This is a genomic window from Pseudomonas koreensis (genome assembly GCF_025447595.1).
Classification (GTDB): domain Bacteria; phylum Pseudomonadota; class Gammaproteobacteria; order Pseudomonadales; family Pseudomonadaceae; genus Aquipseudomonas; species Aquipseudomonas koreensis_H.
Window position 1 is genome coordinate 55,685 of record NZ_JAOEJU010000010.1, and the last position, 57,242, is coordinate 112,926.

The window sequence follows — 57,242 nt, forward strand, 5'->3', positions numbered from 1 at the left end:
TGAAGATGACCAGCAAGGCAATGATGAACGACGGCGAAATACCGAAGGCGATCGGGTTCGACAGCCAGGCGAAGGAGTCACCGATGTAGGCCGTGCGCGAACCAGTCATCTGATAGGCCAGACCACGGGCCATCTCCAGAACACCCAGAGACACGATGAACGAAGGAATTCGCCACGCCACGGTAATCGAACCGGTAACCGTGCCGGCCAACGCCGCAACGGCCATACCCAGCAAGGCAGCCGGCAATACGCTCCAGCCCCAGCCAAGAATCGCTACGCTGACGGTAGATGCCGCGAGTGCCAGTACCGAGCCTACCGACAGGTCAATCCCGCCGATGATCAGGACAAACGTCATGCCCACCGCCAGAACCATCAGGTCGGGAATCTGGTTGGCCAGGGTGCTGAAGGTGTTGTACGACAGGAAATGGCTGCTCATGACCGAGAACAGCGCAATCATTGCCAGCAACGCGCCAGCCAGGCCCAGGTAAGTGCCAAGGCCGTAGAAATTGCCACTGGATTTGCCGGCGGAAGATGCAGTTTTCATGGGAGATCCCTAGGCGCCGCTTCGTTGAGCAACGCATCACGTTTCTGGTAGCCGGCGAACGCGGCGGCAAGCAAGTCATCCTGGGTCCAGCTGTCGCGCTCGAACGTGTCGATCAGGCGCCCCGCCGACAACACGCCGATGCGGTCGCAAATCAGCATCAACTCGCGCAGGTCGCTGGACACCACGACCAGCGCCTTGCCCTGCCGGGTCAGTTCGCCGAGCAAGGCATAAATATCGAATTTGGCGCCGACATCGATACCGCGAGTCGGCTCGTCGAACAGCAGCACCGAACAGTCGCGCTCGAGCCAGCGTCCGATCACCACCTTTTGCTGATTACCGCCTGACAACTCCGACACCAATTGCGTCGGGCTGGAACTGCGGATGCGCATCGCGTCGATCTGCCGCTGCGCGAGCTTCGTTTCATCGCCGTTGTTGACGAACCCGCCGTTGGAAATCTCCGGCATGTTGCCCAAGGCAATGTTGGCGCTGATCGACTGGCTCAATAGCAGGCCTTCGCCCTTGCGATCCTCGGTTATCAGGGCGATACCGTTGCGCACGGCGTCGACTGGCGAGCGAATGCTCACCGCTCTTGCCGGAGAACCGAGCGCGACCGTGCCGCTGTCCGCAACATCGGCGCCAAAGATCAGCCGCAAAAGTTCGGTGCGCCCTGCCCCGATCAGACCGGAGATGCCAAAAATTTCACCGGCGCGTACTTCAAAGGACACGTCGCGCACCTTGTCGGAGCGGGTCAGGCCTTTGATCGTCAGGGCCGGCGCACCGATGTTGCGAGCCCCCAGATCGATATGCTCGCCCAGCTCGCGACCGACCATCAGGGTGACCAGTTGCTCGCTGTTGTAATTGGCCATCGGCTCGACGCAAACCAGGTTGCCGTCGCGCAACACGGCAATGCGCTGTGCGACCCGGGCCAGTTCTTCAAGTCGGTGGGAGATGTAGATGATCGAGACGCCACGCGCCTGCAACCGGGTGATCTGCTCGAACAGCATCTCGACTTCACGGGCCGTCAGCATCGCGGTCGGCTCGTCGAGGATCAGCACATGACAATCGCCGATCAGGTTACGGGCGATCTCGACCATTTGCTGGTGACCGATGCCCAGCTCGCCGACCAGCGTGTCCGGGTCGATGGCATCGAGGCCGACTTGAGCCATGGCTTCGATAGCGGCCTTGCGCAGCTGCTTGCGGCTGATCCAGCCACCGTTGCTCGGCAGGTTGTCGAGGAACAGATTCTCCGCCACCGAAAGCGTCGGCAACAGATTGAGCTCTTGCATGACCATGCGCACACCCAGCTCTTCAGCCTGCGTGCGGCTGCCGGGACGATATTCCTTGCCCTGGAACTGCATCTGGCCGGTGGTAGGCGTGACCAGCCCGCCGATGATTTTCGACAGGGTACTTTTGCCGGCACCGTTCTCACCGGTCAGCGCCAGCACTTCACCGCGCATCAACGTCAGGTCGATGCCGGTCAGAACCGGTTGCGCATAGGTCATGCCGATACCGCTGACCGAGAGGACAGCGTTCGGAGCGGAAACTGACATAAAAATCTCCATGCGCTCGCCCGGACGGACGAGCGCCATTGTGTCGCCAGAGGACTTACTGGGTGACCAGCTCGACCGGAGTTTCGATCACGCCGTTCGCACCACTGTCGACCTTCTCGCCCTTGATGATTTTCAGCGCGGTCTCGATGCCAAACACCGCTTGCTTCGCGGCATACTGATCGGCAGTCGCCAGAACGCGGCCGTCCTTCAGCATCGGCTTGATGGCATTGATGTTGTCGTAACCGACAACCTTCACCTGACCGGCCTTGCCGGCAGCACGCACGGCAGAAACGGCGCCCACGGCCATGCTGTCGTTGCCGGCCAGCAGCGCCTTGACGTCCGGGTATTCGCTGAGAATCGAAGCGGCCACCTTGTTGCCCTTATCGATTTCCCAATCGCCGGACTGCAGGGAAACAACCTTGATCTGCGCAGCCTCCATCGCATCCTTGAAGCCAGCGGTACGCTGCTGGGCGTTGGTCGTCGTGGAGACGCCTTCAATGATGCCGACTTCGTCACCGGCCTTCAGTTGTTTGGCCAGGTACTCGCCCACCAGACGCGCGCCTTTGCGGTTGTCCGGACCTACGAACGGAACGCTGATGTTCTTGCTTTTGATCACAGCCGGATCGAGCTGGTTGTCGATGTTGATCACGGTGATACCGGCATCGACGGCTTTCTTGATCACCGGCACCATAGCCTTGGAATCAGACGGTGCGATGACCAGTGCGTTGACCTTAGCCAGAATCATCTGCTCGACGATGCGCGTCTGCCCCGCCGTGTCGGTTTCGTCCTTGATGCCGTTGGAGATCAGGTCGAAATCGGCGGAATGTTCTTTCTGGTAGGCCTTGGCGCCGTCTTCCATGGTCAGGAAGAATTCGTTGGCCAGGGATTTCATGACCAGGGCGACTTTGGGTTTTTCAGGGGATTCGGCGAAAGCCGAAGAGACAGGCAGTGCGGCGGATGCGGCAGCCAGCATGGCGACAGCAAGAAGACGTCCAGCGAATGGCAGCTTCATGGGTTCACTCCGATCTTATGATTATTGTGAGCAACGCTTGCGCTGGCGTAAGCTCGCTGCACCCCCACGATAATTCAACCCATCGCGAAGGACGCGCAAACGTTTGCGTAGATCGAACTATGCGAATCACGCCGACATTTGTCAACAATCGAAAATCGGAAACCGGTATTGCATCGCAGGGCGAATCCAACGATCCGCCCCTTGAGTGCTCAAACCGTGGTATTGACCACATTACCGGCAGAAGAACCCTTCGACATTTCCTTGACCAGTGCAGCCGAGACTTCCAGCAGCGCACCGCTGGTTTGAGCGATCTGCCCCTGGATTGACATCACCGCTTGCGACTTGGCTTCGGGCGTTGGATAACTCGCAGCCTGCGCGGCAGCCAGTTGCTGTTGCTGCTCCTGAAGCTGCTTCTGCAATTCCTGCATGCGTTTCAACAACGTCTTGATAGTGACGCTCAGATTGTCACCGCCTTCAGCCTCGCTTGCGCTTGCTTCCTGGGCAGGACCACCGGTTCTGACCTGATTGGTTTCAACCTTCTCGGTACCCAGTGCCTCGGCAGACGCGTCGGCTTCAGCTTCACTCATTGCGTTGATCGTCGCTGCAGTTTTGCCGCCGATCGTGACCGAACCGGGATTTGAAAAACCGATAGTCAGTGACATTTGAACTCCTGAAAAATTGGATCCCTATCAAGGCGCATCGGCCAGCGCGCCGTTTTCTTTAGCAGAGATCTGGAAAGCAGCCAGTTCAGTTTGTGGACGAGGCTCGTAGTCCTTTTCGGTGAGCCGAACGAGAATACATCCCGTGTTCGGAAACCCGGATGAGCGAGGAAAGCTCACAACCACTCTTCGAATAAATCTTGATTTAAATCATAAGGTTAAACATTTCTCTGAAGCAAAGTACGACTGGTACAGATCCTGCTCCCTCCCTGCACCCCTGGCATTCAGATCAGCCCGGGGCGCATCTAGATGAACCTGCATCAGCACCGTCTCACTACTAGAGAGAAAAATAATGACATCTGCTTTGAAGAGTTTCGTTCCGGGCGCTTTGGCCCTCCTCCTGCTCCTGCCAACCGCCCTCCAGGCAAAAGAAGCTGAAACCCAGGCCAAACTGGCCAACGTAGTGGTACTGGCCACCGGTGGCACCATCGCCGGCGCGGGCGCAAGCGCAGCCAACAGTGCGACCTATCAGGCCGCGAAAGTGGGCATCGAGCAATTGATCGCCGGCATTCCCGAACTGAGCACCCTGGCCAATGTGCGTGGCGAACAGGTCATGCAAATCGCCTCGGAAAGCATCACCAACGAAAACCTCCTGCAACTGGGTCGTCGCGTTTCCGAACTGGCCGACAGCAAAGACGTCGATGGCATCGTCATCACCCACGGCACCGACACCCTGGAAGAGACCGCGTACTTCCTGAACCTGGTGGAAAAAACCGACAAGCCGATCATCGTCGTCGGCTCCATGCGCCCGGGTACCGCCATGTCGGCGGACGGCATGCTGAACCTGTACAACGCCGTGGCCGTCGCCAGCAGCAAAGAAGCTCGCGGCAAGGGCGTACTGGTGACTCTCAATGATGAAATCCAGTCGGGTCGCGATGTCAGCAAGATGATCAACATCAAGACCGAAGCCTTCAAAAGCGCCTGGGGCCCGCTCGGCATGGTGGTAGAAGGCAAATCCTACTGGTTCCGCCTGCCAGCCAAGCGCCACACCATGGATTCGGAATTCGATATCAAAAACATCAAGAGTCTTCCTGATGTAGAAATCGCCTATTCCTACGGCAATGTCAGCGACACAGCTTACAAGGCCCTCGCCCAGTCAGGCGCCAAGGCGATCATCCATGCAGGCACAGGCAACGGCTCGGTTTCCTCCCGTGTGGTTCCGACCCTGCAAGCGCTGCGCAAGGACGGCGTGCAGATCATTCGCTCGTCTCACGTCAACGCCGGAGGTTTCGTTCTGCGCAACGCCGAACAGCCTGACGACAAATACGACTGGGTGGTTGCTCACGACCTGAACCCACAGAAAGCCCGCATCCTGGCCATGGTCGCGCTGACCAAGACCAACGACAGCAAAGAGCTGCAACGGATGTTCTGGGAATACTGATTTGCCTTCGCCCGATCCTTTCCTGATCGGGCACTGACTTCACCCTTCGTCAATCTGACGGAGGGTGAAGCTCCCGCATCCCCCAAAGAAAAATTTCATCTACGTGACATCAAAACCGGAAAACCGCTGTCAGAGGTTTTTCTTGAATTTTAAGCAGTTGCGAAAATGCCTACAGTTAAATACTGTATGCACGTACAGCTTAATAAGGATAACCTCGTGGCCACTTCCCCTGACGCTCCTGACGCTCCTGACGCTCCTGACGCTTACGAACGCATGGGCATGCGCGTTCAAAAAATCATCAACTCCCCCACCGCACAAAAAGCCAAGGCCGCACTGATCTTCCGCCTCCCGGATGAACCGACGGATGAGTGGGAACGCCTGCTGGAAGAGATCGACGAGAACGACAACGTCACCCTCGCCTACCGCGACGATGGCGGCGTACAGATTTTCTGGGTTGTACCGAAGGAAGATTGATTCAATGATTCTGCGCTTTGCTGCTGTGCTGTTGCTGTTCGTTTCCCTTGGTGCGCAAGCTGGCGCGCCGCGTACGTTCACCGAGGCTAAGAAGGTCGCCTGGAAGCTGTACGCTCCACAATCCACCGAGTTTTATTGCGGGTGCAAATACACCGGCAACAAGGTCGATCTGGCCGCCTGCGGCTATGTCCCACGCAAGAACGCCAAGCGTGCGTCCCGCATCGAATGGGAGCACATCGTTCCGGCCTGGCAGTTCGGCCATCAGCGTCAATGCTGGCAGGAAGGCGGTCGCAAGAACTGCACACGCTACGACTCAAGCTATCAAAAAGCCGAAGCCGACCTGCACAACCTGGTTCCGAGCATCGGCGAGGTGAATGGCGACCGGAGCAATTTCAGCTACGGCTGGCTACCGGTCGAAAAAGGTCAGTACGGCTCATGCCTGACACAGGTCGACTTCAAGGCGAAGAAGGTCATGCCTCGCCCCTCGATTCGCGGCATGATCGCCCGCACCTACTTTTACATGAGCAAACAATACGGCTTGCGCTTGTCGAAGCAGGATCGGCAATTGTACGAAGCCTGGGACAAGACTTATCCAGTGCAAGACTGGGAGCGCCAGCGTAACCAGAGCGTCGCGTGCGTGATGGGACGCGGCAACGAATTTGTCGGCCCGGTGAACCTGAAAGCCTGCGGTTGATTGTCTACTCAAAAGAAAAGGCCTTGAGCGATAAACTCAAGGCCTTTTTTGTGCTCAACCGCCGGACTTGTTGTAGCGCCAATAGCCCATCAGATTGAGCGACTCGCGGGGAATGCCACGCTCCTTGATCAGGTATTTGCGCAGGCTCATGACCGCAGCGGACTCTCCGGCGATCCAGCCATAGAATCCGTCGGCAGCCGTATCGGCGATCTCCCAAAGAATCTCTTCCTCGATGTCGACATCTGCCAGTTCAACCACCTGCCCAACCGGCGATGCATCGACAGGCAGCGTCGCCTGCCGCACGGCTTCCACCATCAACGTGCCGGCGGCTGCGTGATCGCGGATCAGCCACTGTACCGAAAGTCCGGGCCAGTCAGGAACCGCCAACATGTCGTCACGACTGTCGACTTCAAAGAACGCCTGAGCCTGCGGCGGTTCAGCCAGTGTCGCCAGCTCTTCCAGAATCCCCATGGCGGCCGGCAAGGCAGTCGAATCGGCGACCAGCAGAAGTTGCTTGAGCGCTTGCGGGGGCTTCCATTCAAATCCTCCCGCTTCCTGGGCCGAGAATCGGTTGTCGGGAGCGAGAATCTGCATCGACTCGCCAGGCTGCGCTCGCATCGCCCAACGGGACGCCGGACCAGTCTCACCGTGCAGGACGAAATCGATATCGACTTCGCCCGACTCGGCGCGCAAGTGGCGAATGGTGTAGGTGCGCATCGCCGGGCGACGATCAACCAGCATCGAGCGGAAACGGGCGTACCACCCTTCGCCCTGAGAAAGCCTGGCGGGTGAACCGTCGGCTGCCGGGAAAAACAGCTTTACTCGCTGATCCGGCGCCCAGGTTGCCATTTCGGTGACAGCGGGGCTTGCGAGCGTGACTCGCATGAGATGCGGGCTCAACTGCTGCTTGTGACGCAAAACAACGTCGAACAATTTGTAAGGATTGGCGGAGGCCATGCGGAGCTCCTTCTGGACATCTTCAGTGATTGCTTTAAAAACGAATCACGGGGGACACCCTTTAGTCAGCTCCGCCGAATGGATCGCTTATTGCGCGGCCGTGCGCTCGATCACCAGCGTCTCGATGTTCTGTTTCTTCGCCTTGATCAACGCTGCGTTCACATCCGCCTGGCGTGCCTCGGCGTCAGCTTTCGAATTGAAAGGACCGAGGAGGATCCGGGTCTTGCCGCCGGCATCCTTGATGACGCTGGCCACGAAGGCATGCTCGATCAGCCAGCCGCTGAGGTCGCTGACGGCTTGAGGTGTTTCACCCCGCACTTCCAGATCCCACTGCGGGCCCACCACAGCAGGCGCCGTTACCACCGCCGATTTCGGCTTCTGCGCATCCACACTCTTGCCTTCGCCACATCCTGCCAATGCCAGTGCCGCAACTACCCAGACCAATTTGCGCACAACGCTTCCCTCAAAATTCTCAAAGCGGCGATCTTAACATTCGAGAATAGTTTCGGAGTCCCACAAAATGTGGCACAAAACTACGAGATTGATGCTGGCGGCCCCTGTATAGTTACGCGCTGGGAATTAATGCCGCATCTGCGCGTCAGAAAGAGGCACCCAAACTGCGCGACTTCGCACTAATCTATACGTACCACCGACCTCTGCACTGTCTGAATCAGGTGCCCTACAAAGCAATCAAGGAGAAGACCATGCTGATACTCACCCGCAAAGTCGGTGAAAGCATAAACATTGGTGATGACATTACGATCACCATTCTCGGCGTCAGCGGCCAGCAAGTTCGAATCGGCATCAATGCTCCGAAGAACGTTGCAGTGCATCGTGAAGAAATCTACCAGCGTATCCAGGCTGGCCTGACCGCACCGGACAAGCCACAAACGCCCTGAGCCCTATCGCAGTCAGTAGCCAGTTCGTTTGCCTGCACGCAATGACTGGCTAAAGATGCAAGCGCCGTATTGCCATTCCCCCACCTCTTTGGTGACGGCGCGCGCCACGCCCCTTCCTGCCTCAATCCTTCTCGCAACCGATACTAACCGCCATTCAATGGACTGGCTGTCGGACATTTCCGAATAGCGGCCAGGAATCTCGCCCGCCTAGCCGAATGTGACGCCACGCGCCATCCCGGTGGCCGCTACAACCATCATTATCAACAGCAGCGCTTCGGCATGACTGATCCGTGCGAATACCTTCGCACGTCCTGTATCAGGGGCAGAGCCGCGCGCCTTGGCCACGCGCCACTTGATCAAGGTGATCATCGGAACGAGCTCCAGAAGCAGAATCAGCACAAACAGCGTCATCTTCAGATGGAACAGCGGCTGGTGCAGATAGTAGTCGGCTCCCTTCTCATAACCTCCGAAGGCGCGCATGCCGCCGGTGATGAGCAAGACCAGCGCCGAAAGCCCCCATAGATTGTCGGCAAGCAATACGCGCCCGACCTCACCGGAGCCGGACGCCAGGCGACTGAAAGCCGTCCCACGCGTCAACACTGCCCAGAAGCCCACGGCAAACGCCAGTAAATGAATCGCTGCAAGAAACCAATGAACCAGCATCGATGAACTCCTGTCCGGCAGAGTTGAAAACAGCCAAACAGTAGTAGTCGAAAAAGTGTGGGGTTGCCTGTCACTCTTCCCTTAAAACAGAAGCGGGCGAGACGAGAGAATGGGCAGAGGCGCGGGAAAAGCAAATCGCGGGCAAAAAAAATCCCAAGCAGCTGATGGAAGCTTGGGATTTAAAAATGCATAAACCGTGGTGGTGAACGCGGGGCGGATATTACTGATTTTTCCAGTATGTAACAACGTATTTTTGATAACCGGATGGTTAATAAAATCCGTAACCCATTAAATATCCACACTATTAAAAAGGGCGATCGCAACGATCAGCGACGAACGGATCGAAATCCATCGAGACCAATACGTGCCTGGCTCAAGAATTTTACAAAAATGAGCTCGGGATCACCCGGATCGAGGTTCTCCATCGTTCCACTGTGCAGATATCCAAGACTGGTCAGCAACTGTCGCATCGGCAAGTTGGACGTATTGGTCGACGTGAAGATCTTGTCAGCACTGGCTTGATGCTCCAGACCGGCCACAATTTGCCGCCCCACGCCCGAACGCCTGTTTGCACTGGAGACGACCACCAGAGGTATGAACCACTCGCCAAAAAAGCTTCGATCCCGACATCCGTAGCCTAGAAGAGCGCCAGGATCGTCCGTCTCGCAGACAACCCAGCACTCCCCCGCCCTAACGGCCCTCGCGATGTACTCGCGACGGTCGCAATCTTTTTCAGCGACAGGATCAATCTTCAACAGGCTTTCGATATCGCCTGGACCGGCGCGCCTGAATTGGCGACTCATGAATACACCCCTGCAAATATGCCGAAGTGTAGCCACCTCAAACAAAGCGGAAGATTGGTCACCAGAGCTTGCGAGAGTTTTGCAAATCGTAGACAACAAAAAAGGGCCCACCTTTCGGTGAGCCCTTCCAGACCGCCCAGCAGAGCGGATTTTGTTTGGTAGGCGCGATTGGACTCGAACCAACGACCCCCACCATGTCAAGGTGGTGCTCTAACCAACTGAGCTACGTGCCTGCTGTGAGGCGGCATTCTACGGAATTCCGGAGGGGTGTCAACACCTTTTTTTCACCTAACCCTATGAATATGCAAAATATTTAATTTCGACCTGCCGCAAGAAGATTTCCCGGTGGCTGGCGGAGGTTTTTCAACTGGGGTAGGATCGCCGGACTCGTAAAATATATTAAACAGAGGCTGCAGGATGGCGAACACCCCTTACCCAGAGTCTTATTACGCGGCGTCGGCCAACGCCGTACCACCACGCCCTGCCCTGCAAGATGACGTGGAGACGGATGTCTGTGTGATCGGCGCTGGTTATACGGGAATTTCCTCGGCCCTGTTCCTGTTGGAGAACGGTTTTCGCGTGAGCGTGCTGGAAGCCGCCAAGGTCGGCTTCGGTGCTTCGGGACGCAATGGCGGACAGATCGTCAACAGCTACAGCCGCGACATCGATGTCATCGAACGCAGCGTCGGCCCGAAACAGGCGCAACTGCTCGGGCAGATGGCGTTCGAGGGCGGCCGGATCATTCGCGAGCGCGTCAGCAAGTACAACATTCAGTGCGACCTGAAAGACGGTGGCGTATTCGCCGCCCTCACCGCCAAGCAAATGGGCCATCTGGAATCGCAGAAACGTTTGTGGGAACGCTTCGGCCATACCCAACTGGAACTGCTCGATCAGCGCCGCATCCGCGAAGTGGTCGCCTGTGATCAATATGTCGGTGGCATGCTCGACATGAGCGGCGGCCACATCCACCCGCTTAATCTGGCGCTGGGCGAAGCTGCCGCCGTGGAGTCGTTGGGCGGCATCATCTATGAACAGTCACCGGCCGTGCGCATCGAACGCGGCGCCAACCCGGTCGTGCACACACCGCAAGGCAAGGTCCGAGCCAAATTCATCATCGTCGCCGGCAACGCCTACCTCGGCAATCTGGTGCCGGAACTGGCGGCCAAATCGATGCCGTGCGGCACTCAGGTCATCACCACAGAGCCATTGGGCGATGAGCTGGCGAAATCCCTGCTGCCGCAGGACTACTGCGTCGAAGACTGCAATTACCTGCTCGACTACTACCGCCTCACCGGCGACAAACGCCTGATCTTCGGCGGCGGCGTGGTGTATGGCGCGCGGGATCCGGCAAACATCGAAGCGATTATCCGCCCGAAAATGCTCAAGGCCTTCCCGCAACTCAAAGACGTGAAGATCGACTACGCCTGGACCGGCAATTTCCTGCTGACCCTGTCGCGCCTGCCTCAGGTCGGACGCCTGGGCGACAACATCTACTACTCCCAGGGTTGCAGCGGCCACGGCGTGACCTACACGCACCTGGCCGGCAAGGTATTGGCCGAAGCGCTGCGAGGCCAGGCCGAGCGCTTCGATGCGTTTGCCGACCTGCCGCACTACCCGTTCCCCGGCGGGCAACTGCTGCGCACACCGTTTGCCGCACTGGGCGCGTGGTACTACGGATTGCGCGACAAGCTCGGTTTCTGATGAGCGAAAAAAAGGGCCGCTGAATAGCGGCCCTTTTTACATCCAGCTCAAATCACAACTGATCCCGCGCAATCCCGCTGCGAATCCGCAGAATATCCGCGAGCACTGCCAAAGCGATTTCCGCCGGTGTCTTGCTGCCCAGGTTAAGGCCGATCGGCGCATGAATCCGCGCCAGTTCGCTCTCCCCCAGACCGCCAATCCGACGCAAACGCTCGAAGCGCTTCTGCGACGTCTGCTGCGAGCCCATTACGCCAATGTAGAACGCTTCGGTGCGCACGGCTTCCATCATCGCCAGATCGTCGATGCGCGGATCGTGGGTCAACGCCACTACCGCCGTATCACGGTGACAACCGCCATCGGCGATAAACACCGACGGCAATTGCCGGCGAATCTCCACGCCATTGAGCACCACGCCTTCCAGCACCTCGTCACGCGGGTCGCAGAGAATCACTTCGAAACCGAGACCGACCGCGAACTCCGCACAGGCCTGCGCCACACTGGAATATCCCGCCAACAACAAACGCTGAGCGGCACCAATGCGAATCCGTACCCGATCGATTTCACGCTCGATCCGCGCTCCCTGCTCGCGATCGGCAAACAGGCTACGCGCGCCCGTGGCCAGATCGACCTCGCGAATCAACCGACGCTGACCCAGCAACGCCGATTCGAGTTCACGAAGATGCGCCTGCACATCGCAACCGGCGTCAAATTTCTCTACCAGCACATCGAGAATGCCGCCGCACGGCAGGCTGACCCGCGAACGCGGATCGTCACCTTCGCCATAACGCACGACATTGATCGCATCGAGAAACGCACCTTCGGCGACGCGCTCGAGAAAGTCTTCCTCGACGCAACCACCGGACAGCGACCCGATCCATTGTCCGCCGTCGTTCACCGCCAGCAGTGAACCCGGCGCGCGCGGCGCCGAGCCGTAGGTGGTCAGCACGGTGCAGAGCCAGATGCGCTGCCCCGCCGTCGACCATTCCAGCGCCCGACGCACAACCTGCAGATCGAGATGCTGCATGATCAGTGCGCCTTGTGCTCGATGGACGGGGCGTCAGCTTGAAGCTTCTGCACGTCGCCCACCGCCAGTTCAGCCGACTGACCACCCCAACCCTGACGCAGGTAGTTCAGCAGATCGGTCAGTTGTTCGGCACTGAGCTTGTCGGCAAAACCCGGCATGGGCTGCATGTGTTCGAACCCGGCGAATTTCTGTTCGCCGATGCCATCCTCGATCACTCGCAACAGGTTGCGCGGGTCTTCCAGGCGCAGCGTGGTGTTGCCGCGCATGGCCACCGCGATGTGCGGCTTGCCCTCGCCACCGGCCGCGTGACAGCCGGCGCAGACGTTCAAATATTCCTGACGGCCGCGTTGAGCGCTGGCACTGAGTTTTTCCACCGGCACGTCGGTCAGTTCTTTCGCCGCCGGAGGCTTGTCGCCCAGCAGGAAAGTCGCCATCGCCGCCAGATCCGGATCATTCAGACCCTGGGTGCTGTTGTGGAACACCGGGAACATCTCGTTGAACATCGTGCCCTGGGCGCTCATGCCGTGCTTGAGGAACGTGCTCAGGTCCTGATGGTTCCAGCCGCGCGCCGCCAGGTCCGTCGCCAGCAGGCTCGGTGCCAGATAGCCGTTGAGGATGCCGCCGGTCAGGCGTTTGTCCAACTGCATCGCGCCCGGCAGGCCGCGTGGCGTATGGCATTCGCCGCAGTGGCCCAGCACTTCGACCATGTACTGACCGCGCTTCCAGGCCTCGCTTTTGCCTTCGGCAGATTCGAGCTTCAAGGCTTTGCCGTACATCATGTTCCAGCCGATCAAGCCCGGACGTACGTTGAACGGGAAGCTCAGGCTGGTCACCGGTGCGGCACGCTCGATTGGCTCGATGGTTTTCAGATACGCATGAATCGCATCCGAATCCGCACGCGGCATCAAGTGATACGAGGTGTACGGCATCGCCGGGTACAGGTTGGCGCCGTCGCGACGCTTGCCTTCAGTCAGCGCAGCGAAAAACTCGTCGTCGTTGTACAAACCGATGCCGTGCTCTTTGCTTGGAGTGATGTTGGTGCCGTAGATCGTGCCGAACGGCGACACGATCGGCAGGCCGCCAGCAAACGGCGCGCCGCCGGGCGCCGTGTGGCACGCCATGCAGTCGGCCGCACGAGCGAGGTATTCGCCGCGCTTGACCTGATCATCCGCGTGCACCGCCAACACAGGCGCAGCCAGTCCGACCGCCAGGGTCAGGCGGGTCAGTAGTTGCTTCATGCTTAACCCTCCTTGACCAGGCCGAGATCGGTCAGCACGTTGCGGGTGGCGTTGTAGTAACGCACGTACCCGGTGCAACGGCAGACGTGATGGCCGAGGCTGTCCTCGATGACTTGTTCCAGTTTGCTTTTAACGATCGGCTGGCGTTGCAGCTTTTCCACCAGCACGGTCGCGGCGTTGACGAAGCCCGGTGCGCAGTAGCTACACTGGAAGGCGAATTCGTCGACGAAACGCTGCTGGATCGGGTTCAGCTCGGTGACCTGTCCCTGCTCGTCGCGCTTGGCGTGGCCTTCGATGGTGCGGACTTTCTTGCCTTCGAAGTAATGTGCGCCGGTGATGCAGGTGCGCACTTCTTCGCTGGTGCCGTCCGGGTTGTCGACGATCACCACGCAGGCGTGGCAAATGCCCTGGCCGCAGCCCAGGCGCGAACCGGTAAGGTTCTTGTATTCGTGCAGGTAATCGATCATCGGCAGGTCATCAGGGATGTCCACCGGGCCGACGGATTGACCGTTGAGGGTCAGTTGAAGCGGACGGTTAGCCATTGAGGGCCTCCTTGATGCGCGCAGCAGTGATTGGCAGATCGCGAACACGTTTACCGATGGCGTGGGCCACGGCGTTACCGATGGCACCGACCACCGGGATCATCACCACTTCGGCGATGCCTTTGGACGGGTCGCTCGGGGACAGCGGCGGCAGGATTTCCGACGTCTGCTTCCACACCGCCACATGGCGCGCCATCGGCAGGCGATAACGGTTGAAGTTCCAGTCGCCCTCCCCCGGCCCGCCTTCGTACAACGGCATCTCTTCCATCAAGGCGTGACCGATGCCCATGGCGATCCCGCCTTCGAGCTGGCCACGAACCAGTTCTTCAACCAGCACCCGGCCGCATTCCAGCCACGAGTGATGGTTGAGCACTTCGACTTCTGCCGAACCTTTGTTGACCTTCAACTCGACCAGCGTTGCGACCGGGCTGTAGTAGGTCACCGCGGCGTTGTTCAATTGAACCACCGGGTAGGCGATGTTCTGCCGATCCAGCAGATGAAAACCGGCGCTGGTCATCTGCGCTTTCTTCGCCTTAGGGGCGCCGTCACCGTATTTCACCGCCAGACCGTCGAGCGGCAGACGCTCGCGCACGCCGTCGATGCTGTATTCGGCTTCTGCCCAGCTCCAGCGGTTGAAACCATGAACCGTGGCGCCAGTGACCAGACCGCGCTCGTGCGCACGCTTGGCCAGCTCTTCGAAAGTCAGTGGCTGCATGCCGTTGGCGGTCAGTTTGCCGTCAACCCAATGCGCATCTTCGCGACGCACCACGTAAGGATTGGCCTGGCCGCCGTACGGACCCTGACGCCAGATCTCCAGCGCTGCCGGCCACAGACCGTGGTTGAACAGCACGCGCGCCGCTTCACGGGTGGCGTGGCTGAAGTAGTAGGCAGAGTTGGTCGCGGACGACGCGGAAGCAAGCTTGCCGACCCAACGCGGGTTACGCAGGAAGTTGTCCTGCTCGGCCTGGCTCATGATGTAAGGGTTGCCGGCGGTCACCAGCTGCATCTCATCCCACTCGGTTTCGCCGGTCTTCACGTCATGAGCCGCGCTGCCGAGGAAATCAGCCACCACCAACGCTTGCGAGGTGGACATGCCGGTGCCGATCTCGATGCCGATGTGACGCAGGGAAATGCGCCCGTCAGCGGTGAACTCGATGCTGGCCATCGGCGCTTCGGAACCGGTGCCGAAGTCTTTCTGGCAAATGGCGAAACCCACGCCATACCAGTTGTCCGGGTCTGCTGCTTCACGCTGTTTCTTGATCGCGTCGCGGTTCTTCCAGACTTCGTGCAGCGAAGCCTTGTCGAGAATCTCGTGCAGGCGCAACGCACCGGCCGGGATCGCGCCCTGGGTGTTTTTCATCCCCGAACGCAGAGCGTTCTTGCGGCGCAGATCAATGGCGTCGACACCAAGGCGATCGGCGATTTCGTCGACCATCATTTCGGTGGAGGCCATGCTCTGCAGCGTGCCGTAGCCGCGCATCGAACCCGCCTCAACGGCGCGGGAATGGTAAGCGGTGACCTGCAGGTCGTTCTGCGGCATGTAGTAGATCGACTGCGCCGCAGTGGCGCCAACAGCGGCCACCGACGGGCTGTAGTTGATCCGGCCGCCACCATCGACGCTCATCTCGGCACGGAAAATCTTGAAGCTGTGATCGGTCTTGTCCACTGCCAACTGGTAGCGAATGTCGAACGGGTGGCGCTTGATACCGCTCTGGAACTGCTCGTAGCGGTCGTTGGCCAGGCGAATCGGCACACCAGCGCCATACAACGCCGCCAGGGCCGCGTAGTAAACGAAAATGTTGTGGTCCTTGGAACCGTAACCGACGGTGTAACCCGGGTGCATGTTCAGGTTCGCCAAGCCGAAACGCGACGGCCCGATCATCTTCGCGGTCTCGGTGGCGGTTTCCAGCGGACATTGGGTGGCGACGACGAAATGCAGGGTCTTGGACGCCGGGTCGTACCAGCCGTTGCCGTTGTCCGGCTCCATGGCGGCCGGTTCGATCGACGGGGTTTTGTAGCGCTCGTCGAACACCAGCCAGTTGTCCGGCGGGGTATCGATCTCTTTTTTCATGCGGTCGGCGTAGAACAGGCCGCGCTCGGTCAGGTTGCCGTGCAGGTTCGGTTGGGAATTCCACACCGGGCGACGGTTCTTCAGCATCGGAAACAGGATCGAATCCTTGAGGCTGGCGAACTCGTCTTCGTCCGCCGAGGTCGGGCCACCGACGCGCACGTAACGGAAGCTGCCATAGGGATCGCCTTCGTAGAACGGTACTTGCGCACCGTAACGAATCGCTTTGTCATTGAATTTGAGTTTGTTCTTGGCCTGGCGGAAACGCTCGAAGTCGTTCCAGATCAGGATCGCAACCGGGTGACCGATGAACATCGGCACCTTGCCTTCCGGCAACAGCGGATCCGGCGCGTGCTCTTCAGGGAACACGATGCCGTCCTTGTCCAGGTCGGCGGCGGTAACGATACGGTCAGGCTGCAGATCGGCGCCGAGCCACGACAGGTCGTACCCGTCATAGATGCGGTCTGCCTTGATGGTTTTCAGCAACATGGCGTGGCCTTGCTGCTGGGGCCAGCCCGGCATGTCCTTGGAACGGATGTCGCGGGCAAACACCTTGCTGCCGCAGACCTTGGACAAGGCATCGTTACGCTGGCGCGCCTTGCCGTTGTTGCCGAGCCACTGCTCGGACGGCACGGTCACGCTGTTTTCCATCAAGGCACCGAGCGCCTGACTGCTGAGCGGCGTGAGCGTAACGCTCACACCCGCCACCAGCCCGCCCTGAAGGAACGAGCGCCGGGATATTTCACGGTTGGACATGGATCATCCTCTGGGCGGTTATGGATCCGCCCTTCTGGTCATCTACTGGGAATCTCGAGTCTTGCAGAAGCCCTTTTTGGCTAAACAAAGGGCGTGACGACAGTGCAAAGCTGACCGAAAGGTTAACTTTAAAGGTTTCTGCGCTCGCAGCAAACAACCAGTTACAAAAACCTGACTAAATAATCAAAAATCAATGCGGCATCGCATCGCAGCGACCCATGGACGCAGGAGAAATGGCCAGGCGGCACCGAACGAGCCACGACTGCGTTCGTCGCCGACTACAAAGGAGGAATTTGGAAAAGGTCAAATTTCAGACACAAAAAACCCCGGTCTTTCGACCAGGGTCTTTGCTATCGAAGCCGAATCAACCAGAGGTTGCTTTCGGTGTTTCAAGGCGTTCAGTGGTCCTTGAAACAGATATGGCGCAGCGGACGGGACTCGAACCCGCGACCCCCGGCGTGACAGGCCGGTATTCTAACCGACTGAACTACCGCTGCGTATCGCTTTGAGCTGACGCTCAAGTAACTCGTTTGACTGGAAAGCTTCGGTGCTTTTCAATCGCGAACCAGACAATGTCTGACTCGTTAAATATGGCGCAGCGGACGGGACTCGAACCCGCGACCCCCGGCGTGACAGGCCGGTATTCTAACCGACTGAACTACCGCTGCGCGTCGGTGCAGGCACTTTCAGCCTACGTTCTTGCTTACGCAAGTATCTCGGGAGTGGTGGGTGATGACGGGATCGAACCGCCGACATTCTGCTTGTAAGGCAGACGCTCTCCCAGCTGAGCTAATCACCCGTTTGCATCTCCGAGGCCGCGAAATTTACGCAGGTAGCGAACCTAAGTCAATAGCAGGATTGAAGTTTTTCTAAAAAAGACGAAATTGCTTCATTCCGTATAAATCATCTTCTTGGTCATGCCGCCATCGACCACGAATTCCTGCCCCGTCACAAACCCCGCATTCTTCGACAGCAACCACGCCACCATCGCCGCAACATCCTCGACCGTCCCTACCCTGCCCGCCGGATGCTGGGCATGATCGGTGTCGGTCAGCGGCTCTGCACGCCGAGCGGATGGATCCCGCGCATCGATCCAGCCAGGACTGACCGCATTGACGCGAATCTCCGGCCCGAGACTGATCGCCAGCGCGTGAGTCAACGCCAGCAAACCACCCTTGCTCGCCGCATAGGCTTCCGTATCAGGTTCCGACTGCGCCGCACGGGTCGAGGCCAGATTGACGATCGCCCCATTGTGCGCACGCAGATACGGCGCGCAGTGCTTGGCCAGCAACATCGGCCCACCGAGATTCACCGCCAGCACCCGATTCCAGTAAGCCAGATCGAGGCTTTCCAGGGTGATGTTGTGCGGATCGGCCACGGCAGCGTTGCATACCAACGCATCCAGACGACCGAACTGCCCCAGCACCTCCGCAACGCCCAGCGCCACCTGGTTTTCATCCGCGACGTCCATGGCGATGAACCAGGCGTTCTCGCCCAGCACCTTCGCCACTTTCGAACCCCGCGTGCGGTCCAGATCCGTCAACACCACCTGCCAGCCTTCGCTGATCAGCCACGCTGCGATGCCCAGACCGATCCCGCGCGCGGCACCCGTGACCAATGCAACGCGGCCATGGGTGCCGATCTTTGGCGTAGACAACTCGATCACAACGCCGCCAAACCGCGCGACAGGTCGGCTTGCAGGTCAGCGACGTCTTCCAGACCGACCGCGATGCGGATCAGGCTGTCACGAATGCCTGCAGCCTCACGCTCCTGCGGCGCCAGACGACCGTGGGACGTAGTGCTCGGGTGGGTGATGGTGGTTTTGCTGTCACCCAGGTTGGCGGTGATCGAGATCAAACGGGTCGCATCGATAAAGCGCCAGGCGCCCTCTTTGCCGCCCTTCACCTCAAAGCTCACCACCGCGCCGAAGCCTTTCTGCTGCCGTTGAGCCAGTTCGTGCTGCGGATGGCTCTTGAGACCGGCGTAATGCACCTTCTCGATGCCGTCCTGCTGCTCCAGCCACTCGGCCAGTTGCTGGGCGTTGGCACAGTGCGCCTTCATCCGCAGATTCAGGGTTTCCAGACCCTTGAGGAAGATCCAGGCGTTGAACGGGCTCAAGGTTGGCCCGGCGGTACGCAGGAAACCGACGATTTCTTTCATCTGCTCGCTGCGACCGGCAACCACGCCGCCCATGCAACGGCCCTGGCCATCGATGAACTTGGTGGCCGAATGCACAACGATGTCCGCGCCCAGCTTCAGCGGCTGCTGCAAGGCAGGCGTGCAGAAGCAGTTGTCTACTACAAGCATCGCACCTTTGGCGTGCGCGATTTCCGACAGCGCGGTGATATCCACCAGCTCAGCCAACGGATTGGACGGCGACTCGACGAACAGCAATTTGGTGTTGGACTTGATCGCTGCGTCCCAGGCCGACAGATCGGCCAGCGGCACATAGTCGACTTCCACGCCAAAACGCTTGAAGTACTTCTCGAACAGGCTGATGGTCGAGCCGAACACGCTGCGCGACACCAGCACATGATCGCCGGCGCTGCACAGGCTCATCACCACCGCCATGATCGCGGCCATGCCGGTCGCCGTAGCCACAGCCTGCTCGGCGCTTTCCAGCGCCGCGATGCGCTCTTCGAACGCGCGCACGGTCGGGTTGGTGTAGCGCGAGTAAACATTGCCCGGCACTTCCCCGGCAAACCGCGCAGCCGCGTCAGCGGCGGTACGGAACACGTAGCTGGAAGTGAAGAACATCGGATCACCGTGCTCGCCTTCCGGCGTACGGTGCTGACCGGCACGTACGGCCAGGGTATCGAACGCTACGCCTTCGAGGTCGCTGTCCAGCCGACCGGCATCCCATTCCTGACTCATGCTGTCACTCCTTGCCCTGTTCTCGATAAATAAAAGTCTTTTGCCAGATACAAAACCGGCCCCTAAGGGCCGGTTGAAACTCAGTTGTTGTACAGATCGATGATCGCACTGACCGCCTGGGTCTTGACCTTCGAGGCATCGTTGCGTGCCTGTTCGATCTTGTTCAGGTAAGCCTCGTCGACGTCGCCGGTGACGTACTTGCCGTCAAACACTGCGCAATCGAAGTTTTCGATCTTGATCTTGCCGCCGCCGACCGCTTCGATCAAGTCAGGCAGGTCCTGATAGATCAGCCAGTCTGCGCCGATCAGATCAGCGACATCCTGAGTCGAACGATTGTGCGCGATCAACTCGTGCGCGCTCGGCATGTCGATGCCGTACACGTTCGGGAAGCGAACAGCCGGAGCCGCCGAGCAGAAGTAGACGTTTTTCGCGCCGGCTTCGCGGGCCATCTGGATGATCTGCTTGCAGGTGGTGCCGCGCACGATCGAGTCGTCCACCAGCATCACGTTCTTGCCGCGGAATTCCAGCTCGATGGCGTTGAGCTTCTGGCGTACCGATTTCTTGCGCGCGGCCTGGCCGGGCATGATGAAGGTACGGCCGATGTAACGGTTCTTGACGAAGCCTTCGCGGAATTTCACGCCCAGATGGTTGGCCAGTTCCAGCGCGGCAGTACGGCTGGTGTCCGGGATCGGGATGACCACGTCGATGTCGTGCTCTGGACGCTCGCGCAGGATCTTCTCGGCCAGCTTCTCACCCATGCGCAGACGGGCCTTGTAGACCGACACGCCGTCGATGATCGAGTCCGGACGCGCCAGGTAGACGTGTTCGAAGATGCACGGGGTCAGGGACGGGTTGGTCGCACACTGACGGGTGTGCAGCTTGCCGTCTTCGGTGATGTAGACCGCTTCGCCCGGCGCCAGATCGCGGATCAGGGTGAAGCCGAGCACGTCGAGCGAAACGCTTTCGGAGGCGATCATGTACTCGACGCCTTCGTCGGTGTGACGCTGGCCGAACACGATCGGGCGGATGCCGTGCGGATCACGGAAACCGACGATGCCGTAACCGGTCACCATCGCCACGACGGCGTAACCACCGACGCAACGATTGTGCACGTCGGTCACGGCGGCAAACACGTCTTCTTCGGTCGGTTGCAGCTTGCCGCGCTGGGCCAGCTCATGGGCGAACACGTTGAGCAACACTTCTGAGTCGGAGCTGGTGTTGACGTGACGCAGATCGGATTCGTAGATCTCTTTGGCCAACTGTTCAACGTTGGTCAGGTTACCGTTGTGCGCCAGGGTGATGCCGTAAGGCGAGTTGACGTAAAACGGCTGGGCTTCGGCCGAGGTCGAGCTGCCAGCGGTCGGGTAACGGACGTGACCGATACCCATGTGGCCGACCAGGCGCTGCATGTGACGCTGTTGAAACACGTCACGTACCAGGCCATTGTCCTTGCGCAAGAACAACCGGCCATCATGGCTGGTCACGATACCGGCAGCGTCCTGGCCGCGGTGCTGGAGCACGGTTAGCGCGTCATACAGCGCCTGATTGACGTTCGACTTACCGACGATACCGACGATGCCACACATGCGACGCAACCCCTACTTAATGGATCTGAACTGAACAACACTCACTGAGGCGTTTTGGCCGACGGCAAGAGTTGCTCCTTGAACGGAATATCAGCGGGTACGCTGATTCCGCTGGCAAGCCACTGACTGCTCCACCCGAGAATCAGGTTTTTGGACCAGTCTGCGACCAATAGAAACCTTGGCACGAGCTGTGATTCTTTCCACCACTCGTCCTGCTGTACCGGCCCCAGGCTCAACAGCCCGACCGCCACGACCACCAGCAACACGCCACGCGCAGCGCCGAAGGCCATGCCGAGGAATCGATCGGTCCCGGACAACCCGGTGACGCGAACCAACTCGCCGATAAGATAATTGATCATTGCGCCCACGATCAGTGTGGCGACAAACATGATGGCACAGCCCGTGATCACACGAGCCGACGGTGTTTGAATGTATCCGGCGAGGTACTCGGACAGTGAGCCACCGAACATCCAGGCAACGGCTCCTGCGATGATCCAGGTCACCAGCGACAATGCTTCTTTGACGAAGCCGCGGCTCAAACTGATCAAAGCGGAGATGGCGATGATTGCAACGATCGCCCAGTCAACCCAGGTAAATGGCACAGTGCAGCCTACAGACGGATAAGGCGGCGCATTTTAGCAGAGCGCAGGGCTGTCGGTAAGCTGCGAATGTCAGTGCATTTCAATCGGGGCGATAGATTTCAGCCACGCTCGGGCTGGAAGCGCACCACAAACCCCTTGAGGTTCTGCTGGCGGCTCAAAAGATCACGCAGACGATCGGCTTCGGCGCGCTCGATCAGCGGGCCGACGAACACCCGATTTTTGCCATCGGCGGAACGGATGTAAGCGTTGTAGCCCTGACTGCGCAGGGTTTTCTGCAGGCTTTCGGCGCTGGCGCGACTCGACAGACTGGCCAGTTGCACCGACCAGCTCACCGACAGGCCATTGGCATCTACGCGGCTTTGAGTGGTATCCGGTTTGGCAGACAGCGCAGCGATCGGCTGGGCCGGGGCTGTGGTTGGCTTGGCCACGGGAGCTGGAGCAGGCGCCGGTGCAACCGGTTTGGCTACCGGCGCCGGAGCCGGGGCCGGCGCGGCGGAAGCAATCGGCGCTGCTTGCTCGGCGACTTCGTCATCGCTCGGCACTGGCTCTTGCGGCAGAACCTGCGGCTCGGGCACGGCCACGGTTTCCATCTGGATCTGCGCCACGGCAGGCGCCTGCGGTGCAGCCGGCGCATCGACGGTCACCTGACGCTGCTCATCCTGACGGGAAAACAGCATCGGCAGGAAAATCACCGCCAGCGCCACCAGCACCAGGGCACCGACCATACGCTGCTTGTACGCTTTATCCAGCAAAGCCATTTGCTGCTTCCTCCGTGGAGCGCCGAGACAGCCATTCGAGGGCCTCGGCGACACAATAAAATGATCCGAACAGCAAGATCTCGTCGTCACTGGTGGCCACTGCACACTGTCCTTCCAGCGCAGCCGCCACACTGTCATAAGACGTGACCGATGCGCCAAGGTTCTGCAGTGCAGCATTCAATTCAGCCACCGGACGCGCACGTGGCGAATCCAGCGGCGCCACCGCCCAATGCTGGACGCTGGCATTCAGTTCATCGATGACACCGTCCAGATCCTTGTCCGCCAACAGGCCGAACACCGCCAGACGCTTGCCGACTGGCGGACGCGCAGCCAGACGTCGCGCCAGATACTCCGCCGCATGCGGGTTATGGCCAACATCCAGCAGCAGGTTCAAGCGCTTGCCGTTCCATTCGAACGAGCGACGATCAAGGCGGCCGACCACGCGCGTCGCCTGCAACGCCGCAACAATCTGCCCGGCATCCCATGGCAAACCGAGCAGCAGATAAGCCTGCAACGCCAGCGCAGCGTTCTCCATCGGCAGATCGAGCAGCGGTAAATCGCGCAGCTCGACGACCTGACCGTCAGCATCGGTGCCGCGCCACTGCCAGAATTGATCCGTGATACCCAGATCGAAATCACGCCCGCGCAGGAAAAACGGGCAAGCAAGCTCGCGCACCTTGTCCAGCAGGGGTTGTGGAGGATTCAGATCGCCGCACAGCGCAGGTTTGCCCTGACGGAAAATCCCGGCCTTCTCGAAGGCCACAGATTCGCGGGTATTGCCCAGGTAGTCGGCATGATCGACACCGATGCTGGTGACCAGCGCGATATCGGCGTCGACCACGTTGACCGTGTCCAGACGCCCGCCCAGGCCGACTTCCAGCACCACCGCGTCGAGCCCGGCCTGTTGAAACAGCCAGAACGCTGCCAGGGTGCCCATTTCGAAGTAAGTCAGGGAAGTGTCGCCGCGCCCCGCCTCGACCGCCGCGAAGGCTTCGCATAGCTGCGCATCAGTGGCTTCGACACCATTGAGCTGCACCCGCTCGTTGTAACGCAGCAGGTGCGGAGAATTGTACACACCGACGTTCAGGCCCTGCGCCCGCAGCAGCGAAGCCACGAAAGCGCAGGTCGAACCTTTGCCGTTGGTGCCAGTGACCGTAATCACCCGAGGCGCCGGCTGGCCCAGTCCCATGCGGGACGCTACCTGTTGCGAACGCTCCAGCCCCATGTCGATGGCCGATGGATGCAACTGTTCAAGGTAGGCGAGCCACTCGCCAAGGGTGCGCTCGGTCATACGTTGGCAGGCACCGGCGGAACGACGATCGGCTCAACAGGAGCAGCGACAAATGTCGGCGTAGGCTGACCAGTCAGTTGCGCCAGCAGATTGCCCAGACGCGGACGCAGTTCGCGACGGTCGATGATCAGGTCGATGGCGCCGTGCTCCAGCAGGAACTCGCTGCGCTGGAAGCCTTCCGGCAGTTTTTCGCGCACGGTCTGCTCGATCACGCGTGGACCGGCGAAGCCGATCAGGGCTTTAGGCTCGCCGACGATCACGTCACCCAGCATCGCCAGACTGGCGGAAACACCACCGTAGACCGGGTCGGTCAGCACGGAGATGAACGGAATGCCTTCTTCACGCAGACGCGCCAATACGGCCGAGGTCTTGGCCATCTGCATCAGCGAGATCAGGGCTTCCTGCATGCGCGCGCCACCGGAGGCGGAGAAGCAGACCATCGGGCATCGGTTTTCCAGCGCGTAGTTGGCGGCGCGCACGAAGCGCTCACCGACGATGGCACCCATGGAACCGCCCATGAAGCTGAATTCGAACGCCGAAACCACGACAGGCATGCCCAACAGGGTGCCGCTCATGGAAACCAGTGCGTCTTTCTCGCCGGTCTGCTTCTGGGCAGCGACCAGACGGTCCTTGTACTTCTTGCCGTCGCGGAACTTCAAACGGTCAACCGGCTCCAGGTCAGCGCCCAGTTCGGCACGGCCTTCGGCGTCCAGGAAAATGTCGATGCGCGCACGTGCGCCGATGCGCATGTGGTGGTTGCATTTAGGGCAAACGTCCAGGGTCTTTTCCAGCTCCGGACGATACAGCACAGCCTCGCAGGACGGGCATTTGTGCCACAGACCTTCAGGGACCGAGCTCTTCTTGACCTCGGAACGCATGATCGAAGGGATCAGCTTGTCTACCAACCAGTTGCTCATGCTTTCTTTCTCCAGTACCGGCGGCCCGAACGCTCTGGTTCGCGGCCCCGCGTATGCCCTTCAGCTAAATTCATGTGTGGCGATGATCGTCCGGACTGCCGGGTCAGCGGAACTGACCTGCGTACACCCCGAAAAGACCCTCAGCCTCTTTTCTACAGAGCTGTGGACGGCGGCAGTCTGCCAGCCGTCACATCAGCGTACGGCGTTGATGAATGCACGAATCTTTGCGTGATCCTTGATGCCCTTGCTCGCCTCTACCCCGCCGCTGACATCCACGGCATACGGCCGCACCCGGGCAATCGCATCGGCGACGTTTTCCGGTGTCAGACCACCGGCCAGAATCAACGGTTTGCTCAAGCCTTGCGGAATCAATGACCAGTCAAACGCCTCGCCGGTTCCGCCGGGCACGCCTTCGACATAAGTGTCGAGCAGCACGCCGCTGGCGCTCGGGTAGGCATTGCAGGCGGCGGCAATGTCATCGCCCGCCTTGACCCGCAAGGCCTTGATGTACGGCCGGTGCCAGCCTTCACACTCGGCGGCGGTCTCGTCGCCGTGAAACTGCAACAGATCCAGCGGCACGGCATCGAGGATTTCCCCGAGCTCGCAGCGGCTGGCATTGACGAACAGCCCGACCGTGGTCACGAACGGCGGCAATGCGGCGATGATCGCCCGCGCCTGCTGCACGGTAACCGCCCGGGGACTTTTAGCGTAGAACACAAAACCGATGGCATCGGCCCCGGCCTCGACGGCTGCCAACGCATCTTCCATGCGGGTAATCCCGCAAATCTTGCTGCGAACGGCTGACATGTCGATAAAAACCCCAAGGCAAATCCGAGAAAGTCCCGGATGGTAACAAATGCGTTCGAGGGCGTCAGCCGTCAAGTTCCGAGAAACCCGTAAGGAAATGTGGCCCGATGAAACGCTCGGGCAGCGGGAACTCGTCGTGGTACTCGACCTGTACCAGATACAGGCCGAACGGATGCGCCGTGACCCCGCCGGAACGCCGCTCGCGACTCTCCAGCACTTCTTTCATCCACTCCACCGGCCGCTCGCCGGCACCGATGGTCATCAGCACGCCGGCGATGTTGCGCACCATGTGATGCAGGAACGCGTTGGCGCGGATATCCAGAACGATCATTTTGCCGTGACGGGTCACGCGCAGGTGATGCATCTTCTTGATCGGCGACTTGGCCTGGCACTGGCCGGCACGGAACGCACTGAAATCATGGGTACCGATCAGGTACTGTGCGGCCGCAGCCATGCGCTCGACGTCCAGCGGACGGTGATTCCAGGTGATTTCTTCATTGAGATGCGCCGGGCGGATCTGATCGTTGTAGATCACGTAGCGATAGCGCCGGGCAATCGCCTTGAATCGCGCATGGAAATGCGCCGGCATGACCTTCGCCCAACTGACGCTGATGTCGTGGGGCAGATTGATGTTGGCGCCCATGACCCAGGCTTTCAGCGAACGGTCGACCTGGGTATCGAAATGCACCACCTGCCCGCAGGCATGCACACCGGCGTCGGTGCGCCCGGCACATTGCAGCGAGATCGGCGAGTCGGCGACCTTCGACAGGGCTTTTTCCAGGGTTTCCTGCACGGTGAGCACACCGGTGGACTGGCGCTGCCAGCCGCTGTAGCGCGAGCCCTTGTATTCAACGCCCAGCGCGACGCGGAAAAAGCCTTCGGGTGCCATTTCGGCGGCCGGGTTATCTATGTTTGCCAAGTCGGTACAGCCTGCTGATCTACAAAGGCGGGCATTATAAGGCGGCGGGACGGGGAAACCAGACCCAAACAAAAACGGCAGCCTCATGGGCTGCCGTTTTGTTTACCGCTCAATGCCGACTCAGGCCAGATGCGAAAGCATTTCGCTCGCTTCGCTCTTCTGCTTGTCGCTCCCCTCGCTGATGACTTCATTGAGGATGTCGCGCGCACCGTCGTTGTCGCCCATATCGATGTAGGCCTGAGCCAGATCGAGCTTGGTAGCGGCTTCGTCAGTGCCGGACAGGAAGTCGAAGTCATCCTCTCCCAGATCATCGCCCAACGCAGCATCAGCTTCGGTGAAGCTTGGCTCGTTGATGCTGCTCGACAGACGATCCAGCTCGGCGTTGACGTCGTCCAGTTCGGCGGCGAACGCATCCGGCTCGGCAGGCGCCGCGTCCATTTCGTCAGCCAGGGACAGGTCGAAATCGGCTGGCAGCTCCAGGTCATCCTGCGGCACGTCGGCGACAGTTGGGGTTTCGACCAGCGGCAGATCCTTCACGCCTTCGTCCAGATCCAGCAGGAAATCATCGTCTGCCAACTCGACCGGCGCAAGCGCAGGATCGGCACCGAGGTCCAGATCCAGGTCGAAGTCCGACAGGTCGTCGAGGTTTTCCTTGATCTCGGTCTGCTGTTGCAGCACCGACTCGAAGCTCAGGTCGTCATCAGCCGGGAATTCGTCCAGCTCGACCAGCGCTTCTGGCTCGACAGCCGCCACAGGTGCAACAGGCTCCACCGGTGTGATGTTGTCGAGGTCATCCAGACTCAGGTCGAAAGCGCTGTCCAGATCATCATCCAGTGGCGCAGCAGCAGGCACTTCTGGCTCGTCAAGCAGCAGCTCCTTGACGTAATCCTCGTCCAGCTCGGCTGCAATGGCCGCTGCCGCCAGACCGCTGGCCGCAACGACCGCCATGGCCGGGAAGCGGCTTTTCAGTTCTTCGACCTTGGCGAAGTTGTCGCCGTTGGCAACCAGTTGGCGCTCCTGACCGACGAACGCATCGCGATCACCCTGGCGACCATAGACTTCCATCAGCTTCAGACGCAGATCGCTGCGCTGCGGCTCCAGGCTGACGCCCTCTTCCAGCAACGCAGCGGCTTGATTCAGACGACCGCCGTCGATGTGCGACTGCGCCTTGTCCAGCACGTCGTCGGAGCGCTCGGCGGCCGGCGCCACCAACGGCGCAGCGATCGGTTCGGCCATCACCACTGGCGCAACTACAGCAGCAGCGGCGGCAGGCGCTGGAGCTGGAGCTGGAGCTGGAGTCAGCTTGACGCTTGCTGCCGGTACTTCCAGCCCTTCGAAGCTGCTTTCCGGCAGATCAAGCTCAGGAGAGAACGATTGCTCTTCCAGTGCCCGGGCCATGCGCAGATGCTTTTCCGCTTCCTGTTGCGCCTTGCGGCGACGCGCCAGCAGCAACAGCAGGAGCAGCAGAACCACTGCACCGCCACCGACCAGACCCAGCAGGATCGGATTGGTCAGCAGTTCGTTGAAGGTTTTCTCGTCATCGGCGGCCGGCTTGGTTTCAACTACAGGCTCGACAACCGGCTCGACCGGGGCCGGAGCAGCAGCCTCAGGCGCAGGTGCGGCCGGGGCCGCCTCTGCCGGAGTAGCCGGCGGCGTGGCAGCCAGTTCCGCGGTGATCGCCGGCACCACTGGCGCAGTGGCGGAGGTCGCGGGAGCAGCGCCCGAACCTTCGGCCTGCATTTTCGCCAGTTGATTGTTTTTCAGCTCGATCAGGCGTTGCAGCTTGTCCAGCTGGCTTTGCAGATCGGACATGCGGCTTTTCAGTTCTTCGTTGTCACGACGGGTGGTATCGAGACTTTCCTGAGTGACCGCCAATTTGTTGCTCAGGGCCTTGGCATCGCCGGCCGGACCCTTGCCACGCGCCTTGGCGCTTTCGGCGGACACCAGGCTCAGGTTGTCCTTGGCGTTTTGCGCAGCACCGGTATTGGTGCGGCCACGATTGGTCGCATCGAGCTGCTGCTGACCGGTGCCCGGCTTGGCCACATAACGACGACCCTGACGCCAGGCTTCGTTCTGCGCGGCTACTTCGGCAATCGCTTTGGACTGCGGCAGCGCGGTGCTTTGCACCTGATCCGGCAGACGCAGCACCTGACCGGTTTTCAGGCGGTTGATGTTGCCGCCGATGAACGCGTCCGGATTCAAGGCCTGGATCGCCAGCATAGTCTGCTGCACCGAACCGCCGGTGCGCGCCTTGGCGGCGATTTCCCACAGGGTGTCGCGCGGCGTGGTGGTGTGGGTCGAATGCGTGGCACCGGTGGTCGGTGCGGTGATGGTTTGCGCCGGCGCAGGCTGGGCGGCGGCATCGGCGGTCTGCGGCGAGAACTTCGACGGATCCAGCAGCACGCTGTAGTCACGCAGCAGACGGCCGTTCGGCCACATCACCTGCACGAGGAATTTCACCATCGGTTCCGACAGCGGCTTGCTCGACGTTACGCGAAGCACGCTTTTGCCGCTGGCGTTGAGCACCGGAGTGAAGGTCAGATCATTGAGGAAGGCCTGGCGATCGACGCCGGCCTTGGCGAAATCTTCCGGCGAAGCCAGGCTCGGCACCACTTCGGCAGCGGTCAGATCCTTGACATCGAGCAGCTCGATTTCCGCCACCAGCGGCTGGTTCAGGGTCGACTTCAGGGTCAGCTCCCCGAGCCCGAGGGCATGCGCCATACCGGAGGACAGCGCCGAGGCGGCCGCTATTGCTAACACCAGTTTGCGAACTTGAACCATAGCCTCTTCCTTTGTTTGAACGTTCCTCGGCCAGCGAGAAGATGTTGATTGTCGCTGCCGTAAGGCATTGCGCGCGACGACGACAGCATGCCGCGCGCGATCATTTCTTTGATGCCCCGGAAAGTCCCGGAGGATGACACGTCATCAAGCGATTCGGGCAAGCATAGCGCTCGCCTAGAATCAGTCGACAAATTGTTGCCAAGTATCTTTTACAGCAGGTCTTTTATCAACAACTCGGCCACTTGCACCGCGTTGAGTGCCGCACCTTTGCGTACGTTATCTGACGTCAGCCACAGATTAAGTTCCGACGGTTCGTCGACACCGGCACGCACCCGCCCGACATAGACCACGTCCTGCCCCACCGCGTCACCGACGGCGGTCGGATAATCGCCGGCTTCGACCAGCTCGATGCCCTCGGCGTCTTCAAGCGCAGCGTTGACCTTTTCCAGGTCGACCGCGTTCGCTGACTGCAAGGTCACGCTAAAGCTATCGCCAAAAAACACCGGGGCTTGAATGCAAGTTGCGGAAATCTTTAATGAAGGCTTGGCCAGCACCTGACGCAACTCGCGCACCAGACGCTTTTCCAGCAGTGTATGACCTTGCGCATCCGGGGTCCCGACCTGGGCCAGCACGTTGAATGCCACCTGCCGATCGAAGAACTTCGGCTCGAGCGGGCGCAGATTCAACAGTTCAGCGGTCTGGCGCGCCAACTCGGAGACTGCTTCGCGCCCCTGAGCAGAAATGGCCAGACTGGCGGTGACATGCACGTATTGCAGCTCGATCAGCTCGCGCAATGGCGCCAGCACCACGGCCAGCGCAGTGGCCGACGGGCTCGGGCTGCTGACCTGAAACGGCGCTTTCAGACCGGCCAACACCTCGACATTGGCTTCCGGTACCACTTGTGGAGCCTGGTCGGCGGGCAAGGCACCGGACAAATCGATCAGCGAACAACCGGCTGCATGGGCGCGAGCCGCGTAACTCAACGTGACAGCAGGCCCCGCCGTAAAGAAAACAAGTTTGACCTTGGCGAAATCGAACTCGTCGACCTCCCGCACCCGCACGTTCTTACCGCGATACGAGACCGAACTTCCGGCAGATTCACTGCTGGCCAGCAGATGCAGACTGCCCACCGGGAAGTCACGCTCTTCGAGAATCTGCACAAGGGTTTCGCCGACAGTACCGGTGGCGCCGATCACGGCAATATCAAGGGTCTGGGTCATGGTGCTACCTCTGGCGAAACGGGGGGAGCGGCACTTTACCGGGTGGCCGCCACACAGGCAAAAAAAACCCGCGCCTCTTGCAAGGCACGGGTTCTTTCATTGCATCAAGCGATCAACGCTCAAGCAGGATCCGCAGCATGCGACGCAGCGGTTCGGCCGCGCCCCACAGCAGTTGGTCGCCGACGGTGAAGGCACCGACGAACTGCGAACCCATGTTCAGCTTGCGCAGACGGCCGACCGGTACGTTCAGGGTGCCGGTGACTTTCGTCGGGCTCAGCTCCTGCATGCTGATTTCGCGCTGGTTCGGCACCAGTTTGACCCAAGGGTTGTGCTGGCTGATCAGCCCTTCGATGTCGGCGATCGGCACGTCCTTGTTCAGCTTGATGGTCAGCGCCTGGCTGTGGCAACGCATGGCGCCGATGCGCACGCAGATACCATCGACCGGGATCGGGCTCTTGAAGCGACCAAGGATCTTGTTGGTCTCGGCCTGGGCCTTCCACTCTTCGCGGCTCTGGCCGTTCGGCAGTTCCTTGTCGATCCACGGGATCAGGCTGCCAGCCAGCGGTACGCCGAAGTTTTCGGTCGGGTACGCGTCGCTGCGCATGGCTTCGGCCACACGACGGTCGATGTCGAGGATCGCGCTGGCAGGATCAGCCAGTTGATCGGCGACAGCGGCGTGGGTCGCGCCCATCTGCTTGATCAGTTCACGCATGTTCTGCGCGCCGGCACCGGAGGCCGCCTGATAGGTCATGGCGCTCATCCACTCGACCAGACCGGCCTCGAACAGACCGCCCAGGCCCATCAGCATCAGGCTGACGGTGCAGTTGCCGCCGATGTAGTTCTTGGTGCCCGCGTCGAGCTGCTGGTCGATGACCTTGCGGTTGACCGGGTCGAGGATGATGACGGCGTCGTCGTTCATCCGCAGGCTCGAGGCCGCGTCGATCCAGTAACCCTGCCAGCCGGCTTCGCGCAGTTTCGGGAACACTTCGCTGGTGTAGTCGCCGCCCTGGCAGGTCAGGATCACGTCGAGGGTCTTCAGCTCTTCAATGCTGTAAGCGTCCTTGAGCGGAGCAATGTCCTTGCCCACGGACGGGCCTTGGCCACCGACATTGGAAGTGGTGAAAAACACCGGCTCGATAAGATCGAAATCCTGCTCTTCCAGCATCCGCTGCATGAGCACGGAACCGACCATGCCGCGCCAACCGATCAGACCTACACGTTTCATCGCAACTACACCTTCTTGAAAAGTGGGCCGCTGCTTTGTATTGAATTTCGCAGCGGGCCCGAGAGATTACAGATTCCGCAGCGCGGCGACTACTGCGTCACCCATTTCCTGCGTACCGACTTTAGTGCAACCGGTCGAAAAGATGTCGCCGGTGCGCAGACCTTGATCCAGCACCACGCTGACTGCTTTCTCGATGGCATCGGCCGCTTCGTGCAGATTGAAGCTGTAACGCAGCATCATCGACACCGACAGAATGGTTGCCAGCGGGTTGGCGATGCCTTTGCCCGCAATGTCCGGCGCCGAACCGTGGCAAGGCTCGTACATGCCCTTGTTGTTGGCGTCCAGCGAGGCCGACGGCAGCATGCCGATAGAACCGGTGAGCATCGACGCTTCGTCGGACAGGATGTCGCCGAACATGTTGTCGGTGACGATCACGTCGAACTGCTTCGGTGCGCGCACCAGTTGCATGGCGGCGTTGTCGACGTACATGTGGCTCAGTTCGACCTCAGGGTAATCCTTGGCCACCTGCTCGACCACTTCACGCCACAGTTGGCTGGACGCCAGCACGTTGGCCTTGTCCACCGAGCACAGCTTTTTGCCACGGACCATGGCCATGTCGAAACCGACGCGGGCGATTCGACGAATTTCGCTTTCGCTGTACGGCAGCGTGTCGTAGGACTGGCGCTCGCCGTTTTCCAGAGTACGGGTGCCGCGCGGCGCGCCGAAGTAGATGCCGCCGGTCAGCTCACGGACGATCAGGATGTCCAGGCCGGCAACGATCTCCGGCTTCAGGCTCGAAGCATCGGCCAGTTGCGGGTACAGGATCGCCGGACGCAGGTTGCCGAACAGACCCAGTTGCGCACGGATCTTCAGCAGACCGCGCTCAGGGCGGATGTCACGCTCGATGGTGTCCCATTTCGGGCCGCCCACGGCGCCCAGCAGCACGGCATCGGCAGCGCGGGCACGGTCGAGGGTTTCGTCGGCCAGCGGCACGCCGTGCTTGTCGATGGCGGCGCCACCGATCACGTCATGGCTCAGCTCGAAGCCCAGGCTGTATTTGTCGTTGGCCAGTTCCAGCACCTTGACCGCCTCGGCCATGATTTCCGGACCAATACCGTCGCCTGGGAGAATCAGAATCTGCTTGCTCATGCTTTCCTCGTGTCTTCAGTCGGTGCGCCATCGACTGGCGCGCCCGGAAAAATACTTATCGTTCCAAGATTACTTTTCAGCCCAGAGCACCAATACATCTGTACTGAACGAACCATCGGCCTCAATCTCAAAATATTCGCGCACTTCGTTGCCCATCGATTGCTGCAACTGGCGGATCGCGGCGCGCATCACTTCGGGTGTGCGCATGCGCTCGACCCAGCTGTTGTACTCCAGACGCAGGCGCTGGCGCGTGGTGCTGCGAGTGTGCAGACCAGCCTCGCTGACCTGGCGCAGCCACTCACCGGCAGAATAATCGCGCACATGGCTGGTGTCGCGCAGCACTTCGACGCTCTGCAAATAGGTGTCGAACAGCGGGCTGCCCGGCGACAGCACATCGATGAATGCCGCCACGCCGCCCGGTTTCAGCACCCGACGCACTTCACGCAGGGCCACGCCGAGATCGCTCCAATGGTGCGCCGAATAACGGCTGAACACGAAGTCGAACTCGCCATCGGCGAACGGCAGACGCTCGGCGGCGCCGTTGACCGTGGACACGTTGCTCAAACCGCGATCAACGGCAGCGGCGGCGACCACGTCGAGCATCTGCTGCGACAGGTCGTACGCCACCACTTCTTTCACCAACGGGGCGACGTGAAAACTCACGTGCCCGGCGCCGCACCCCAGGTCCAGCACCCGAGCCTCGCCCTGCCCTGCCAGTTCAGCCTGCAGCAGCGCAAATTCAGTGCCTTGAGCGTGAACGGCGCTGCTCAGGTAGGCAGCGGCCTGTTCACCGAATTGCTTTTGTACAACCTGACTGTGGGCGGTGCTGGTCATGGTCACATCCTGATAGCTGTGTTGTTTGGGCTGCCGCCTTCGCGAGCAGGATCGCTCCCACATTTGAAATGCATTCCCCTGTGGGAGCGAGCTTGCTCGCGAAAGGGCCAGCCCTGACTACATCAATCTCACGCGTCGCGGAACAACCACGGCTGGCTCGCACGATGTTTGGCTTCAAACGCCGCAATCGCATCGCCGTCCTGCAAGGTCAGGCCGATGTCGTCCAGGCCGTTGAGCAGGCAGTGTTTGCGGAACGCATCGATCTCGAAGCGATAGACCTTGCCGTTCGGGCTGGTCACGGTCTGCTCGTGCAGATCGATCTGCAACTGATAGCCCGGCGCGGCCTCGACCTGCTTGAACAACTCGTCGACTTCCGCATCGCTCAAGATGATCGGCAGCAAGCCGTTCTTGAAGCTGTTGTTGAAGAAGATGTCGGCGTAGCTCGGCGCGATGATGCTGCGGAAACCGTATTCTTCCAGCGCCCACGGCGCGTGCTCACGGCTGGAGCCGCAGCCGAAGTTCTCGCGGGCCAGCAACACGCTGGCGCCCTGATAACGCTCGGCGTTGAGCACGAATTCCTTGTTCAGCGGACGCTTGGAGTTGTCCTGATACGGCTGACCCACATCGAGGTAACGCCACTCGTCGAACAGGTTCGGGCCGAAACCGGTACGCTTGATCGACTTCAGAAACTGCTTCGGGATGATCTGGTCGGTGTCGACGTTGGCACGATCCAGAGGCGCGACAAGACCAGTGTGCTGGGTAAAAGCTTTCATGCTGCGCTCCTTTCAGATCAATTCACGAACGTCGATGAAACGACCGTTCACCGCCGCCGCAGCGGCCATGGCTGGGCTGACGAGGTGGGTACGGCCACCGGCGCCCTGACGGCCTTCGAAGTTACGGTTGGACGTCGAGGCGCAATGCTCGCCGGACTCCAAACGGTCCGGGTTCATCGCCAGGCACATCGAGCAACCCGGCTCGCGCCATTCGAAACCGGCCTCGAGGAAGATCTTGTCCAGACCTTCGGCCTCGGCCTGCGCTTTCACCAGACCCGAGCCCGGCACCACGATGGCCTGCTTGATGGTCGACGCAACCTTGCGGCCCTTGGCGATCACCGCCGCAGCGCGCAAATCTTCGATCCGCGAGTTGGTGCAGGAACCGATGAACACGCGGTCGAGCTGAATGTCGGTGATCGCCTGATTGGCGGTCAAACCCATGTATTTCAAGGCACGGACGATCGAGTCGCGTTTGACCAGATCCATCTCTTTGGCCGGATCCGGCACGTTCTGATCAACGGCCAAGACCATTTCCGGCGAGGTGCCCCAGCTGACCTGCGGCTTGATCTGCGCGGCGTCGAGCTCGACCACGGTGTCGAAATGCGCGTCGGCGTCGGACACCAAGTCTTTCCAGGACTCGACCGCCAGATCCCACTCGGCGCCTTTCGGAGCGAATGGACGACCGTTGACGTAATCCACAGTTTTCTGGTCCGCCGCCACCAGACCCACGCGGGCACCGGCTTCGATGGACATGTTGCAGATGGTCATGCGGCCTTCGATCGACAGATCGCGGATCGCGCTGCCGGCGAACTCGATGGCGTGGCCATTACCGCCGGCGGTGCCGATCTTGCCGATTACCGCGAGGACGATGTCCTTGGCCGTCACGCCGAACGGCAATTGGCCTTCGACGCGCACCAGCATGTTCTTCATCTTCTTGGCGACCAGGCACTGAGTGGCGAGCACGTGCTCCACCTCGGAAGTGCCGATACCGTGCGCCAATGCGCCGAACGCGCCGTGGGTCGAGGTGTGCGAGTCGCCGCAGACCACGGTCATGCCCGGCAAGGTCGCGCCCTGCTCCGGGCTGATCACGTGAACGATGCCCTGGCGGACGTCGTTCATTTTGAATTCGACGATGCCGTATTCATCGCAGTTGTCGTCGAGGGTCTGAACCTGCAAACGCGAGACCTGGTCGGCAATGGCTTCGATACCGCCCTTGCGCTCCGGGGTGGTCGGTACGTTGTGGTCCGGGGTGGCGATGTTGGCATCGATGCGCCATGGCTTGCGCCCGGCCAGACGCAGGCCTTCGAAGGCTTGCGGCGAGGTCACTTCGTGGATGATGTGACGATCGATATAGATCAGCGCCGAACCATCGTCGCGCTGCTTGACCAAATGCGAATCCCAGAGCTTGTCGTAGAGCGTTTTGCCGGCCATCAGACGTTTCCTCATCAGCTTGTTTCTATGCCCTGGGCTTATCAATAACCCTTTGGCTTGTGAGGCCGATCCTATGGGGTTAGATTAAATAACTCAAATTCATATTTTTTATGCTTTGGATAACCAACTGGAATACGAACATGGACCTGGCCAACCTCAATGCTTTTATCGCGATTGCCGAGACCGGAAGCTTCTCCGGCGCCGGTGAACGGCTGCATTTGACACAACCGGCGATCAGCAAACGTATCGCCGGGCTGGAGCAGCAATTGAATGTGCGGCTGTTCGACCGGCTCGGTCGTGAAGTAGGCCTGACCGAGGCCGGCCGGGCCCTGTTGCCACGGGCTTATCAGATTCTCAATGTGCTGGACGACACGCGCCGCGCCCTGACCAACCTGACCGGCGAAGTCACCGGTCGTCTGACCCTGGCCACCAGCCACCACATCGGCCTGCACCGCTTGCCGCCATTATTGAGGGAATACACACGCCGCTACCCACAGGTTGCGCTGGATATTCAGTTCCTCGATTCGGAAGTGGCCTACGAGGAAATTCTCCATGGCCGGGCGGAGCTGGCGGTCATCACGCTCGCGCCGGAGCCGCATACGCTGGTCAAAGCCACGCCGGTATGGGACGACCCGCTGGATTTCGTGGTCGCTCCGGAACATTCATTGATCAGTAACGGCGCTGTCACGCTGGCGGACATTGCCGGCCATCCGGCGGTTTTCCCCGGCGGCAACACCTTTACCCATCATATTGTCCAACGCCTGTTCGAGGCCCAAGGCCTGACACCGAACATCGCCATGAGCACCAACTATCTGGAAACCATCAAAATGATGGTCTCGATTGGCCTGGCGTGGAGCGTTTTGCCGCGCACGATGCTCGATGACCAGGTGGCACGCATACCTTTACCGGGCATACAGCTCAGTCGCCAGCTAGGCTATATCCTGCACACTGAAAGGACGCTGTCGAACGCTGCACGGGCATTTATGGCCCTGCTGGACGCTCAAATCGATCTGCCAGGGACTCTCGGCTAACTTGTGCTACTCCTATAGAGCTGCCGTTCCTGTGCCAAACGCCCACATCAGCTCAAGGCTCTTCGACAATGCCGAAATCTGTTGACCGTATTCCGCCGATGCCGCGTATTCAGGCCATTGATCCACGGCATTCCGAGCAGAGCTGGGAAAGTGCACCGCAACTGCTGGCCGCGCTCAACGGCGCCCGGCTCGGCGCCTGGTATTGGGACATCGAGCGCGGGCAAATCAGCTGGTCGCGCGGGACACAGGCACTTTTCGGTTTCGACCCCAGGCAACCGCTGCCCGAAGACCTGGAATACCTCGACCTGCTGCCGCCGGAAGACCGGGCAAAAACCGTGCGCGCCTTTCACGCTGTCATCGCCGGCGCACCACTGGAACAGGCAATGCACCACCGCATCCGCTGGCCGGACGGCAGTCTGCACTGGCTGGAAATCAACGGCAGCCTGCTGCCGGACAAACATGGCCGGCCCCGAATGATCGGGGTGATCCGCGAAATCACCCACCAAAGGCAGCGGGAACAGGCCCTCAGCAGTTCGGAGAAACGCTTTGCCACTCTGTTTCACCTATGCCCGAACATGGTGCTGCTGACCCGCCAGGAAGACGGCCTGATCACTGAAGCCAACCAGTATTTCGAAAGCCTGTTTGGCTGGCCGGTGCAGAGCGCCATCGGCCGCACCACGCTGGAGCTGGGCCTGTGGGTGCATCCCGAGCAACGGGCGGAGCTGGTCAAGAAGACCAAGGCCAAGGGCGAACTGATCAGCATGGAAGTGCAGTTCCGCGCCAGCAACGGCCAGATTCACGATGGCATCCTCAGTGCGCAAAAGGTCGAACTCGAAGGCCAGCCGTACCTGCTCAGCACCTTTCTCGACACCACCGAGCGCAAAGCCGCCGAACATGCCTTGAAAGACAGTCAGGAACGCCTCGACCTGGCACTGGATTCAGCCCAGCTCGGCACCTGGGACTGGCACATTCCCAGCGGCATGCTCTACGGCTCGGCACGGGCTGCGCAATTACATGGCCTGGAGCCAAAGCCGTTCCATGAATCGTTCGAGGAATTCTTCGAAGGCGTGCCCGGGGAAGAACGCGACACCATGCGCGATGCCTATCGCAGCCTGCGCGAAGGCCCCGCCGGCAATTATCAGTTGACCTATCGTGTGCAACTGCCGGACGGCAGCTCACGCTATCTGGAAAGCCGCGCCCGCCTCTACCGTGATGACAACGGCGCGCCGCTGCGCATGGCCGGCACGTTGCTGGATATCACCGATCAGGTTGAGCGAGAGCAACGCCTGGTGGCTTCGGAAGAAAAATTCGCCACCTTGTTCCAGGTCAGTCCCGACCCAATCTGCGTCACGCGCCAGGAAACCGGAGAGTTCATCGAGATCAACTCCAGTTTCAGCCAGACCTTCGGCTGGAGCGCCGCCGACATCATCGGTCGCACCGCCGAAGAAATCGGCCTGTGGGATGCTTCGGCGAAAAGCCTGCAACGGATCGAACGGGTGATCCGCGAACAGGGCCTGAGCAATGTCGCGATCATCGTCCAGCACAAAGACGGCCAGTCACTGACCTGCGTGATCTCCAGCCGCCAGATCAGCGTCGGCAACCAGCCATGCATCGTCACGACGTTGCGCGACATCACTCAGCAACAGCGCTCGGAAGCGGCACTCAAGGCCAGCGAGGAAAAATTCGCCAAGGCGTTCCACTCCAGCCCCGACGCAATCACCATCACCGAGCGCGACACCGGACGCTATCTGGAGGTCAACGACGGTTTCTGCCGCCTGACCGGCTATCGTGCCGACGAAGTAGTGGGCAAAACCGTGTACCAGGTCGGCATCTGGGCCGAGGAAAAACAGCGGTCAGCATTGCTCGCCGAACTTCAGATCAAGGGCCGCGTACATCATCAGGAAATGCTCGGGCGCAACAAGCGCGGCGAGATACTGACGGTGGAAGTCTCGGTCGAACCGATCATCCTCAACGAAACCGCTTGCCTGCTGCTGACTGCGCGCGACGTCAGCCTGCTGAAGAACGCCGAAGCGCAGATCCGGCATCTGGCTTATCACGATCCGTTGACCAATCTGCCCAACCGCGCTCTGTTGATGGATCGCCTGAGCCAGCAGATCGCCCTGCTCAAGCGCCACAATCTGCGCGGTGCGCTGCTGTTTCTCGATCTGGATCACTTCAAGCACATCAACGACTCGCTCGGCCATCCGGTCGGCGACACGGTGCTGAAAATCATCACTGCGCGGCTCGAAGCCAGCGTGCGCATGGAAGACACGGTTGCGCGACTTGGTGGCGATGAATTCGTGGTGTTGCTCAGCGGCCTGGAAGGTACGCGCAACGAAGTCAGCGCACAGGTGCGAGATTTGGCCGACACCATCCGCGAACTGCTTTCCGAACCGATGTTTCTCGACGGCCAGCGCCTGCAAGTGACACCGAGCATTGGCGTGGCATTGATTCCCGACCACGGATCGACGCCGACCGATTTGCTCAAGCGCGCCGACATCGCGCTGTACCGGGCCAAGGATTCAGGGCGCAACACCACGCAGATGTACCACAACACCATGCAGAAAGCGGCCAGCGAACGCCAGCGCATGGAGACCGATTTGCGCCTGGCCTTGTCGCGCAACGAATTCACCATGCATTACCAACCGCAGATCGATGCCAAGGACAACCGCATCATCGGTGCCGAAGCGCTGGTGCGCTGGAATCACCCGGAACTGGGCGCCCAATCGCCCGCAGAGTTCATCAAAGTGCTGGAGGATAGTGGTCTCATTCTGGAGGTTGGCACCTGGATCCTTGATGAGGCCTGCTGCGCCTTCAAGGCATTGATCGCCGAAGGCCTGATCGATCCTCTGGCGTTCACTCTTTGCGTGAACATCAGCCCCCGACAGTTTCGGCAGAACGACTTCGTCGAGCGCATCGAGCACAGCATGACCAGCCATGGCCTGCCCTGCTCGTTGCTGAAACTGGAAATCACCGAAGGCATCGTCATCCAGAATCTGGAAGACACCATCAGCAAGATGCGTCGCCTGAAAAAACTCGGTGTGAGTTTTGCCATGGACGATTTCGGCACCGGTTATTCATCGCTGACCTATCTGAAACGATTGCCGGTGGACACCCTGAAGATCGATCAGTCGTTCATCCGCGACGCCACCACCGACCCCAACGACGCCGAAATCATCCGCGCCATCGTCGCCATGGCCCGCAGCCTGGAACTGGAAGTGATCGCCGAAGGCGTGGAAACCTCGGAACAACTGGCCTTCCTGCAGGGGCTGGGCTGCCATTTGTATCAGGGGTATCTGCACAGCCGGCCGTTGCCGCTGGAGGGGTTGAAAGGATTGCTGGAATGACGGGCACAAAAAAGGGCGCCTTTCGGCGCCCTTCTTCCCGGTCGGCTTATTGCAGGACCGGCTTCTCCGCCCCGTTGATCGGGATGCGCTTGGCTTTCGCCTCTTCCGGGATCACTCGCAGCAGATCAATGCTCAACAGACCGTTACGCAGGTCGGCAGCCTTGATCTCGATGTGATCGGCCAGGCGGAAGGACAGCTTGAATGCACGTTGGGCGATGCCCTGGTGCAGGAAAGTGACGCCTTCGTTGGCATCACGCTTGCCGCCACTGATAGTCAGCACGCCTTTCTCGACTTGCAGGTCCAGGTCTTCTTCCTGGAAACCGGCCGCCGCCACAACGATGCGGTATTGATCGTCACCGTGTTTTTCGACGTTGTAAGGCGGATAGGTGCTGCCTGGCTCGTTGCGCAGGGCGGTTTCGAACAGGTCGTTGAAACGGTCGAAACCCACCGAGGAACGGAACAGTGGTGCGAGGGAAAATGCAGTACTCATGGTTCAAATCTCCTGAAAACAATCAGCAAGGTTTTTTGTCTCCGCGACCCGAATTCGGCATCGCGTAACCCTTAGATAGGGACCTGCGTTTTGTTTTCAAGAGATCGTTTGAAGATTTTTTCAGGCGGCTTCAGCGACCGGCAAACCCAGTAAACGCGAGACCTGGTCCGGCTCGGTCTCCCGGCGCAGCACGGTAAACAGTTCAGTGGCTTCGGGATAATTGCGGGTCAACATGGCCAGCCACTGCTTCAAACGGCCCGGTGATTGGCGCGCGGTCATCTGTGCCTTGGCTTGCAACCAGAAGTCCTGAATCAGCGGCATCAGTTCGGTCCAGGTCATCTCGACGACTTCCTCGCCGGCACGGGCGGCGGCGATCTGACGGGCCAGATCCGGGCGCGACACCAGACCGCGACCGAGCATGATGTCTTCCACGCCGCTGATTTCCCGGCAGCGGCGCCAGTCTTCGACGCTCCAGATGTCGCCGTTGGCGAACACAGGCACCTTGACCACGTCCTGCACGCGCGGAATCCACTCCCAATGTGCTGGCGGCTTGTAGCCGTCGACCTTGGTCCGGGCGTGAACCACGATGTGCTCGGCGCCGCCTTCGGCCAGCGCCGTGGCGCACACCAGCGAGCCGTCCGGGCTGTCGAAACCCAGGCGCATCTTGGCGGTAACCGGAATGTGTGCGGGAACGGCGCGACGTACGTGTTCGACGATCTGGTTGAGCAGCTCCGGCTCCTTGAGCAGCACCGCACCGCCACGGGACTTGTTGACGGTCTTGGCCGGGCAGCCGAAGTTCAGGTCGATCACTTCAGAACCGAGCTCGCAGGCCAGCGCCGCGTTTTCCGCCAGGCACACCGGGTCGGAACCCAGCAACTGCACGCGCAGTGGCACGCCGGAAGCGGTGCGAGCACCGTTGAGCAGTTCAGGGCCGAACTTGTGGAAATAGGCCGGGGTCAGCAACTGGTCGTTGACCCGGATGAACTCGGTCACGCACCAGTCAATACCGCCGACACGGGTCAGGACATCGCGCAGGATGTCGTCGACCAACCCTTCCATCGGCGCCAGAGCAATTTGCATGGGAAACACACACTCAAGGAAAAACGTGCGGCAGTTTACTGGGTTTCGCGGGTTAAACCCATGTCCACCATCTGTATGGCCGAGCCATAGCCTTCGATGAACTCGGCGGGCATGCGTTTGGGCCTGCCGGTGGACAGTTCGATACAGACGAAGGTGGTCTGGGCGCGCAGCAGCGTGGCGTTGTCGCTGGGGCGAATCAGCTGGAAGTGACGGGTCATTTTCAGGCGCTGATCCCAATCGACGATCCACGTCGCCAATTGCAACTCGTCGCCTTCGTAGGCGGCGGCCAGGTAATCGATTTCGTGGCGCACAACGGCCATCGCCCGATCCAGACGCCGGTACTCGACCAGATCCAGACCCAGGCGCTGCGAGTGGCGCCAGGCGCAGCGCTCGAGCCAGGTCACGTAGACCGCATTGTTGGCGTGGCCCAGCCCGTCGATATCCTCGGCGCCCACTTGCAGATCAATGGTAAACGGCGTTGCCCGATCCCAGCCCATGCCCTACTCCCGGTCAGATTATTCAACCGGGGCAGTGTAACGGATGACTACGCCGATTGCCGCGCCTGAAGGCTGCGTCCGGCCAGCAGTGATAACACGCCATCAACCACCCTAGGGTCGGCCAATACGCGCTGATGACCGCCGGCTTCCAGACGCAACAAGCGACTGTCGAACCAGGATTCGTGGATCAGTTGGGATTCCTTGACCGAAACGAAGGTGTCGTCCTCGGCATGCACGATCAGCCCAGGCATATCCAGTTGATAGTGCGCGACATCAAGGGTGGCGGCGCGCATGCCGACGTCCTGCTCAACCTGGCGAATGAACGCGGAACGCGCTCTGGGCGGCATGCCGACATACCGGGCAAATCCGCGCAACACCCCAAGAATTCGCGCCGGAGCCGCAATGCTGACCAGTGTCTCAGTGCGCAAGCCCAATTGCACCGCCAACATGGCGCTGGCACCGCCCATGGAGTGGCCGATGACCGCTTGCAGCGGCGGCAACTCGGCAGCCGCTTCAAGCATGGCTCGGGCGAACAGCACGACATTGGCTTCACGCCCTGGCGAACGACCATGAGCCGGGCCATCAAGTGCAACAACGGTAAAACCTGCTTCGACCAGAGCAGTGATCAGCGAGGCAAACTGGGTAGGCCGCCCTTCCCATCCGTGCATCAGCAAAACAGTCGGTCCTTGCCCCCAGCGCAGTGCAGAGAGGCCGAAGCGCAAGGTAATGCGCTCGGATTTCGCCAGCAGCGGCAACTCCCAGTCCCGCGGTGTATTCGCGCGCGGCGTCATGAACGCCAGCCGCATTTTGCTTGCCACCAGTTTCGGTGCAAACCAGCCCAAGGTGCCATTAACGCCGCGAACCCACTTCAACGTGCTCATCGCTCTCTCCTCGGGCTTGTAGCCTTCAGGTCAACGCACCGCCGACTTGGCGGCACGCAGCAATCGATCAGATAAATCCCCAGGACCTAACGCCCTCGCGAGCGCCAGACCACCCACCATCAAGGCCACGTCGGCCAGCGCTTTATCGGTGTCCTCGGGACTTGAGGCCAATTGCGCAATCATCAACTCCAGGTGCTCGTTCAACGCGATCCGGAACGCTTCCGGCAGTCGACCCAGTTCGCCAATGGAAGCTGGTATCGGGCACGCCGAATCGCTGGAATCGCGATGCTTGCGCGACAGATAGAACGCAGCCACCAGGGCGCGGCGCTCTTCACCGGTCAGCTCGCTGTCCATGTCGGCAATCAGGTCGCGACGGCGACCCAGCAATTGCTTGAACGCCTCAAGCATCATTGCGTCCTTGCTTTCGAAGTGTGCGTAGAAACCACCGACGGTCAGGCCGGCGGCACCCATCACTTCGCCCACGCTCGGTTCAGCCGGGCCGCGCTGGATCAGTGCAGCACTGGCGGCCTTGAGAATGCGTTCGCGGGTTTGAGCTTTTTTGTCGTTCATCGTCGCCTCCGAATATTACGATAGCAATATTATTCTCATAATAATATTCCGCAAGTCACAAGCGTGACCGCTGGTCTGAAGCACAGTGTTAAGGAAAAAGAGGATTTGGCCAAACGCCAGACAAACAAAAGGGCCATTCAATAATTGAATGACCCTTATAAAATCCCGCAGAGCGGGTAATCGTGGCGTCCCCTAGGGGACTCGAACCCCTGTTACCGCCGTGAAAGGGCGGTGTCCTAGGCCACTAGACGAAGGGGACACAAACCTTCTATACAACTGATCAGCGCTGAGTACTGATCGATTCAAGGCCGGTGTGGCCAGACCTTGAACTGTAAATTGGTGGAGCTAAGCGGGATCGAACCGCTGACCTCCTGCATGCCATGCAGGCGCTCTCCCAGCTGAGCTATAGCCCCGGATTTTTCGCCTCTCGGCGGAGCGACATCTTGCAACATCGCTTCTGTAAAACTGGCGTCCCCTAGGGGACTCGAACCCCTGTTACCGCCGTGAAAGGGCGGTGTCCTAGGCCACTAGACGAAGGGGACGCAAACCCTTCTATACAACTGATCAACGCTGAGTGTTGATCGCTTCGAAGCCGGTGTGGCCAGGCTTCGAAGTGTAAATTGGTGGAGCTAGACGGGATCGAACCGTCGACCTCTTGCATGCCATGCAAGCGCTCTCCCAGCTGAGCTATAGCCCCTCATCGTTGATGTCATCGCTGAGGACGGGGCGAATCTTAAGGGCGTATCGAAAGGCTGTCAAACTTATTTTTGAAAAAATTCAAAATTTTTTGTCGGCATTACAATCACTTACCGCCCTCCCCCCGTAAATTCGGGGGAAAACACCGAAGGACAGGATCAAAAGATCCTGGCCTTCGGCGCGTCCTGCAGAGTCAAACGCAATCAGGCGATGGCGCCCAACAGCTTTTCCCACTCTTTGTTTTCTTTCTTCGACACGCCGCCCAGCAGGTCAATCGCCTGGCGCAGACGGAAACGGGTCAGGTCCGGCCCGAGGATTTCCATTGCATCGAGCACCGACACCGAGCTCGCCTGCCCTGTGATCGCGGCAAACATCAACGGCATTGCATCACGCAGTTTCAGCTCGAGGGATTCGACCACCGCCTGAATCGTCGCGGTGATGCTGTCCTTCTCCCACTGACGCAGGCTTTCCAGCTTCCACAGGATCAATTGCATCAGTTGACGCACCTGATCGCCCGAGAGCTTTTTCGATTCGAACAGCTTGGCATCCGGATTGACGCCGCCGGCGAAGAAGAACCCGGCCAGCGGTGCGACCTGACTGAAGGTTTCGACGCGGCCCTGAACGTGCGGCGCGATCTTCATCATGTAGTCGGAATTGAGTGCCCACTTCTGTACGCGAGCGGCGAACTCTTCGACCGGCAGATCACGCAGCCACTGGCCGTTGAGCCACGACAGCTTCTCGATATCGAAAATCGGCCCGCCCAGCGACACACGCTTGAGGTCGAAGTTGTCGACCATTTCCTGCAGCGAGAACTTCTCGCGCTCGTCCGGCATCGACCAGCCCATGCGACCGAGGTAGTTGAGCATCGCTTCCGGCATGAAACCCATGCGCTCGTAGAACGTCACCGACGTCGGGTTCTTGCGCTTGGACAACTTGCTCTTGTCCGGGTTACGCAGCAGTGGCATGTAGCACAGCTCCGGTTGTTCCCAGCCGAAGTACTCGTAAAGCAGGATCAGTTTTGGCGCCGACGGCAGCCATTCTTCGCCACGCAGCACGTGGGTGATGCCCATCAGGTGGTCGTCGACCACGTTGGCCAGGAAGTATGTCGGCAGGCCGTCGGTCTTCATCAGTACTTGCATGTCCATGCGATCCCACGGAATCTCGACGTCACCACGCAGCATGTCCGGCACCACGCAGACGCCTTCGCTCGGCACCTTCATGCGGATCACGTGCGGCTCGCCGGCAGCCAGGCGACGGGCGACTTCGTCCTTGGACAGCAACAGTGCACGGCCGTCATAGCGCGGGGTTTCGCCGCGAGCCATTTGCTCGGCGCGCATCTCGTCCAGTTCTTCAGCGGTGCAGAAGCACGGGAAGGCGTGGCCCATGTCGACCAGCTGCTGGCAGTACTTCTGGTAGATATCGCCGCGCTCGCTCTGACGGTAAGGACCGTGCGGGCCGCCGACATCCGGGCCTTCGCTCCAGTCGATACCCAGCCAGCGCAGGGCGTCGAAGATCTGCTGTTCGGACTCGCGGGTCGAACGCAACTGATCGGTGTCTTCGATCCGCAGGATGAACTCACCGCCGTGCTGCTTGGCAAAGCAGTAGTTGAACAGTGCGATGTAAGCGGTACCTACGTGGGGATCCCCGGTAGGCGATGGCGCGATGCGAGTGCGGACGGTGGTCATGGCATGTCTCGAAAAGAATGAAAAGCAAAGAACGATCAAGCGGCGAATGGTAACAGGCGACACCCGCCCCGCTCCAGCGGGCAGGGCATTTAAGCCAAGGTTGCGTCTGGAACGCCCGTTGGCCGTGGTGAATGGCCGAATATCAACAGACGGCATTTACCGCTCATCGGCTGTATGCCAGATTCGCCTGCTGATAACTTTCCTTACAATTCCTCGACTACAGTTTGCCCATGCCTGCCCAACTCAAGCGTCGCCTGTTCATTTTCCTGCTGCTGGTCCTGTTGATTGCCGGGGGCTTTTTCGCCCATTGGTTTTTCAAGGGACGCTTTTATGAAAGCACCGACAACGCCTATGTCCAGGGTGAAATCACCCGCGTGTCGAGCCAGTTGAGCGCACGCATCGACGAAGTGCTGGTACAGGACAACCAGCACGTGGAAAAAGGCCAGTTGCTGATTCGTCTCGAAGGCGATGACTTCCGCCTCGCCGTCGATCGTGCCAACGCCGCCCTCGCCACCCGCGAGGCCGAGCGCCTGCAAGCCCAGAGCAAACTGACCCAGCAAGCCAGCCTGATTGCCGCCAGTGACGCGCAGGTCGCCACTACCCAGGCGACGCTCGGTCGTTCACAGGTGGATTTATCGCGGGCAGAAACCCTGCGAAAACCCGGCTACGTCTCCGAGGAGCGGGTCACCACCCTCTCCGCCGACGCCCACATCGCCCGTTCGCAAGTGGCCAAGGCCCAGGCAGATGCGCAGAGTCAGCGCCAGCAAGTCAACGCGCTGACCGCCGAAATCAAACGCCTCGACGCGCAGATCGCCAACGCCCGCGCCGACCTCGCCCAGGCCGAACTGAACCTGACGCGCAGCGAAATCCACGCGCCGATCAGCGGCCTGATCGGCCAGCGCGCCGCACGCAATGGTCAAGTGGTACAGGCCGGCGCCTATCTTTTGTCGATCGTTCCGGACGAAGACATCTGGGTGCAGGCCAACTTCAAGGAAACCCAGATCGGCCACATGCAGCCGGGCCAGAAGGCTGAGCTGCTCTTCGACGCCTATGGCGATACGCCGATCGAAGCGCGGGTAGACAGCCTGTTCGCCGCCTCCGGCGCACAATTCAGCCTGTTGCCGCCGGACAATGCCACCGGCAACTTCACCAAGGTCGTGCAGCGGATTCCGGTGAAACTGACGTTCAAGGCCGATAACCCGCTGCACGGCAAGATCCGTCCGGGCATGTCCGTCACCGCCACCGTGAACATCAAAGACGCCCCTGACAATGGCCGGTGATTCACTGATCCGCCCGATCGGCGAACCGACCCGGCGGGACTGGATCGCGGTGATGAGCGTGATGCTCGGCGCCTTCATGGCGGTGCTCGACATCCAGATCACCAACTCGTCGCTCAAGGACATTCAGGGCGCGCTGTCGGCGACGCTGGAAGAAGGATCGTGGATTTCGACGTCTTATCTGGTGGCGGAAATCATCATGATTCCGCTGACCGCCTGGCTGGTGCAGCTGCTGTCGGCACGGCGGCTGGCGGTGTGGGTGTCGCTGGGATTTCTGATTTCGTCGCTGCTGTGCTCGATGGCCTGGAGCCTGGAGAGCATGATCGTGTTTCGCGCCATGCAGGGCTTCACCGGCGGCGCGCTGATCCCGCTGGCGTTCACCCTGACCCTGATCAAACTCCCCGAACACCACCGCGCCAAAGGCATGGCGATGTTTGCCATGACCGCTACCTTTGCTCCGTCCATCGGCCCGACCCTCGGTGGCTGGCTCACGGAAAACTGGGGCTGGGAGTACATCTTCTATATCAACATCCCGCCGGGGCTGATCATGATCGCCGGGCTGATGTACGGCCTGGAGAAGAAAGAAGCGCATTGGGAGTTGCTGAAAAGCACCGATTACACCGGCATTCTCACGCTGGGTGTCGGCCTCGGTTGCCTGCAGGTTTTTCTTGAAGAAGGCCATCGCAAGGACTGGCTTGAATCGAGCCTGATCGTGACGCTGGGCAGCATCGCCCTGCTGAGCCTGATCACGTTCGTGATCGTGCAGATCTCCAAGCCCAACCCGCTGATCAACCTGGGGATCCTGCGCAATCGAAACTTCGGGCTGTCGAGTATTTCCAGCCTGGGCATGGGCGTGGGGCTGTACGGTTCGATTTACCTGCTGCCGCTGTACCTGGCACAGATCCAGAATTACAACGCCCTGCAGATCGGCGAAGTGATCATGTGGATGGGCGTGCCGCAGCTGTTTCTGATTCCGCTGGTGCCGAAGCTGATGAAATTCGTTTCGCCGAAATGGCTGTGCACGATCGGTTTCGGCCTGTTCGGGCTGGCGAGTTTTTCATCCGGCGTGCTCAACCCGGATTTCGCAGGGCCGCAGTTCAATCAGATCCAGATTATCCGCGCGCTGGGTCAGCCACTGATCATGGTGACCATTTCGCTGATCGCCACGGCGTACATCCTGCCGCAGGACGCGGGCTCGGCATCAAGCCTGTTCAACATCCTGCGCAACCTCGGCGGAGCCATCGGCATCGCCCTGCTCGCCACCCTGCTGGACGCGCGCACCAAGACCTACTTCGATTACCTGCGTGAAGCCGTGGTGCCGACCAATCCGCAGGTGGCCGAACGTCTGGCGTCCATGACTGATCGGTTCGGCAGTGACACGGCGGCGTTGGGAAAATTGAGCGAGATCGTTCATCAGCAGGCGCTGATCATGGCCTACAACGACGCGTTTCATTTTGTCGGGATTGCGCTGGGGATCAGCATGCTGGCGATCTTGCTGACCAAGAAACTACCCGCCGGCCTGAAAGCCGGCGAAGCACATTAAGACCGAGTCGCCCCATTCGCGAGCAAGCTCGCTCCCACAGGGGTTTTGTGAACGACACAACTCCAATGTGGGAGCGAGCTTGCTCGCGAAGAGGCCCGACCAAACACTGCAAATCTTCAGACGGCCAACAAACGCTCACGCAACTTGGCGATTTCGTCGCGCATCTGCGCCGCCGCTTCGAACTCCAGATCGCGGGCCAACTGGTACATCTTCTCCTCCAGTTGGCGGATGCGCTTGGTGATCTCGCTCGGCGAGCGCAGTTCGGCTTCGTACTTGGCGTTTTCTTCGGCGGCCTTGGCCATGCCTTTACGCTTCTTGCTGCGCGAGCCGGGCACGGTGGCGCCTTCCATGATGTCGGCGACGTCCTTGAACACGCCCTTCGGCGTGATTCCGTTGGCCAGGTTGAAGGCGATCTGCTTGTCGCGGCGGCGCTCGGTCTCGCCAATCGCCCGTTCCATCGAACCGGTGATGCGATCCGCGTAGAGAATCGCCCGGCCATTGAGGTTACGCGCCGCCCGGCCGATGGTCTGGATCAGCGAACGCTCGGAACGCAGGAAACCTTCCTTGTCCGCGTCGAGAATCGCCACCAGCGACACTTCCGGCATGTCCAGGCCTTCACGCAGCAGGTTGATCCCCACCAGCACATCAAACGTGCCGAGGCGCAGGTCGCGGATGATTTCGACCCGTTCGACCGTGTCGATGTCCGAGTGCAGATAACGCACACGCACGCCGTGATCGGCCAGGTAATCGGTCAAGTCTTCGGCCATGCGCTTGGTCAGCGTGGTAACCAGCACGCGCTCCTCCAACGCCACACGTTTGGTGATTTCCGACAATAGGTCGTCGACCTGAGTGAGCGCCGGGCGCACTTCAACCTGCGGGTCGACCAGACCGGTCGGGCGCACCACTTGCTCGATCACCCGCCCGGCGTGTTCGGCTTCGTAGTTGCCGGGCGTGGCCGAGACAAAAATCGTCTGCGGGCTCACCCCTTCCCACTCGTCGAAACGCATCGGCCGGTTGTCCAGCGCCGATGGCAGGCGGAAGCCGTATTCCACCAATGTTTCCTTACGCGAACGGTCGCCCTTATACATCGCGCCGACTTGCGGCACGCTGACGTGGGATTCGTCGATTACCAGCAGCGCATCCGCCGGCAGGTAATCGTAGAGCGTCGGCGGCGCTGCACCGGCCGGACGACCCGACAGGTAGCGCGAGTAGTTTTCGATGCCGTTGCAGTAGCCGAGCTCGAGGATCATCTCCAGGTCGAACCGGGTGCGCTGCTCCAGGCGCTGGGCTTCCACCAGTTTATTGTTGTTGCGCAGGTATTCCAGGCGCTCCTGCAACTCGACCTTGATCCCCTCGATGGCGTCGAGCAGGGTTTCCCGGGGCGTCACGTAGTGGCTTTTCGGGTAAAAGGTGAAGCGCGGCAGCTTGCGGATGACTTCGCCGGTCAGCGGGTCAAACGCGGAAATGCTTTCCACCTCGTCATCGAACAGTTCGATGCGGATCGCTTCGAGGTCGGATTCCGCCGGATAGATGTCGATCACATCGCCGCGCACCCGGAAGGTCGCACGGGCGAAATCCATGTCGTTGCGGGTGTATTGCAGGTCGGCCAGGCGCCGCACCAGTGCACGCTGGTCGAGCTTGTCGCCGCGATCGACGTGCAAGACCATTTTCAAATAGGTTTCCGGGCTGCCCAGACCGTAGATGCACGACACCGTGGTGACGATGATCGCGTCCTTGCGCTCGAGCAATGCCTTGGTCGCCGACAGACGCATCTGTTCGATATGGTCGTTGATCGACGCATCCTTCTCGATGAAGGTGTCGGACGACGGCACATAGGCTTCGGGCTGGTAGTAGTCGTAGTAGGAAACGAAGTACTCGACGGCGTTGTTCGGGAAAAACGACTTGAACTCACCGTACAACTGCGCGGCCAGGGTCTTGTTCGGCGCCAGCACCAGGGTCGGACGCTGCACCTGGGCGATCACGTTGGCGATGCTGAAGGTCTTGCCCGACCCGGTCACCCCGAGCAGCGTCTGGTGCGCCAGCCCGGCTTCGATGCCTTCGACCATCTGGCGAATGGCTTCGGGTTGATCGCCGGCAGGGTCGAAACGGGTGACGAGCTGGAATTCAGACATAAACACCTCTGGAATCGCGCCGCTGCGGGCAAACCGCAGCACCACGAGAAAGACCGCAAACGACCGATGTCGCGCAAGGAAAAACGAAGATTGTGCTGAATGTGGAGCCGATTGCCTCGCCTTTCAAGGCAAACGTCCTACATCCGGTAAAGTCTCCGACAAGTCCATTCGACTAACGGTCGAGAAATAATCGGAAAAACTTACCTTAAAAGCCGATTCGCCTGTCGCCATTGATCGATGATGGCCTCTATACTAGCTCCCCGTTTGTGCACCGCTCTAGTGCATTCGGCTGGAGCGCCACACGTCCCTCCACTCTCCAATAGAGCTGCCGTAAAAATGAGCCTGTTCTCCGCTGTCGAAATGGCACCCCGCGATCCAATCCTGGGCCTCAACGAAGCATTCAACGCCGATACCCGGACCAATAAGGTCAACCTCGGGGTGGGTGTGTACTGCAACGAAGAGGGGCGAATTCCACTCCTGCGCGCCGTCATTGAAGCCGAAACCATTCGCGCCGCTCAGCATGCCTCCCGTGGCTATCTGCCAATCGACGGCATCGCTGCCTACGACCAGGCCGTGCAAAAGCTGCTGTTCGGCAATGATTCGCCACTGCTGGCGGCTGGCCGCGTTGTCACCACTCAGGCCGTCGGCGGGACCGGCGCACTGAAAATCGGTGCCGACTTCCTCAAGCAACTGCTGCCGAATGCCGTCGTGGCGATCAGCGACCCGAGCTGGGAAAACCACCGCGCGCTGTTCGAAACCGCCGGTTTCCCGGTGCAGAACTATCGCTACTACGACGCCGCCACCCACGACGTGAACCGTGCCGGCCTGCTCGAAGACCTCAACGCTCTGCCGAACGGCTCGATCATCGTGCTGCACGCCTGCTGCCACAACCCGACCGGCGTCGACCTGAGCCCGGCGGACTGGAACAACGTGCTGGAAGCGGTCAAGGCCAAAGGTCACGTGCCGTTCCTCGACATGGCCTACCAGGGTTTCGGTGACGGTATCGCCGAAGACGCCGCTGCCGTGCGTCTGTTCGCCGAGTCCGGCCTGACCTTCTTCGTCTCGAGCTCGTTCTCGAAATCGTTCTCGCTGTACGGCGAGCGCGTCGGCGCCCTGTCGATCGTCAGCGAATCGAAAGAAGAAAGCGCCCGCGTACTGTCGCAAGTCAAACGCGTGATCCGCACCAACTACTCCAACCCGCCGACTCACGGTGCAAGCATCGTTGCCGCGGTGCTGAACAGCCCGGAATTGCGCGCTCAGTGGGAAGCCGAACTGGCTGAAATGCGCCTGCGCATTCGCGGTATGCGCGAGCAGATGGTCGCTCTGCTGGCGAAGAAAGCCCCGCAGCGTGACTTCAGCTTCGTCGGTCGCCAGCGCGGCATGTTCTCCTACTCCGGCCTGACCACCGAACAGGTTCACCGCCTGCGCAACGAGTTCGGCATCTACGCTCTGGACACCGGCCGCATCTGCGTCGCCGCGCTGAACCAGAGCAACATCGAAGCCGTGACGGACGCCATCGTTCAGGTCATCTGATCCGGCGCTGCACTGAAAACGGGAAGCCTTCGGGCTTCCCGTTTTTTATTTGTCTGAAGAAAAGCCGCTACACCCTCTAGACTGCACACAGACGACATTTCAGAGAGCCGACATGAAAAACGATGACCTGCGCGCCGACCGCGATGAGCTGGACTACTATCCACCCCGCACCTCGGGCAAACGCGAAAAGAGCCTGGTGTTGCAAGTGGCGGCCGGGGTGTTTCTCGGCGGACTGGCCCTGTGGCTGGTGCAACTGGCGGCCACGGCGCTGTACGCCAGACTGCTGATGGGCACTTTTACATTTGGCGGCTGAAACCGTTCGGCAAAAATATTCCGCGAAAGCTTGACTAGTCTTTTTAAATCAGTAAGATACGCACCAATTCCGCAATAGCTCAGTTGGTAGAGCAAGTGACTGTTAATCACTGGGTCCCTGGTTCGAGTCCAGGTTGTGGAGCCAAATACAGAGCCCCTGAATCGAAAGATTCAGGGGCTTTTTTGTGGGCACCGAAAAAAGCGTTGCCATAAAAAGGGCCGATCAGTTTCGCAACTGATCGGCCCTTTTTCATTCAACTACAGCGGTCAGACGTGCTCGCTGCTCTTGGCATGCGCCTTCGGTGCGCCGTGACCGTGATCCGCATCCGGATCAATCACCGGCACTTCGTTGCCGTCGCAGTCATGCAGCTTGCCGTCGCTGAAGTAGTCGCCTTCACGCAGCGCCGCCAGATCGCGATAACGCAGGGTTCGCTCTTCTGCCGCTGCAAACACCGACTGCTGATCCGAGTTACCCGCTGTGAAGTGGTTGAACGCCAGGTTCAGCAGGATCGCCATGATCGCCGACGAACTGATGCCCGAGTGGAAAATGGTCGCGAACCAGCTCGGGAAGTGATCGTAGAAGTTCGGCGCGGCAATCGGGATCATGCCGAAGCCGATCGAGGTAGCGACGATGATCAGGTTGACGTTGTTGCGGTAATCAACCTTGGACAGCGTACGGATGCCGCTCGCCGCCACGGTGCCGAACAGCACGATACCGGCGCCGCCAAGCACCGAGGTCGGCACGGCTGCGATGACCCGGCCCATGAACGGCAGCAGGCCGAGGATCACCAGGAAGATACCGCCGGTCGCCACCACATAGCGGCTCTTGATCCCGGTCACCGCCACCAGCCCGACGTTCTGGGCGAAGGCGCTCTGAGTGAACGAACCGAAGATCGGTGCAAACATGCTCGACAGCATGTCCGCCCGCAGGCCATTGCCCAGGCGTTTGGAGTCGACCTTGGTACCGATGATTTCACCGACCGCCAGGATGTCCGCCGAGGTTTCGACCAGGGTCACCATGACCACGATGCACATCGACAGGATCGCGGCGAAGTGGAAGGTCGGCATGCCGAAATGGAACGGCGTCGGGAAGCCGAACATCGGGCCCTGGGTGACGTTGGAGAAGTCCGCCATGCCAAGGAACACCGCCAGCACCGTACCGATCACCATGGCCAACAGGATCGACAGACGCGAGATGGTGGAACTGCCAACCTTGCTCAGCAGCAACACCAGCACCAGCGTGACCGCCGCCAGACCGATGTTCTGCATGCTGCCGAAGTCAGGCGCGTGACTGTTGCCACCCATGGCCCAGCGTGCGGCCACCGGCATCAGCGTCAGGCCGATGGTGGTGATCACGATGCCCGTGACCAGTGGCGGGAAGAACTTGGTGATTCGCGAGAACACCGGCGTGATCAGCAAGCCGATCAGCGACGCCGCAATCACCGCGCCGAGCACCGACTGGAAGCCGCCCTCCCCGCCACTGCTGACAATCGCCACCATCGTGGCAACGCCGGAGAACGACACGCCCTGCACCAGCGGCAACTGACAGCCGAAAAACGGTAAACCCAGGGTTTGCAGCAACGTGGCCAGCCCCCCCGCAAACAATGAAGCAGCAATCAACAGACCGATGTCCGCCGGCGAAAGCCCGGCGGCCTGACCGATGATCAGTGGCACCGCGACGATACCGCCATACATGGTCAGAACGTGTTGCAGGCCGTAAGCCATATTCGCGCCGACCCCGAGATTCTCGTCCTCGGGCCGTTGGTGTGAAACATGGGGCGTTTTCATGGTGGGGGAGTTCCCTGGTTTTTGTTATGCGCACACTGTATGCAAGAGTCAGGACAAATGTCCATAGACTTGTATACAACTTATCAGTCACATAATGGTTAGCTAGCCACCCAACCTTCTATCCCGCTGCTTTCATCCCCCACAAATCCGGCAACACATCCCCAATCGAGTCCACTCTTTATCCGCCTAGGCTGAAGTGTTCATGGCGACCGACGGCGCGGCCGCACCCTTTTTTATACATATAAAGTATGCATAATGAAGTCATTCAAGATTCAGTTCGACAAAAGCAAGAATGCTGCCAACAAACTCAAGCACAGAGGGATCAGCCTCGCCGAGGCCGAACCGGTCTTCTACGACGACCGAGCACTGACCATTGAAGACACCGACCATGACGAGCAACGCTGGACCATACTCGGCAACGACGGCAAAGGACGTTTGCTGGTCGTCGTGTACAGCTATCGAGAGCCGAATATGGTTCGAATCATTTCCGCGCGCACCGCGACGCCCAGCGAGCGACGCCAATACTTTCCGGAGATTTGATCAATGAAGGATGAATACGATTTCAGTCAGGGTAAACGCGGCGCCATCGCGCCGACCAAGGGCAAGACCCGCATCACCATCATGCTCGATGACGCGGTGATCGAAGCAGCGCGCGAGGTCGCTGAAAGCGAGGGCTACGGCTATCAGACGGTAATCAACAACACCCTGCGCCACGCATTGCTTAACAGCCGTGGCGACGCCGATGAGCTCGACCATTCCAGCGGGCAATTCAAGCAAGGCATCACCGCCACCGACCTCAAGAGCCTTGAGAAAAAACTGTCGGCGGCCGTGAACGAGATCCGGCGGGTGCTGGAGCCGGAGGCAAAACCTTAGGTTTCAAACCGACTGAATCAAGCGCGCCAGCGCCAGACGCGCACCGGGCTGGTGCGGCAAGCGCAGGCCGAACTCCCTTTCCAGCAGTTCGATCAGTTCATCGACATCCGTCACTTCACGCCGCTCGCTCTCGGCACCAATGCGATGGATCGCGAAACTGCCGTTATTCAGCGTACGCCGCCAGCCGTCGCCGGTACGCGCGACCATCAGGCGCTGAGCAAATGGCGAGTCAGGGTGAGTCGAGACATACCAGTTGCCGAGGGTGTAATCGATATCTTCCTGGCGTTGCAGGTCAAACAGGTACATCGGCCGCCACTCGCCAGCAACCCTGGCCCGCAACATGTAGCCATCGGCCTGCACTTCGATGCGATACGGTTCGTGCGGCGTGGATTGCTCGGCGTCGGTATCGAGCAACAGCGGCGCGGTCGGCACCATGCCGCCGAAGCCGACATCGGTGATGTATCGCACGTCATCAATGGTCACCAGACTGAGGCGGTGAGTGCGCGCCGTCCAGCTGCCTTCGGGCTGATTCATGACCACACGCCCGCTGATGCCCCGCGCGTCGAACCCCAACTCCAGTAACAGCGCCAGAAACAGATTGTTCAGCTCGTAGCAGTAGCCGCCACGGGCGTCGTTAAAGACCTTGCGTTCGATCGAGGGCAGATCGATCAGGACGGGCTCGCCACTAAGCGTCGACAGGTTTTCGAATGGAAAGGCGCCGGTATGACGCAGTTGCAACAGCCGCAGGGTTTCAAGGGTCGGTGCCGGGGGCGCATCGAATCCCAGACGTTGCAGATACTGTTTCAGATTCTTCAGGCGTGGTTCGCTCATTGCCGGGTCCTTTTGCATGGGGGCGCGGATCGTTCCGCCGATGGTCGCCATGTATACGGGATCCGGGCATTAAATCGACAATTGAATTAACCAATCACCGGCTAGCGTCTTTTACGCGAATCGATGCGAATCCACGTCGGCGCGTGATCGCTGGCATGCGGTTCATTGCGCACCCAGGCATCTACACCGGCCTCGTGCAGAAAAGGGCTCAGCTTTGGATTGAGCAGCAGATGGTCGATCCGCAGCCCGGAGTTCTTCTGCCAGTGCTGGCGGAAGTAATCCCAGAAGGTGTACAGCCGATCTTCGGGATACAGATGCCGCAACGAATCCGTCCAGCCCTGATCCAGCAATCGCTGGTAGCACTCGCGGCTTTCCGGCTGCAACAGCGCATCCTTGAGCCAGGAACGAGTGTTGTAGATATCCAGATCGGTGGGCACCACGTTGTAATCGCCGGCCAACACCACCGGGTGGTCGCTGCTTTGCA

51 protein-coding genes and 9 tRNA genes (2 of these 60 running past the window's edge) are annotated in these 57,242 nt (G+C 60.1%); 14 read left to right on the forward strand and 46 right to left on the reverse strand.

The genetic code is table 11. The annotated features are described in order from the left end of the window. The 4 genes from N8H71_RS14445 to N8H71_RS14460 all read right to left on the reverse strand — a co-directional run. Positions 1-544 carry the 5' portion of an ABC transporter permease gene (locus N8H71_RS14445; protein ID WP_007956013.1) on the reverse strand. Its footprint begins 434 nt before the window's first position, so only the first 544 of its 978 coding nucleotides appear in the window; its start codon is at positions 542-544; its stop codon lies beyond the left edge, outside the window. After that, on the reverse strand, positions 541-2,094 hold the full coding sequence (locus N8H71_RS14450) for a sugar ABC transporter ATP-binding protein (protein ID WP_262194509.1): 1,554 nt from the start codon (positions 2,092-2,094) through the stop codon (positions 541-543). Before N8H71_RS14450 ends, N8H71_RS14445 begins: the two co-directional genes overlap by 4 nt. A 55-nt stretch (positions 2,095-2,149) precedes the next feature. Further along, positions 2,150-3,106, reverse strand: a complete 957-nt coding sequence (locus N8H71_RS14455; RefSeq protein ID WP_207985605.1) for a sugar ABC transporter substrate-binding protein — start codon at positions 3,104-3,106, stop codon at positions 2,150-2,152. 209 nt (positions 3,107-3,315) lie between these two features. After that, on the reverse strand, positions 3,316-3,768 hold the full coding sequence (locus tag N8H71_RS14460; protein WP_262194511.1) for a hypothetical protein: 453 nt from the start codon (positions 3,766-3,768) through the stop codon (positions 3,316-3,318). A 349-nt stretch (positions 3,769-4,117) separates the two neighbouring features. On the opposite strand from N8H71_RS14460, the gene N8H71_RS14465 reads away from it, so the two are divergent. The 3 genes from N8H71_RS14465 (at position 4,118) to N8H71_RS14475 (ending at position 6,374) form a co-directional block, all read left to right on the forward strand. After that, complete coding sequence (locus N8H71_RS14465) at positions 4,118-5,206, forward strand: asparaginase (protein ID WP_007956004.1); 1,089 nt, start codon at positions 4,118-4,120, stop codon at positions 5,204-5,206. A 273-nt stretch (positions 5,207-5,479) separates the two neighbouring features. Continuing rightward, a complete protein-coding gene (locus N8H71_RS14470; protein WP_347710521.1) occupies positions 5,480-5,680 on the forward strand; it encodes a DUF1654 domain-containing protein in 201 nt (66 codons plus the stop codon). Between the two features lie 4 nt (positions 5,681-5,684). Next, on the forward strand, positions 5,685-6,374 hold the full coding sequence (locus tag N8H71_RS14475) for an endonuclease I family protein (RefSeq protein ID WP_262194513.1): 690 nt from the start codon (positions 5,685-5,687) through the stop codon (positions 6,372-6,374). Positions 6,375-6,428: 54 nt separating this feature from the next. On the opposite strand, the gene N8H71_RS14480 is transcribed toward N8H71_RS14475, so the two are convergent. Both N8H71_RS14480 and N8H71_RS14485 read right to left on the reverse strand, forming a co-directional pair. Continuing rightward, positions 6,429-7,331, reverse strand: a complete 903-nt coding sequence (locus N8H71_RS14480; RefSeq protein ID WP_262194514.1) for a siderophore-interacting protein — start codon at positions 7,329-7,331, stop codon at positions 6,429-6,431. 87 nt (positions 7,332-7,418) lie between these two features. Next, positions 7,419-7,784, reverse strand: a complete 366-nt coding sequence (locus N8H71_RS14485) for an SPOR domain-containing protein (RefSeq protein WP_262194515.1) — start codon at positions 7,782-7,784, stop codon at positions 7,419-7,421. A 251-nt stretch (positions 7,785-8,035) separates the two neighbouring features. On the opposite strand from N8H71_RS14485, the gene csrA reads away from it, so the two are divergent. Next, positions 8,036-8,230, forward strand: a complete 195-nt coding sequence (gene csrA, locus N8H71_RS14490; protein WP_003179932.1) for a carbon storage regulator CsrA — start codon at positions 8,036-8,038, stop codon at positions 8,228-8,230. Positions 8,231-8,437: 207 nt separating this feature from the next. On the opposite strand, the gene N8H71_RS14495 is transcribed toward csrA, so the two are convergent. The 3 genes from N8H71_RS14495 to N8H71_RS14505 all read right to left on the reverse strand — a co-directional run bounded on the left by N8H71_RS14495 (position 8,438) and on the right by N8H71_RS14505 (position 9,929). Beyond that, positions 8,438-8,893: a DUF2214 family protein gene (locus N8H71_RS14495; protein WP_262194516.1), complete on the reverse strand. Its 456-nt coding sequence runs from the start codon at positions 8,891-8,893 to the stop codon at positions 8,438-8,440. 326 nt (positions 8,894-9,219) lie between these two features. Further along, positions 9,220-9,696 carry a GNAT family N-acetyltransferase gene (locus tag N8H71_RS14500; RefSeq protein ID WP_262194517.1) on the reverse strand — a complete coding sequence of 159 codons (477 nt, stop codon included), beginning with the start codon at positions 9,694-9,696 and terminating at the stop codon, positions 9,220-9,222. A gap of 156 nt (positions 9,697-9,852) precedes the next feature. Further along, positions 9,853-9,929, reverse strand: a tRNA-Val gene (locus N8H71_RS14505). 184 nt (positions 9,930-10,113) lie between these two features. Between N8H71_RS14505 and N8H71_RS14510 the strand changes: the two genes are divergently transcribed. Further along, entirely contained in the window at positions 10,114-11,397 is a 1,284-nt protein-coding gene (locus N8H71_RS14510) for an NAD(P)/FAD-dependent oxidoreductase (RefSeq protein WP_262194518.1), read from the forward strand. A 52-nt stretch (positions 11,398-11,449) separates the two neighbouring features. Here the strand turns inward: N8H71_RS14510 and N8H71_RS14515 are convergent, their stop codons facing one another. The 23 genes from N8H71_RS14515 to leuC all read right to left on the reverse strand — a co-directional run bounded on the left by N8H71_RS14515 (position 11,450) and on the right by leuC (position 36,192). After that, positions 11,450-12,421, reverse strand: coding sequence for an XdhC family protein (locus N8H71_RS14515; protein WP_201817700.1), 972 nt, complete (start codon positions 12,419-12,421; stop codon positions 11,450-11,452). A gap of 2 nt (positions 12,422-12,423) precedes the next feature. Then, entirely contained in the window at positions 12,424-13,659 is a 1,236-nt protein-coding gene (locus N8H71_RS14520) for a c-type cytochrome (protein WP_262194519.1), read from the reverse strand. Between the two features lie 2 nt (positions 13,660-13,661). Further along, positions 13,662-14,201 (reverse strand): (2Fe-2S)-binding protein, encoded by a 540-nt coding sequence (locus tag N8H71_RS14525; RefSeq protein ID WP_007956473.1) that lies wholly within the window; start codon positions 14,199-14,201, stop codon positions 13,662-13,664. Next, the gene (locus N8H71_RS14530) at positions 14,194-17,025 is read right to left on the reverse strand and encodes a xanthine dehydrogenase family protein molybdopterin-binding subunit (protein ID WP_262194520.1); all 2,832 of its coding nucleotides are present in this window, start codon (positions 17,023-17,025) and stop codon (positions 14,194-14,196) included. The genes N8H71_RS14525 and N8H71_RS14530 overlap by 8 nt, the downstream gene beginning before the upstream one ends. A 420-nt stretch (positions 17,026-17,445) precedes the next feature. After that, a tRNA-Asp gene (locus N8H71_RS14535) sits at positions 17,446-17,522 on the reverse strand. 94 nt (positions 17,523-17,616) lie between these two features. Beyond that, positions 17,617-17,693, reverse strand: a tRNA-Asp gene (locus N8H71_RS14540). A gap of 55 nt (positions 17,694-17,748) precedes the next feature. After that, positions 17,749-17,824: transfer RNA gene (locus N8H71_RS14545), tRNA-Val, on the reverse strand. Positions 17,825-17,914: 90 nt separating this feature from the next. Beyond that, positions 17,915-18,691 carry an SDR family oxidoreductase gene (locus N8H71_RS14550; RefSeq protein WP_262194521.1) on the reverse strand — a complete coding sequence of 259 codons (777 nt, stop codon included), beginning with the start codon at positions 18,689-18,691 and terminating at the stop codon, positions 17,915-17,917. Further along, complete coding sequence (locus tag N8H71_RS14555) at positions 18,688-19,899, reverse strand: O-succinylhomoserine sulfhydrylase (RefSeq protein WP_064594841.1); 1,212 nt, start codon at positions 19,897-19,899, stop codon at positions 18,688-18,690. The genes N8H71_RS14550 and N8H71_RS14555 overlap by 4 nt, the downstream gene beginning before the upstream one ends. An 80-nt stretch (positions 19,900-19,979) precedes the next feature. Next, a complete protein-coding gene (gene purF / locus N8H71_RS14560) occupies positions 19,980-21,485 on the reverse strand; it encodes an amidophosphoribosyltransferase (RefSeq protein WP_007956466.1) in 1,506 nt (501 codons plus the stop codon). A 41-nt stretch (positions 21,486-21,526) separates the two neighbouring features. After that, entirely contained in the window at positions 21,527-22,087 is a 561-nt protein-coding gene (locus N8H71_RS14565) for a CvpA family protein (RefSeq protein ID WP_085689262.1), read from the reverse strand. A gap of 98 nt (positions 22,088-22,185) precedes the next feature. Continuing rightward, a complete protein-coding gene (locus tag N8H71_RS14570; protein WP_262194522.1) occupies positions 22,186-22,845 on the reverse strand; it encodes an SPOR domain-containing protein in 660 nt (219 codons plus the stop codon). Then, the gene (folC, locus tag N8H71_RS14575) at positions 22,829-24,136 is read right to left on the reverse strand and encodes a bifunctional tetrahydrofolate synthase/dihydrofolate synthase (RefSeq protein WP_262194523.1); all 1,308 of its coding nucleotides are present in this window, start codon (positions 24,134-24,136) and stop codon (positions 22,829-22,831) included. The genes N8H71_RS14570 and folC overlap by 17 nt, the downstream gene beginning before the upstream one ends. Beyond that, on the reverse strand, positions 24,133-25,053 hold the full coding sequence (gene accD, locus N8H71_RS14580) for an acetyl-CoA carboxylase, carboxyltransferase subunit beta (protein WP_085689272.1): 921 nt from the start codon (positions 25,051-25,053) through the stop codon (positions 24,133-24,135). The genes folC and accD overlap by 4 nt, the downstream gene beginning before the upstream one ends. Before the next feature lie 192 nt (positions 25,054-25,245). Beyond that, complete coding sequence (locus N8H71_RS14585) at positions 25,246-25,860, reverse strand: phosphoribosylanthranilate isomerase (RefSeq protein ID WP_114882109.1); 615 nt, start codon at positions 25,858-25,860, stop codon at positions 25,246-25,248. A 64-nt stretch (positions 25,861-25,924) separates the two neighbouring features. After that, complete coding sequence (gene truA / locus N8H71_RS14590; protein WP_262194574.1) at positions 25,925-26,749, reverse strand: tRNA pseudouridine(38-40) synthase TruA; 825 nt, start codon at positions 26,747-26,749, stop codon at positions 25,925-25,927. 150 nt (positions 26,750-26,899) lie between these two features. Next, on the reverse strand, positions 26,900-29,560 hold the full coding sequence (locus tag N8H71_RS14595; protein ID WP_262194524.1) for a FimV/HubP family polar landmark protein: 2,661 nt from the start codon (positions 29,558-29,560) through the stop codon (positions 26,900-26,902). 209 nt (positions 29,561-29,769) lie between these two features. Next, entirely contained in the window at positions 29,770-30,780 is a 1,011-nt protein-coding gene (locus N8H71_RS14600) for an aspartate-semialdehyde dehydrogenase (RefSeq protein ID WP_262194525.1), read from the reverse strand. 112 nt (positions 30,781-30,892) lie between these two features. Next, positions 30,893-32,005 (reverse strand): aspartate-semialdehyde dehydrogenase, encoded by a 1,113-nt coding sequence (asd, locus tag N8H71_RS14605; RefSeq protein WP_007956451.1) that lies wholly within the window; start codon positions 32,003-32,005, stop codon positions 30,893-30,895. A 66-nt stretch (positions 32,006-32,071) separates the two neighbouring features. Continuing rightward, the gene (gene leuB / locus N8H71_RS14610) at positions 32,072-33,154 is read right to left on the reverse strand and encodes a 3-isopropylmalate dehydrogenase (protein WP_085732478.1); all 1,083 of its coding nucleotides are present in this window, start codon (positions 33,152-33,154) and stop codon (positions 32,072-32,074) included. A 69-nt stretch (positions 33,155-33,223) separates the two neighbouring features. Then, positions 33,224-33,988 carry a class I SAM-dependent methyltransferase gene (locus N8H71_RS14615; protein WP_007956447.1) on the reverse strand — a complete coding sequence of 255 codons (765 nt, stop codon included), beginning with the start codon at positions 33,986-33,988 and terminating at the stop codon, positions 33,224-33,226. Between the two features lie 128 nt (positions 33,989-34,116). Beyond that, on the reverse strand, positions 34,117-34,761 hold the full coding sequence (gene leuD, locus N8H71_RS14620; protein ID WP_007956446.1) for a 3-isopropylmalate dehydratase small subunit: 645 nt from the start codon (positions 34,759-34,761) through the stop codon (positions 34,117-34,119). A 12-nt stretch (positions 34,762-34,773) separates the two neighbouring features. Beyond that, positions 34,774-36,192 carry a 3-isopropylmalate dehydratase large subunit gene (gene leuC / locus N8H71_RS14625; protein WP_007956445.1) on the reverse strand — a complete coding sequence of 473 codons (1,419 nt, stop codon included), beginning with the start codon at positions 36,190-36,192 and terminating at the stop codon, positions 34,774-34,776. A 140-nt stretch (positions 36,193-36,332) separates the two neighbouring features. Between leuC and N8H71_RS14630 the strand changes: the two genes are divergently transcribed. Both N8H71_RS14630 and N8H71_RS14635 read left to right on the forward strand, forming a co-directional pair. Next, entirely contained in the window at positions 36,333-37,223 is an 891-nt protein-coding gene (locus tag N8H71_RS14630; RefSeq protein WP_085689295.1) for a LysR family transcriptional regulator, read from the forward strand. A 68-nt stretch (positions 37,224-37,291) separates the two neighbouring features. Continuing rightward, the gene (locus N8H71_RS14635) at positions 37,292-40,570 is read left to right on the forward strand and encodes a bifunctional diguanylate cyclase/phosphodiesterase (RefSeq protein WP_262194526.1); all 3,279 of its coding nucleotides are present in this window, start codon (positions 37,292-37,294) and stop codon (positions 40,568-40,570) included. A 46-nt stretch (positions 40,571-40,616) separates the two neighbouring features. On the opposite strand, the gene N8H71_RS14640 is transcribed toward N8H71_RS14635, so the two are convergent. The 10 genes from N8H71_RS14640 to gltX all read right to left on the reverse strand — a co-directional run bounded on the left by N8H71_RS14640 (position 40,617) and on the right by gltX (position 46,469). After that, positions 40,617-41,060 (reverse strand): Hsp20 family protein, encoded by a 444-nt coding sequence (locus N8H71_RS14640; protein ID WP_262194527.1) that lies wholly within the window; start codon positions 41,058-41,060, stop codon positions 40,617-40,619. A 120-nt stretch (positions 41,061-41,180) separates the two neighbouring features. Next, positions 41,181-42,140, reverse strand: a complete 960-nt coding sequence (locus N8H71_RS14645; protein ID WP_262194528.1) for a tRNA dihydrouridine synthase — start codon at positions 42,138-42,140, stop codon at positions 41,181-41,183. 35 nt (positions 42,141-42,175) lie between these two features. Continuing rightward, positions 42,176-42,637: an acyl-CoA thioesterase gene (locus tag N8H71_RS14650; RefSeq protein ID WP_262194529.1), complete on the reverse strand. Its 462-nt coding sequence runs from the start codon at positions 42,635-42,637 to the stop codon at positions 42,176-42,178. A 47-nt stretch (positions 42,638-42,684) separates the two neighbouring features. Continuing rightward, positions 42,685-43,518 (reverse strand): alpha/beta fold hydrolase, encoded by an 834-nt coding sequence (locus N8H71_RS14655; RefSeq protein WP_262194530.1) that lies wholly within the window; start codon positions 43,516-43,518, stop codon positions 42,685-42,687. Positions 43,519-43,548: 30 nt separating this feature from the next. Then, positions 43,549-44,088: a TetR/AcrR family transcriptional regulator gene (locus N8H71_RS14660; RefSeq protein WP_169429640.1), complete on the reverse strand. Its 540-nt coding sequence runs from the start codon at positions 44,086-44,088 to the stop codon at positions 43,549-43,551. 183 nt (positions 44,089-44,271) lie between these two features. After that, positions 44,272-44,347: transfer RNA gene (locus tag N8H71_RS14665), tRNA-Glu, on the reverse strand. A 78-nt stretch (positions 44,348-44,425) separates the two neighbouring features. Further along, positions 44,426-44,501: transfer RNA gene (locus tag N8H71_RS14670), tRNA-Ala, on the reverse strand. A 53-nt stretch (positions 44,502-44,554) separates the two neighbouring features. Further along, a tRNA-Glu gene (locus tag N8H71_RS14675) sits at positions 44,555-44,630 on the reverse strand. 79 nt (positions 44,631-44,709) lie between these two features. After that, positions 44,710-44,785: transfer RNA gene (locus N8H71_RS14680), tRNA-Ala, on the reverse strand. 202 nt (positions 44,786-44,987) lie between these two features. Continuing rightward, positions 44,988-46,469: a glutamate--tRNA ligase gene (gltX, locus tag N8H71_RS14685; protein ID WP_262194531.1), complete on the reverse strand. Its 1,482-nt coding sequence runs from the start codon at positions 46,467-46,469 to the stop codon at positions 44,988-44,990. A 230-nt stretch (positions 46,470-46,699) separates the two neighbouring features. Here gltX and N8H71_RS14690 point away from each other — a divergent pair, with 230 nt between their 5' ends. After that, complete coding sequence (locus tag N8H71_RS14690; RefSeq protein ID WP_085607876.1) at positions 46,700-47,749, forward strand: HlyD family secretion protein; 1,050 nt, start codon at positions 46,700-46,702, stop codon at positions 47,747-47,749. Positions 47,750-47,798: 49 nt separating this feature from the next. Then, positions 47,799-49,289 (forward strand): MDR family MFS transporter, encoded by a 1,491-nt coding sequence (locus N8H71_RS14695; protein ID WP_178082624.1) that lies wholly within the window; start codon positions 47,799-47,801, stop codon positions 49,287-49,289. Positions 49,290-49,405: 116 nt separating this feature from the next. On the opposite strand, the gene uvrB is transcribed toward N8H71_RS14695, so the two are convergent. After that, positions 49,406-51,421: an excinuclease ABC subunit UvrB gene (gene uvrB / locus N8H71_RS14700; protein WP_114882095.1), complete on the reverse strand. Its 2,016-nt coding sequence runs from the start codon at positions 51,419-51,421 to the stop codon at positions 49,406-49,408. Between the two features lie 336 nt (positions 51,422-51,757). Between uvrB and N8H71_RS14705 the strand changes: the two genes are divergently transcribed. The 3 genes from N8H71_RS14705 (at position 51,758) to N8H71_RS14715 (ending at position 53,411) form a co-directional block, all read left to right on the forward strand. After that, positions 51,758-52,954 carry an amino acid aminotransferase gene (locus N8H71_RS14705; protein WP_207985577.1) on the forward strand — a complete coding sequence of 399 codons (1,197 nt, stop codon included), beginning with the start codon at positions 51,758-51,760 and terminating at the stop codon, positions 52,952-52,954. Positions 52,955-53,066: 112 nt separating this feature from the next. Further along, entirely contained in the window at positions 53,067-53,267 is a 201-nt protein-coding gene (locus tag N8H71_RS14710) for a hypothetical protein (RefSeq protein WP_085690394.1), read from the forward strand. A gap of 68 nt (positions 53,268-53,335) precedes the next feature. Further along, positions 53,336-53,411, forward strand: a tRNA-Asn gene (locus N8H71_RS14715). Positions 53,412-53,533: 122 nt separating this feature from the next. On the opposite strand, the gene N8H71_RS14720 is transcribed toward N8H71_RS14715, so the two are convergent. Then, on the reverse strand, positions 53,534-55,054 hold the full coding sequence (locus tag N8H71_RS14720; RefSeq protein WP_007956419.1) for a nucleobase:cation symporter-2 family protein: 1,521 nt from the start codon (positions 55,052-55,054) through the stop codon (positions 53,534-53,536). A gap of 255 nt (positions 55,055-55,309) precedes the next feature. On the opposite strand from N8H71_RS14720, the gene N8H71_RS14725 reads away from it, so the two are divergent. After that, positions 55,310-55,594, forward strand: coding sequence for a BrnT family toxin (locus N8H71_RS14725; RefSeq protein ID WP_262194533.1), 285 nt, complete (start codon positions 55,310-55,312; stop codon positions 55,592-55,594). 3 nt (positions 55,595-55,597) lie between these two features. Continuing rightward, a complete protein-coding gene (locus N8H71_RS14730; protein ID WP_262194534.1) occupies positions 55,598-55,927 on the forward strand; it encodes a BrnA antitoxin family protein in 330 nt (109 codons plus the stop codon). Positions 55,928-55,930: 3 nt separating this feature from the next. On the opposite strand, the gene N8H71_RS14735 is transcribed toward N8H71_RS14730, so the two are convergent. Beyond that, on the reverse strand, positions 55,931-56,758 hold the full coding sequence (locus N8H71_RS14735; RefSeq protein WP_262194535.1) for an arylamine N-acetyltransferase family protein: 828 nt from the start codon (positions 56,756-56,758) through the stop codon (positions 55,931-55,933). A gap of 101 nt (positions 56,759-56,859) precedes the next feature. Further along, a protein-coding gene (locus N8H71_RS14740) for an exodeoxyribonuclease III (RefSeq protein WP_262194536.1) crosses the window boundary here: on the reverse strand, positions 56,860-57,242 show its 3' end. It continues 412 nt past the right edge of the window; the window shows 383 of its 795 coding nt (coding positions 413-795); its start codon lies off the right edge, out of view — the gene reads right to left on this strand; its stop codon occupies positions 56,860-56,862.

Bases quoted from the DNA above. Each gene is read 5' to 3' on its own strand.
- N8H71_RS14530 (WP_262194520.1), bottom strand. From the start codon at position 17,025: ATGTCCAACCGTGAAATATCCCGGCGCTCGTTCCTTCAGGGCGGGCTG.
- N8H71_RS14615 (WP_007956447.1), bottom strand. From the start codon at position 33,988: ATGACCAGCACCGCCCACAGTCAGGTTGTACAAAAGCAATTCGGTGAA.
- purF (WP_007956466.1), bottom strand. From the start codon at position 21,485: ATGTGTGGCATCGTCGGTATCGTCGGTAAGTCGAACGTCAATCAGGCG.
- N8H71_RS14660 (WP_169429640.1), bottom strand. From the start codon at position 44,088: ATGAACGACAAAAAAGCTCAAACCCGCGAACGCATTCTCAAGGCCGCC.
- N8H71_RS14515 (WP_201817700.1), bottom strand. From the start codon at position 12,421: ATGCAGCATCTCGATCTGCAGGTTGTGCGTCGGGCGCTGGAATGGTCG.
- leuB (WP_085732478.1), bottom strand. From the start codon at position 33,154: ATGAGCAAGCAGATTCTGATTCTCCCAGGCGACGGTATTGGTCCGGAA.
- N8H71_RS14690 (WP_085607876.1), top strand. From the start codon at position 46,700: ATGCCTGCCCAACTCAAGCGTCGCCTGTTCATTTTCCTGCTGCTGGTC.
- csrA (WP_003179932.1), top strand. From the start codon at position 8,036: ATGCTGATACTCACCCGCAAAGTCGGTGAAAGCATAAACATTGGTGAT.
- uvrB (WP_114882095.1), bottom strand. From the start codon at position 51,421: ATGTCTGAATTCCAGCTCGTCACCCGTTTCGACCCTGCCGGCGATCAA.
- N8H71_RS14710 (WP_085690394.1), top strand. From the start codon at position 53,067: ATGAAAAACGATGACCTGCGCGCCGACCGCGATGAGCTGGACTACTAT.
- N8H71_RS14475 (WP_262194513.1), top strand. From the start codon at position 5,685: ATGATTCTGCGCTTTGCTGCTGTGCTGTTGCTGTTCGTTTCCCTTGGT.
- asd (WP_007956451.1), bottom strand. From the start codon at position 32,005: ATGAAACGTGTAGGTCTGATCGGTTGGCGCGGCATGGTCGGTTCCGTG.
- N8H71_RS14500 (WP_262194517.1), bottom strand. From the start codon at position 9,696: ATGAGTCGCCAATTCAGGCGCGCCGGTCCAGGCGATATCGAAAGCCTG.
- N8H71_RS14725 (WP_262194533.1), top strand. From the start codon at position 55,310: ATGAAGTCATTCAAGATTCAGTTCGACAAAAGCAAGAATGCTGCCAAC.
- N8H71_RS14455 (WP_207985605.1), bottom strand. From the start codon at position 3,106: ATGAAGCTGCCATTCGCTGGACGTCTTCTTGCTGTCGCCATGCTGGCT.
- N8H71_RS14645 (WP_262194528.1), bottom strand. From the start codon at position 42,140: ATGCAAATTGCTCTGGCGCCGATGGAAGGGTTGGTCGACGACATCCTG.
- N8H71_RS14525 (WP_007956473.1), bottom strand. From the start codon at position 14,201: ATGGCTAACCGTCCGCTTCAACTGACCCTCAACGGTCAATCCGTCGGC.
- N8H71_RS14635 (WP_262194526.1), top strand. From the start codon at position 37,292: ATGCCGAAATCTGTTGACCGTATTCCGCCGATGCCGCGTATTCAGGCC.
- folC (WP_262194523.1), bottom strand. From the start codon at position 24,136: ATGACCGAGCGCACCCTTGGCGAGTGGCTCGCCTACCTTGAACAGTTG.
- N8H71_RS14510 (WP_262194518.1), top strand. From the start codon at position 10,114: ATGGCGAACACCCCTTACCCAGAGTCTTATTACGCGGCGTCGGCCAAC.
- gltX (WP_262194531.1), bottom strand. From the start codon at position 46,469: ATGACCACCGTCCGCACTCGCATCGCGCCATCGCCTACCGGGGATCCC.
- N8H71_RS14730 (WP_262194534.1), top strand. From the start codon at position 55,598: ATGAAGGATGAATACGATTTCAGTCAGGGTAAACGCGGCGCCATCGCG.
- N8H71_RS14495 (WP_262194516.1), bottom strand. From the start codon at position 8,893: ATGCTGGTTCATTGGTTTCTTGCAGCGATTCATTTACTGGCGTTTGCC.
- N8H71_RS14460 (WP_262194511.1), bottom strand. From the start codon at position 3,768: ATGTCACTGACTATCGGTTTTTCAAATCCCGGTTCGGTCACGATCGGC.
- N8H71_RS14720 (WP_007956419.1), bottom strand. From the start codon at position 55,054: ATGAAAACGCCCCATGTTTCACACCAACGGCCCGAGGACGAGAATCTC.
- N8H71_RS14650 (WP_262194529.1), bottom strand. From the start codon at position 42,637: ATGGGCTGGGATCGGGCAACGCCGTTTACCATTGATCTGCAAGTGGGC.
- N8H71_RS14465 (WP_007956004.1), top strand. From the start codon at position 4,118: ATGACATCTGCTTTGAAGAGTTTCGTTCCGGGCGCTTTGGCCCTCCTC.
- leuD (WP_007956446.1), bottom strand. From the start codon at position 34,761: ATGAAAGCTTTTACCCAGCACACTGGTCTTGTCGCGCCTCTGGATCGT.
- N8H71_RS14555 (WP_064594841.1), bottom strand. From the start codon at position 19,899: ATGAGTCAGGAATGGGATGCCGGTCGGCTGGACAGCGACCTCGAAGGC.
- N8H71_RS14450 (WP_262194509.1), bottom strand. From the start codon at position 2,094: ATGTCAGTTTCCGCTCCGAACGCTGTCCTCTCGGTCAGCGGTATCGGC.
- N8H71_RS14640 (WP_262194527.1), bottom strand. From the start codon at position 41,060: ATGAGTACTGCATTTTCCCTCGCACCACTGTTCCGTTCCTCGGTGGGT.
- N8H71_RS14585 (WP_114882109.1), bottom strand. From the start codon at position 25,860: ATGTCAGCCGTTCGCAGCAAGATTTGCGGGATTACCCGCATGGAAGAT.
- N8H71_RS14735 (WP_262194535.1), bottom strand. From the start codon at position 56,758: ATGAGCGAACCACGCCTGAAGAATCTGAAACAGTATCTGCAACGTCTG.
- N8H71_RS14570 (WP_262194522.1), bottom strand. From the start codon at position 22,845: ATGGCTTTGCTGGATAAAGCGTACAAGCAGCGTATGGTCGGTGCCCTG.
- N8H71_RS14705 (WP_207985577.1), top strand. From the start codon at position 51,758: ATGAGCCTGTTCTCCGCTGTCGAAATGGCACCCCGCGATCCAATCCTG.
- N8H71_RS14480 (WP_262194514.1), bottom strand. From the start codon at position 7,331: ATGGCCTCCGCCAATCCTTACAAATTGTTCGACGTTGTTTTGCGTCAC.
- N8H71_RS14655 (WP_262194530.1), bottom strand. From the start codon at position 43,518: ATGAGCACGTTGAAGTGGGTTCGCGGCGTTAATGGCACCTTGGGCTGG.
- N8H71_RS14520 (WP_262194519.1), bottom strand. From the start codon at position 13,659: ATGAAGCAACTACTGACCCGCCTGACCCTGGCGGTCGGACTGGCTGCG.
- truA (WP_262194574.1), bottom strand. From the start codon at position 26,749: ATGGCACCCGAAGGCTTTTTCCGCGTCGCGCTGGGCGTTGAATACAAG.
- leuC (WP_007956445.1), bottom strand. From the start codon at position 36,192: ATGGCCGGCAAAACGCTCTACGACAAGCTCTGGGATTCGCATTTGGTC.
- N8H71_RS14630 (WP_085689295.1), top strand. From the start codon at position 36,333: ATGGACCTGGCCAACCTCAATGCTTTTATCGCGATTGCCGAGACCGGA.
- N8H71_RS14470 (WP_347710521.1), top strand. From the start codon at position 5,480: ATGGGCATGCGCGTTCAAAAAATCATCAACTCCCCCACCGCACAAAAA.
- accD (WP_085689272.1), bottom strand. From the start codon at position 25,053: ATGAGCAACTGGTTGGTAGACAAGCTGATCCCTTCGATCATGCGTTCC.
- N8H71_RS14600 (WP_262194525.1), bottom strand. From the start codon at position 30,780: ATGACCCAGACCCTTGATATTGCCGTGATCGGCGCCACCGGTACTGTC.
- N8H71_RS14595 (WP_262194524.1), bottom strand. From the start codon at position 29,560: ATGGTTCAAGTTCGCAAACTGGTGTTAGCAATAGCGGCCGCCTCGGCG.